This window comes from Sulfitobacter sp. 1A15106 (genome assembly GCF_043556995.1).
Lineage (GTDB): Bacteria > Pseudomonadota > Alphaproteobacteria > Rhodobacterales > Rhodobacteraceae > Sulfitobacter > Sulfitobacter faviae.
Window position 1 is genome coordinate 392,039 of record NZ_JBIFFM010000002.1, and the last position, 56,397, is coordinate 448,435.

Here is a 56,397-nt window from a genome sequence, read left to right on the forward strand (position 1 = left end):
CCCGCCCGCACCAGCACGCCACCATCGCGGGCGCGCAGGGGGAAGACGTGACCGGGGGTGGCAATATCTGCCGAACCGGATTGTTCCGAGATCGCCACAGCCACGGTCAGCGCACGGTCGGCGGCAGAGATGCCGGTGCTGACACCCTCACGCGCCTCAATGCTGACGGTAAAGGCCGTTTCATGCCGGGAGGAGTTGTTCACCGCCATCATCGGCAAGCCAAGGTGATCGACCCGCTCCGCCGTCATCGGCAGACATATCAGCCCGCGCCCATGGGTCGCCATGAAGTTGATCGCCGCGGCATCGGCAAACTCAGCCGGGATCACCAGATCGCCTTCGTTCTCGCGGTCCTCATGATCCACCAGAATGAACATGCGGCCTTGGCGCGCGTCTTCGATGATCTCTTCGATCGGCGAGATCGCGTCGCTCAGCCCTGTCTCGACCGGTCCGGGTTTGTCAAATTGCATCGGCTGCTTCCATCTATCTGTTGCCCGGCTCTTAGCCTGACCCGCGCCGCTTGGCCAGAGCGCGCCCCGAAGGGCGCGGCGTCACATCTCGTTCAAACGCGCCACGTAACGGGCCAGCGTGTCGATTTCGAGGTTCACCAGATCGCCGACGCCGGCATCGCCCCAAGTCGTCACCTCCTTGGTATGCGGGATGAAGTTGATGCCAAAATCACAGCCATCAACATCATTCACCGTCAGCGAGGTGCCATTCAGCGCCACCGAGCCTTTCGGCGCGATGAACCGCGCCAGATCCTCGGGCGCGCGCAGGGTCACGCGGGTGCTGTCGCCCTCGTCTTTCATCTCAATGATCTCGGCCACGCCATCGACATGGCCCGAGACGATATGTCCGCCCAACTCATCGCCCACCTTCAAGGCGCGTTCAAGGTTCACGCGTTTGCCCTCGCACCAGTGCTGGCCGAGGTTGGTCTTGGCCACGGTCTCGGCGCTGATCTGCACCTCATACCAATCCTCGCCCAGCCCCACGACGGTCAGGCAGACCCCGTCGCTGGCGATGGAGGCGCCCATGTCGATGCCACTGGTGTCATAGCCGGTCTGGATGCGCGCGCGCCGGTCGCCTTCCTGCTCCAGCTTGGTCACGGTGCCAACGTCTGTGATAATGCCGGTGAACATGGGGTAGGCTCCTTTGCTGGTTCCGCGCAGTGGTAAACCCGGTCACCGCCACAGGCAAGAGCGGGTGACGCCACATTGTCGCCCCTATTATATGGTGGTTAAGAGGGCAAAGCCCCACCAAAGGACCAGAGTGACCGTGACCGCCGCCCCGACCAGAACCTTCTTGTTCCTGCAAGGACCGCATGGCCCTTTCTTTAACAGTCTGGGCAAGATGCTGCGCCGTGCGGGGGCCGAGGTCTGGCGGGTGGGCTTCAACGCGGGCGACCGGGCCTTTTGGTTTCATCCGTCGACCTACATCCCCTTTCGCGGCAGGGTCGAGGATTGGCCGGGCGTCTTTGCCAGCCTGCTGGAGGACAAACAGGTCACCGACATTGTGCTTTACGGCGACACCCGCCCCATCCACGCCGAAGCGGTGGCCGAGGCCAAGCGCCGTGGCATCACCGTCCATGTCTTTGAGGAAGGCTATATGCGGCCCTATTGGGTCACCTATGAGCGCGGCGGATCGAACGGCAACTCGCGGCTGATGGAGATGACCATTCCCCAAATGCAGGCCGCCCTCGCCCGCTCAGACATGGAAGCCCCCCTGCCGCCGGGCCATTGGGGCGACATGCGCCACCACATCTTCTACGGCGCACTTTACCATTGGTTCGTGATGTTTCGGAACGGCGACTACCGCAATTTCAAACCACACCGCAGCCTGCCGGTCACCAAGGAATTCCGTCTCTACCTCAAGCGGCTCTTGCTGATGCCGGTGCTGGCTGCCGACCGCCTGCTGGCCACGCTGAAGATCCGGCTGGGCGGCTTTCCCTACCATCTGGCGCTGCTGCAATTGGAGCATGATTCCTCTTTTCAGAAACATTCGCCCTTCAACACGATGGCCGATTTCCTTGAACTGGTGATCGAAGGGTTCGCCAAGGGCGCGCCGCAGCATCACCACCTCGTCATCAAGGCGCATCCGCTGGAGGATGGCCGCGTGCCGGTGCGGCGCGATGTCAAACGGCTGGCCCGCCTGCATGGCGTCTTAGACCGCGTGCATTTCGTGCGCGGCGGCAAGCTGGCACAGCTTCTCAATGACACCCGCAGTGCTGTCACGGTGAATTCCACCGCCGGACAACAGGTGCTCTGGCGCGGCATCCCCCTCAAGGTCTTTGGCCGCGCGGTCTATTCTCAGCCCGAATTCGTGTCGGACCAGCCGCTGCCGGAATTCTTTGCCACCGCCAACCGCCCCGACAACCGCGCGTATAAGGATTACCGCCGCTATCTGCTTGAAACCTCTCAGGTTCCGGGCGGTTTCTATGCCGCGCGCGGGCGGCGGCAATTGCTGCGCCAAGTGGTCGATATGATGCTCGCCACCGAGGATCCCTATGACGCACTGGAACAGGGCACCGCGGCCCCTCGGCAACAGTTGCGGGTCGTCACCTGAGTTAACCCATTCCGCCCTGTAGATTTTTTCGCTAGGCTGCGCTAAGTTGCAAAGTAATACGTCAAGACAATTGGCGATTTCGAGGCAGATATTTCAGGTCGAGGAGACCGGGCAGTGAAATCCGTATCTTTCCGGTGGGCGCGCCCCATCGCAGCGCTGACGGCGGTGGCCGTCATCTCATCTTGTGGTTTGCCGCAGGTTGGACCGAACAAACGTCAAATCTACGCAGGCTCCGTTCAGCGCGAAGGCGATGCCTTCGTCGTCAGCGTGAACGACCGTGTGACCCGCGCCACCGCCGTGGCCCCCGCGCTTGGCTTTTCCGAAAGCTTCAAGAACGCAGGCCGGGTCGGCTCCGACACGATCCAGCCGGGCGACATTCTTGGCATCACGGTCTATGAGAACGTGGACGATCCGCTTCTCGGCGTCGAAGGCGCCCCGGCCACCATCCTGGAAGAGGTGCAGGTCGACGGCGCGGGCTTTATCTTTATCCCCTACGCGGGCCGCATTCGCGCTGCGGGCAACACTCCCGCGGCGATCCGCCGCATCATCACCAATAAGTTGGGCGAACAGACCCCCGACCCGCAGGTCGAAGTGCGCCGCGCCGCCGGTGACGGCTCGACCGTCTCGCTCATCGGTTCCATCGGGGCGCAGGGCGTCTACCCGATCGAACGGCCGACCCGCACGCTGGCCGCCATGCTGGCACGCGCGGGCGGTGTGACCATCATCCCCGAAATCGCGCAGGTCACCGTGATCCGCGGCGGGCAGCGCGGTAAGATTTGGTTCCAAGACCTCTATGACCACCCCGAACTCGACATCGCCCTGCGTCCGGGCGACCGGATTCTGGTCGAGGAAGACACCCGCTCTTTCACCGCGCTTGGCGCCACCGGCGGACAGGCCCGCGTGCCCTTTGAATCGCAAAACCTCTCGCTTTTGGAAGGCATCGCGCAGGTGGGCGGGCTCAGCCCCCTCTCGGCCGACCCCACCGGCGTCTTCGTGTTCCGCAATGAGCCTGAGGAAGTCGCCGAACAGGTGCTGGGGCGCAGCGATCTGACTGGCGCGCAGCGCATGGTCTATGTCACCGACCTGACCAAACCCAACGGCATGTTCATGGCCCGCGATTTCGTGATCCGCGACGGCGACACGATCTATGTGACCGAAGCGCCCTTCACCCAGTGGAGCAAGGTAATCTCGGCCATCACCGGCACGGCGGGTTCGGCGGATAGCATCACCTCGCTGACCGAATGAGCCACCCCGGTGGCCTTCGAAGCTGACCCATACCAATACCCCGCCGCCGGTCCCGAAAGGAGCCGGCGGCTTTTCGTATATAACGGTGGGTTTCTGACGCAGCGCAGGGTTCGGCGCATCTTGCAACTCTCGGGCCATTCCCTGCGCCTTGGCCTGCCCGGCCCCGATGACGCCGTGGTGGTCTGGGGCAACTCCCCCACCGCGCATCGCGGGCTGGCCGTGGCCGCCAAACGCGGCGTGCTGGTGATCCGGGTGGAGGACGCATGGCTGCGCTCGCTCCACCCCGGTCGCGCGGGCGAGCCGCCCTTGGGCCTGCTGATCGACAGCCGAAGCGCGCATTTCGATCCCTCCCAGCCCTCAGACCTCGAAGAGCTGCTCGCCCATCACCCGCTGGACGATACCGCCCTTCTGGACCGCGCCCGGGGCGGCATGGCGCAGATGGCCGAGGCGCATCTGACAAAATATGCGGGCTTTGACCCCGACATGCCCGCGCCGGAGCCGGGCTATGTGTTGGTGATCGACCAGACCCGCGGCGACGCCTCGGTCACCGCCTCGGGCGCGGATCGTGCGCGGTTTCTGGAAATGCTCGTCTTCGCGCAAGAGGAACACCCCGGCGCACGGGTCATCATCAAGAGCCATCCCGAGACGGCACGGGGCTACCGCGCCGGGCATTACGGCCCCGAGGATACCAACGACCGGATCACCCTGCTGACCGATCCCATCAGCCCTTGGGCACTGTTCGAAGGGGCGGTGGGTGTCTACACGGTCTCTTCGCAAATGGGGTTCGAGGCGATTTTTGCAGGCCACAGACCGCGCGTCTTCGGCCAGCCCTTCTATGCCGGTTGGGGGCTAACGGAGGATGAATTCCCCGTTCAACGCCGCCAGCGCCGCCTTAGCCGCGCGCAACTCTTCGCCGCCGCGATGATCCTCTATCCGACCTGGTACGACCCCTATCGCGACGAACTCGGCAGTTTCGAGACGGCCCTCACCGCCCTCGCCGCGCAGGCCCGCGCGTGGCGAGAGGATCATCGCGGCTGGGACGCATGGGGCATGCGCCTGTGGAAGCGCCGCCCGCTGCAACAATTCTTCGGAACGACCACGCCCCTTCGCTTTCGCAAAGGCCCGGCAGAAGCCCCCAAGCCGCCCCGCCGCGCCATGGTCTGGGCCAGCAAGGCCGAGGTCGCGCCCCAAGATGCGCTGCGGGTCGAGGACGGGTTTCTGCGCTCGCGTGGGCTGGGGGCCGAACTGGTCCCGCCCCTGTCGCTGGTCTGCGACGATCTGGGCATCTACTACGATCCCCAAGGGCCGAGCCGGTTGGAGAAATGGATCGCGAAACGCGCCGACCTGCGCCCCGATCAACTGGCCCGCGCCCGCGCGCTGATCGCGGCGCTGACTGGGGCGGGCCTCAGCAAATACAACCTCGGCGGTGCCGCGCCCGACCTGCCGCCGGGGCGGCGCATCCTCGTCCCCGGACAGGTCGAAGACGACGCCTCTATCCTCACCGGCACGGGCGATGTGTGCAGCAACGCGGCCCTGCTGGCCGCCGCCCGCGCCGCAAACCCGGATGCCGTGATCCTCTACAAACCCCACCCTGATGTCGAAGCGGGCCTGCGCAAAGGCGCGACCGAGGCGGGCGAGGCCGATCTGATCCTGCACCGGGCCGACCCGGTGGCGCTTCTGGGCCAAGTCGACGCGGTTTGGACCATGACCTCCCTCCTGGGGTTCGAAGCCCTCCTACGCCGGGTGCCGGTGGTGACCTTGGGCGCGCCCTTCTACGCGGGCTGGGGGCTGACCGAAGACCGGGGCGATGTCCCGCCCCGCCGCCGCGCGACACCGACGCTCGAAGGGCTCGTTCATGCCGCGCTCATCGATTACCCGCGCTACCGCGACCCGGTCAGCGGCTTGCCCTGCCCCGTTGAGGTGGTCGTCGAACGGCTGGCCACGGGCCGCCTGCCCCGCGCCGGCCTGGGCAACCGAATGCTGTCGAAACTCCAAGGGGTCTTTGCCAGCCAGAGCCACCTCTGGCGGCGGTAGCGCTCAATCGGCTGCGTTGCGCCGCCAAATGTGCAGCAGGTCCGGCCCAATCTGCTGACTGGATTGCAGCGCGAAGCGCGGCGCCTCGGCCAGCCGCGACAGGCCAAGCGCCCCGATGCCGGGCAGACCTTCGGCCCCGATCACCAGCCCGGCGGTGAACCCCACCAGCCGGTCGACCAAATCCGCCTCGATAAGCGAAGCGGCCAAGGCGCTTCCCCCCTCGCAGAAAATCCTTGTGAGGCCATGCGCCGCCAATTGCCGCATCACATCCTGCGGGTCCAACTGCGCCCCGCGTGCGGCACAGGGCAGCAGTGTCGCCCCCAGATCCGCCCAAGCTTTGACCAAAGCCGGATCGGCATCCGCACCGTGGCAGAGGATCAAAGGCACCTCAGCCGCCGTGCGCGCCAGTTGCCCCATCAACGGCAGGTCGAGCCTGCGGGAGACGACGACGCGCGCCGGTTGCTGGGCAAGCCCGAGACCACGCACCGTCAGGCTCGGGTCGTCCTTCCGGGCGGTGCCTGCCCCGACCATCACCGCGTCATGGCGGCTGCGCATGGCATGGGTCAGCCGCCGCGCGGGGGCGTCGGTGATCCACTGGCTTTCGCCCGTGCCGGTGGCGATGCGCCCGTCAAAGGAATTGGCCAGCTTCAGCGTGAGCATCGGGCGGCCCAGATCGGTGCGGCAGAAGAAACCGGCGTTATCCGCGCGGGCCGCGTCTTCGTGCAGCCCGACCGAGACCTCGATCCCGGCATCTCGCAACATCGCGATGCCGCGCCCGTTGACCCGCGCGTCGTCATCCTGCGTCGCGATCGCCACGCGGGCCACGCCTGCGTCGATCAGCGCCTGCGCACAGGGCGGCGTTTTGCCGTGGTGGGAACAGGGTTCAAGCGTGACATAGACCGTCGCCCCCCGCGCCCCCGCACCCGCCTGCGCCAGCGCTTGCGGCTCGGCATGGGGACGCCCGCCCGGCTGGGTCCAACCGCGCCCGACGATCCGCGTGCCTTGCACGATGACGCAGCCCACCGCCGGATTGGGCCAGACATTGCCCTGCCCGCGCCGCCCCAAGGACAGCGCCAGCGCCATATACCGCGCGTCGCTCACCCGCTCGCCGGTCACTCTTCCGGCAGGGCGTCGGGCCGCAGTTCCTGAACGAATTTGTCGAAATCGTCCGCGGCTTGGAAGTTCTTGTAAACAGAGGCGAAACGCACATAGGCCACGGTGTCGATCCGGGCCAGCGCCTCCATCACGATCTCACCGATATGTTTCGAGCTGATGTCGGTCTCGCCCATGCTTTCCAACCGGCGCACGATGCCCGAGATCATCTGATCGATACGTTCGGGATCAATGGGGCGTTTCTGCATGGAGATACGGATCGAGCGTTCCAGCTTGTCGCGGTCAAAATCCTCGCGCTTGCCGGAGGTTTTGATGACCACAAGGTCGCGCAATTGCACCCGTTCGTAGGTGGTGAAGCGGCCCCCGCAGGCCGGGCAGAACCGTCTGCGCCGGATCGAGACGTGATCCTCGGCCGGGCGGCTGTCTTTCACTTGGGTGTCGATATTTCCGCAAAACGGGCAGCGCATCGGCCGTCCCCCTCTTCATCCTGCCTCACTTGTGGGGCGCGCGGCCCTCTTGTCAAAACTTATAGGGGAGCCGCGAGGTTTTGGGTAGAGAAGATTTCCACAGCTATATCTTGCGTTCAAATATGTGTCATGGACCCAACGGCATGCCGCCGCGTTGGTCAACGAAGGCTATAAACGGAGCATACCATGACCAAGACACTTTTCCTAACCGGCGCCTCCAGCGGGATCGGCGCCGCCACCGCCCGCGCCGCCGCGAAAGCGGGCTGGAACATCGGCCTCTTTGCCCGGAGCGAAGACAAGCTGAACGACCTCGCCGATGAGATCGGCGATCAGGCGTTGGTGCTGGTGGGCGACGCCACCGATTACGACGCGCAGAAACAAGCGATCGACAAACTGGCCGACCACTTCGGACAGGTTGACGCTGCCTTCGCCAACGCCGGGCGCGGCACCAGCTCGGCGGGGACGGAGAATGGCGACCCGCAGGATTGGAAAGTGATGGTGGACCTGAACATCATGGGCGCGCTCTATACCGCCCATGCCGCCATGCCGCATCTGCGCAAGACCACTGGGCAATATGTCGTGACTGGCTCTGCCGCCGGGCGGCGTCATATCCAAGGGTCGATCTACGGGGCGACCAAGTGGTTTATCCACGGCTACGCGGGCAATCTGGCGGATGAGATGGCCGAATGGGGTGGCCGCTGCATGGTGGTCTCGCCCGGCATGGTCGACACCGCCTTTTTCGACGAGGCCAAACCCGACAAGTTGCAGCCTGAGGATGTGGCAGATGCGGTGATGCATGCGCTCGAAGCGCCCGCCCGGGCCGCGGTGCGTGAAATTCACCTGATGCCGACAGGGTGACCCCTGCCCCGTCCGGCGTCAGTCGGGCCGGAAATGCGCCGCGATGCGCCGCTGATGCGGGGCGTCGCGATGCTCGAACAGGTAAATGCCTTGCCACGTGCCCAGCATCATCCGCCCCCGCGCGACGGGGATGCTAAGGCTCACCGGCAGGACTGAGGCTTTGATATGCGCGGGCATGTCATCCGGCCCTTCCAGCAGATGCGTGAGATAGCGCATTTCTGGCGCATCGGCGGGCGGCACCAGCCGGGCGAAATAGGCCAAAAGGTCGCGCTGCACATCCGGGTCCGCGTTCTCTTGGATCAGCAGCGATGCCGAGGTGTGTCGGACCAGTAGCGTTAGCAACCCATCCCCCTGCCCCGCAATCCAGCGGGCCACGTCATCCGTGAACTCGTAGAGCGCCTGACCGCGGGTTTGAATGGTAAAGGCTGTCTGCATCTCAGCAGGCTCTCCAGTGCTGCGCCTCAGCATCCCAACACTGTCCTGCCACCTCTTTCGCGTCGCTTATGGCAAAGAGGCCCAGTTCCGTTGACCCCCTGTCGCAGGAAAGCGAGGCGATCTCGCGCCCATTCTCGCGCACCGTTACCCCGCCATCGCTGATCTGATCGAGTTTGTCGAAAGAGCCATGGACCTCATATGTAAAAGCGCCATTCCGAAAGGTCGTACTCTCCCAAATGGCGCGACCTATGCCCGGCCAAGGCTGATGCGCCACCTCCGTGATTGGAGCGCTCAGGGTCAGACCGGGCGCGTCAGCCGGGCCGAAGCGGTAGATCACCTCTTCCCCGTCGAGGCAGACCTCCAACTGCTTCGCCCCATGGTCAATCGTACAGGTTAGAACCGTTGCGCTGCGCTGGTGGCAGTGGGCAAGGGCTTGGCTGGTGCCGAGGGTCAGAAACAGGCTGGCGAGCACGAAACGCATGAGATTAATCCGTCGTAACAATACCCGCAGAATAAGCCTGCCACCGCGTGAAAACAACGGCTTCCCCGGTTTAGAAATCCCGCAACTCAATTATGCGATCCAGACAGAACTGCCGGGCATGGTGGCTGGGCAAGTTCTCTCCCGCGCGTTTGATCGTGACGGAATAGGACTGCCCCCTGTCGCCGCTCACCCGCTCAGGGTTGGTGGTGTAAACGACGCTGGTACGGCCCACGCCGCTCACCGACGGGCCGCGAGGCGTTTTGATATAAAGCCGCTCCCCTCGCGGAAGGCCCAGAACGTCCTGCGCAAACTCCGCTGCGGCGCACCAGATGTGACGCGCGCCTGCGCCGTGGTCTTCGATCACCTCGAACTCCTGCGCGGTGAGGGGCACAACGATCAGCCGGTTCTCGGCCCGGTAGGCCTGTGCGGCGGCTTGCAGCGGCAGCATAAGGCAAAGAAGGGTAAGGACAGTTTTGCGCATCATGGGAACCTTCTTGGGATACCCCCTTTGATGTAAGCGGCGCGGGCGGCAGGTCAAAGACCCGCCCCGCAAAAGAAAACGCGGCCACCGGGGCCGCGTTTTGGCTTATTGGTCCAAGAAGCTGCGCAGCTTGCGCGAGCGGCTCGGATGTTTGAGCTTGCGCAGTGCTTTGGCTTCGATCTGGCGAATACGTTCGCGCGTGACCGAGAATTGCTGGCCGACCTCTTCGAGCGTGTGGTCGGTGTTCATGCCGATGCCGAAACGCATCCGCAAAACCCGCTCCTCGCGCGGGGTGAGCGAGGACAGCACGCGCGTCGTGGTCTCCTTGAGGTTTTCCTGAATGGCGCTGTCGAGCGGCAGCACGGCATTCTTGTCCTCAATGAAGTCACCCAGCTGGCTGTCTTCCTCGTCGCCGATGGGCGTCTCAAGGCTGATCGGCTCCTTGGCGATCTTCATCACCTTGCGGACCTTTTCGAGCGGCATTTGCAGCTTCTCGGCCAGTTCCTCCGGCGTCGGCTCGCGGCCAATCTCATGCAACATCTGGCGACCGGTCCGGACCAGCTTGTTGATCGTCTCGATCATATGCACCGGGATGCGGATGGTGCGGGCTTGGTCAGCAATTGAGCGGGTGATCGCCTGACGGATCCACCATGTCGCGTAGGTGGAGAACTTGTAGCCGCGGCGATACTCGAACTTATCGACGGCTTTCATCAGGCCGATGTTGCCTTCCTGAATGAGATCAAGGAATTGCAGACCGCGGTTCGTGTATTTCTTCGCGATGGAGATGACGAGGCGCAGGTTCGCCTCGACCATTTCCTTCTTGGCCTGCCGGGCTTCTTTCTCACCCTTCTGGACCTGCTGCACGATGCGGCGGAATTCCGAGATATCTAGGCCGACATATTGGCCGACCTGCGCCATGTCGGCACGCAGTTCTTCGACCTTTTCGGAGGAGCGTTCGATGAACATCTGCCAGCCCCGACCGGACTTCTCGGCCATCCGCTCCATCCAGTTGGGATCAAGCTCATAGCCGCGGTAGTTGTCGACGAATTCCTTGCGGTTGATGCGCGCTTGGTCGGCGAGCTTCACCATGGCGCTGTCGATCTGCATGATACGGCGGTTAATGCCGTAAAGCTGGTCGATCAGCGCTTCAATACGGTTGTTGTGCAGGTGCAGGTCGTTCACCAAAAGCACGATTTCCGACCGCAGCTTTTGATAGGTCTCTTCCTGTTCCTTGGTGAAAGAGCCGTCTTCGTTCAGCGTGGCCGAGATGCGGCTGTCCTGCATCGCGCTGAGCTTTTCATAGTCATCCGCGATGATGTCGAGCGCTTCCAGAACCTGCGGTTTCAACGCCGCTTCCATGGCCGCAAGGCTCATGTTGGCTTGTTCGTCCTCGTCATCGTCGTCGTCGGAAGAGATCGGATTGCCGTCGGCGTCATACTCGGGCTTGGACTCTTCGCTCTTGGTCTCGCCGCCGGCGGCGGGGGCCACGACCGGAGAGGTCTCCTCCTCATCGCCCATTTGCGTGCCAAAGGTGGCTTCAAGGTCGATCACATCGCGCAGCAGAATGTCTTCGGAGAGAAGTTCGTCACGCCAGATGGTGATGGCCTGGAAGGTCAGCGGGCTTTCGCAAAGCCCGGCGATCATCGTGTTGCGCCCGGCCTCGATCCGCTTGGCGATGGCGATCTCGCCCTCGCGGCTCAGCAGTTCGACACTGCCCATCTCGCGCAGGTACATCCGCACCGGATCATCGGTGCGGTCGAGCTTCTCGGAGGTGCCGGAGGACAGCGCCACATCCCGGTTGGACTCAGTGGTCGCAACCTCGGTCGAGCCTTTGTTCTCTTCCTCTTCGGCTTCCTCGTCTTCGATGATGTTGATGCCCATTTCCGAGAGCATCGACATCACGTCTTCGATCTGTTCCGAGCTGACCTGATCGGGCGGCAGGACCGTGTTGAGCTGATCATAGGTGATATAGCCCTTCTCGCGGGCCTCACCGATCATCTTCTTCACGGCGGCTTGGCTCATGTCGAGCGAGTGGCCGGCCTCTGAATCGTTGCTCTTTGCGTCGTCATTCGTATCTTTGGCAGCCATCTCATGCTCCTTCAGCGCGTCAGCGCGAATCATCCGCAGACGATTCGGTTTTCCGAATCATGCGGGGTTATGGGTGATTCTTAAACCCGTTGCCCAGCATTTTCAAAAAGTCCTGCAAATGGGCCACGCCAATGCTCATCCGCGGCCCTTTGACTTGTCATATTTAATCGTTCCCAAGAGCGCGTCCAATGCGCTGCGCTCATCGCGGTCCATCGTCATGCCGTTGTCGCCCACGTCGAATTCCCCGTTGCTTTCTTCCTGTGCGCTGCGGCGGGCAAGATCGGCGGCACGGGCCGCTTCGCTCAAGCGCCAGGTGACCCCCTCATCCGCCGGGCCGCTGAGGTCTTCGACGGCTTCGGCGATCTCTTCGTTCAGCCCACGGGCAGCATCCAGTTTGGCCAGTTCCTCGGCCACGGTCAGGCGGGTCATGTCCACATTGCCGGGATTGCGGATGCAGGGCGTGATGGCAACGTGGCGTTGCCCCTTCATATTTTCAAGTGTCTCCCAGCCGAGGGAATAGGAAATCTCCTCGCGCAGCGTCTCTTCGCCCGCATGGCCAAAGCGCAGCAGCAGATCGCGCAGCCGCGCATGATCAGGGTCATCGCAGCGCATCGCCTCCAGCCCCGTCTCGAAGGTCTCGATCAACTGCGGGCAATCGACGAGGGCCACGAGGATCACCGCCTCGCGCAGATGCATCCCCACCTGCTCATCGCTCATCGCCACGAGGGCCGAGGCTTTGGTGCTGGCCAGCGGGGCCAGCGGCGGCGCGCCCCAAGCAGCGCCCTTGCCGCCTTTGCCCGTGCCCGGCGCTTTGCCCCCGACGGGGCGGAATTCGGGCCGTTTCTTTTGCGGACGGAACAGCTCCCACCGCAGGTCCTTGATCTCTTGCCCATAGTGGCTGCGGATCGACGGGTCGCGGATCAGTTTGATCTTTTCGCGCAGGCTTTTGTCCAGCGCCGCCTTGCGTTCGGGGCTGTCGAAAATCTTGCCTTCGGTCTCACGCTGCCACAGCAGGCGCACCATGGGCAGGGCATTGTCCAAGAGCTTTTGCAAGGCCCCGGCCCCCTGCGCGCGCAGCAAATCGTCGGGATCCTGCCCCTCGGGCATGACCGCGAAACGCAGGCTCTGCCCGGCCTCCAACAGCGGTAGAGCCAGATCGATCAAGCGCAGCGCCGCGCGTTGGCCCGCCGCATCGCCATCCAGCGTGATGATCGGCTCAGGCGCGATCCGCCACAGCATTTGCAATTGGTTCTCGGTGATGGCGGTGCCCAAGGGGGCCACGGCCCCTTTGAAGCCCGCCCCATGCAGGGCGATCACATCCATATAGCCTTCGGCCACAATCAGCGGCTGCCCCCGCCCTGCGGCGGCGCGGGCGTGTTTGACGTTGTAAAGGCTGCGGCCCTTGTCAAAGAGTTCGGTCTCGGGCGAGTTGAGGTATTTCGCCTTATCCTCGGGGTCCATCGCGCGACCGCCGAAGGCAATCGCCCGCCCGCGCGCATCGCGGATTGGGAACATGATGCGCCCCCGGAACGTGTCATAGGGTTTGCCGCCTTTGGAGGAGGGTTTCGCCAGCCCCGCGCCGAGGATCAACTCATCCGCCACGCCCTTGGACTTCAGCGCATCCCATAGACCCTGCCAACTGTTCGGGGCGAAACCAATCTCCCAATGCGCCTGCGCCTGTTCCGACAACCCGCGCTTGGCCAGATAATCGCGCGCCGCCCCCGCCGCCCCGGTGCGCAATTGCAGGCGGAACCATTGCACCGCTTGCTCCATCACCTCGGCCAATTGCGTGCGCTTGTCGGCCTTGGCCTGTGCGCGGGGGTCTTGCTTGGGGATCGTCATGCCGACTTCGCGGGCGATGATTTCCACCGCTTCCATGAAGCTCACATTCTCGGTCTCGCGCACGAAAGAGATCGCATCCCCCTTCGCGTGGCAGCCAAAGCAGTAGTAGAACCCTTTGCGATCATCGACGTGAAAGCTGGCGGATTTTTCCTGATGGAAGGGGCATGGCGCCCACATGTCGCCCTTGCCCTGATTGGACTTTCGGTTGTCCCAAACAACCTTGCGCCCCACCACCTGAGACAGGCTGGCGCGGTCACGCAGTTCTTCCAAAAATCCGGGGGGCAGGCTCATGGCTTCATATACCGGCTGGGGCAGTTCAGAGTCCAGAGGAGGCGGCGCGACAGCGGGCGGTTAAACGCCCCTTTTGCCGGGCAGCGCCCCCTGCCCGGCACGGCGTTGGTCAGCCTATTGGGCGAGGCACATTTCTTTCCACGCGGCGGCGAGATCGTTCTTTTTCACGTCGCGCATCTTCATCTCGTAGACCCAAGGGGTCACCAGCGGGATCGCGGTATTGAAGCTTTCGGGCCATGTCGCCTTGGCCTTCACGGCGGCGGGGACCTGGCGCTCTTTCACGCGGTCGAGGCGGGCCTGCTGCACGGCGGCGACCACGGCGGCCTGATGCATGCAGCTCGTCTCTTTCTTCGAGGCCGCCAGCGCCGGGCCCGAGACCGCCATGCTGATCGCGGCCAATGCGGCGAAAATCGTTTTGTTCATGTCTATGCTCCGTTGTTTGCCTAACGGGGATTCGGGCCCCTGCCGCACAACCTAGCGCCGCGATGCCACCGCTTCCATAGCGCGGCGCAACTCCTGCACCAAAGTGGCGGCCATCGACCGATAGACCATCAACAAAAAGCCGGTATCGGTGCGGGTGATCGCGGCGGGCATGTCGCGCAAGGGGCTGCGCAGAGTCTGACTGGGTTTGAAGGCCGCCACGCGCAGGTCCACCGGGGCCAGCCGCGCCAGCACATCTTCGGCCCCCGGCCCCTGCAACTCCGCCACTGCCCATCCGTCCGAGACGTCGACAAGGGCTGCATGTTTCGCAAGCGCCTCATCCGGCGCGGGCCCGACAAGCAGCGCCTCTTCCCGGCCAAACCACAGACAGCGAGCATCGCCCTTGGCGGTGCTCTGAAGCGGCTCCGGCAGGGCAACCCCATGGGCGGCCTCCAGCGCCTTGGTGAGGGCCACCGGATCAAACACACCCAGCACGGTCAACTGGCCCAGATCGCGGACCGCCATCGTCATCTCACCGATGTGCAGCGGGAGCAGATCGCCGAACGGTGTTTGCGCTTTCAATTCAACCACGGGCGCGCCCTCCTTCAGGGTCCACAAAGACCGGGGCGCAGATCTCCACCTCCGCCTCGATTTCGCGCAGATGGTCGACCATGCGCATCACCTCCCCATGCCGGGCGCGGCCCCAGGTGACAAAGCCCAGCCCGATAAAAGTGCCAACATCCGGCGAAAAGCCGACCGAGGTCGTATGGCCTTGCGCATTCTCGCGGCTGGCCTCGGCCCCGGCCTCGAACAGAAACGCCCCTGCCGTGAGTTGTTTCACCGCGCCGACGGGCCGCAGCCCGACCAGTTGCGCGCGGTTTGGGTCGCGCAGGCCGGGGCGTTCGGACATGGTCTTACCGATACAGTCCTTGGCATCCGACAGCATCCTCCCCATGCCGATATCCTCTGCCGTGGCGCGGCCGTCGATCTCTGCGTGGGTGATATGGCCCTTCTCCAACCGCAGCACGTTGAGCGCCTCCATCCCATAGGCGCCGCCCTCCAGCGCCTCGGCCCGCGCGACCAGCAGGTCGAACAGCGCGGCGCCATAGCGCGCGGGCACGGCGATCTCATAGGCATGTTCGCCGGAGAAGGAGATGCGGAACAGCCGCGTCGCGACCCCGCCGAGCCGCACATCGCCGCAGGCCATGAAGGGGAAGCTGTCATTGTCGATCGGCTGCTCCAGCAGCCCGTTCAGCAATTCACGAGACTTCGGCCCTGCCACGGCGAATTGCGCCCATTGTTCGGTGACCGAAGACAGATGCACCTGCCATTCGGGGTGCAGGCATTGCGTGACGAATTCCAAATGGCGCATCACCTCACCGGCAGCGCCGGTGGTGGTGGTCATCAGGTAATGCGCCTCGCTCAAGCGCGCGCTGGTGCCATCGTCCATAACGAAACCGTCTTCGCGCAGCATCAGCCCATAGCGCACCTTACCGACCTTCAAGGTGCTGAACTTGCTCGTATAAACCAGATCGAGCAGCTTGGCCGCATCCGGCCCCTGAATGTCGATCTTGCCTAGGGTCGAGACATCGCAGATGCCCACCGTCTTGCGGACAAACCCGATCTCGCGATCACAGGATTGACGCCAGTTGCGCTCCTGCCCGCGCGGAAAATAGCTGGGGCGATACCACAGCCCCGCCTCCACCATTGGGGCGTTCATGGCAAGGCTGGCCGCATGACTGGTGGTCAGCCGTTCGGGCGCAAAGCCCTTGCCCTGCCCGCCCGCGCCCATCGCTGCAATCGCAACCGGGGTATAGGGCGGGCGGAAGGTGGTCGTGCCCGTCTCGGCAATGCCGCGCCCGGTGGCATCGGCCAGCACCGCCAGTGCCGCCACGTTGGAGTTCTTGCCCTGATCGGGGGCCATGCCTTGGGTCGTGTAGCGCTTCATATGCTCGACCGAGCGGAAACTCTCTGCCGCCGCCTGCTGCACATCCTTCACGCAGACATCGTTCTGGAAATCCAGCCACGCCCGGCCCTTGCCCGGCACCGCCCAAAGCGGGGCAATGCGGTAGTGCGCGTCATCGGCCTGCGGCAGATCGATGGGCACTGGCTTGCAGCCCAAAGCCGCCAACGCCTCCCCTGCCGCCGCCACACCCGCCGCAAGGCAGCCGTGGGTCGAGAAGCTGCCGTTACAGGCTCCCGCCACATGCATCCCCGGCACCGCGCCGGGGGTCGGCACAAAGGCGTGGATCTCGGGCGACCACGTCGGTCGCCCGTTCATATGGCAGGTGAGGTGCAGCGATGGGTTCCAGCCGCCCGACATGGCCAGACAATCAGCCTGTATCTTATGCACGCCCCCGGCGGTGCGGATCGACACCGCCTCCAACTCCTTGCCGCCCGAAGTGTTGCAGACCACCGCCCCGCTCAGCACCGGGAAATCCGCGCCATCGCGGCGGACCCCCTCGCGGCTGTCGATCAGTGCGGCCACATGCACACCTGCCGCGGCCAGATCGCGCGCGGTGCGGTGCGCGTCGTCGTTATTGCCAAAAACTGCGACCTGCTTGCCCGGGGCCACTCCCCAGCGGTTGAGATAGGCGCGCACCGCGCCTGCGGTCATGATGCCCGGGCGGTCGTTGTTGGCGAAGGCGACGGGGCGCTCCAAAGCACCTGCCGCGAGGATGGATTGCTTGGCCGCGATGCGCCAGAAACACTCAAGCGGCGCGCCCTCGCCCCGCCGCGCGCGGTGTTGGTTGACCCGTTCCAACGCGCCGAACATGCCGCCGTCATAGGCGCCGGTCACCGTCGTGCGGGGCATCAGCCGCACATTGTCCATCGCCGCGAGTTCCGCGACCACGCCCGCCGCCCATACATGGCCCGACTCACCATCGACACGCTCGTTCTCGGCATTCAGCCGCCCGCCCATCAGCGCATCTTCGTCGGCGAGGATCACATCCGCCCCCGCCCGCGCCGCCACCAGCGCCGCCATCAAACCCGTCGGGCCTGCACCGATCACCAAAAGATCGCAAAAGGCATAGGCTTTCTCATAGGCGTCCGCATTGGGCTGGCCGCTCAGCCGCCCGAGCCCTGCCGCGCGGCGGATCACCGGCTCATAGACGCGCCGCCAAAAATTACGCGGCCACATGAAGGTCTTGTAATAGAACCCCGCCCCGAGGAACGGCGACGCCAGATCGTTCACCGCCATGAGGTCGAGATCGAGGCTCGGCCAAGCGTTCTGGCTGCGCACCTGCAAACCTTCATAAATCTCTTGCATGGTGGCGCGGACGTTGGGCTCTGACGCGGGGCCGACGCCGGTGGTCACCAACGCGTTCGGCTCTTCGCTGCCTGCGCTCAGCACCCCGCGCGGGCGGTGGTATTTGAACGACCGCCCCATCAGCCGCTGCTCGTTCGCCAGCATGGCCGAGGCGACCGTATCGCCCGCAAAGCCGTCGTAGCGCCGCCCGTCGAAAGTAAAGCTGACCGGCGTCTCTCGGTCGATCAATCCGCGCCCTGCAATCCTCATGCCATGGCCCTTTTCACATCCGATGCCAATTCCACGGCCCGTACCGCATGGGTCACCGTATCGCGGGTGACGACGAGCCAGGCGCCGCAGCCGGTCTCATGCTGCCACAGGTCGCGGGTCTCTCCCGCAGGGTTGTCGCGCAGGTGCAGATAGGCGTCCCAGTCCTCATCCGAGGCATCGGGCGCAGGCCGGGCCAAGGCAATGGCATCGCCGCGATAATAGAACTCCCGCCGATCCCGGCTGCCGCAGATGGGGCATTCGATCCGCATATTAGCCCTCCCTCAGTGCAAGTTGTGCTGAGACCCGGTGGCCTCTTCATCCATCAGGCCTTCGCCCGAACGGAACCGGTCGAGCCTGAAGCCCGCCGCCGTCTCATGGGGCTGCCCGGTGGCCATCAGATGCGCCAGCGCATGGCCCGAGGCGGGCACCGCCTTGAAGCCGCCGTAGCACCAGCCGCAGTCGACGAACAAACCCTCCGTCTCAGTCTTGTCGATGATCGGGCTGCCATCGGGTGTCATGTCCATGATCCCACCCCAAGAGCGCAGCACGCGGGCCTTGCCGATCATCGGCATCAGGGTCATCCCCGCCTCCATCACATGTTCCATCATCGGCAGGTTGCCGCGCTGCGCGTAGGAGGCATAGAAATCCAGATCACCGCCAAAGACCAACCCGCCCTTGTCGGACTGGCTGATATAGAAATGCCCCATGCCAAAGCTGATCACATGGTCGATCACGGGCTTTAACCCTTCGGAGACAAAGGCTTGCAACACATGGCTCTCGATAGGCAGGCGCATCCCGGCCATCGCCGCCACCTGCCCCGCGCGCCCTGCCGTGACGATCGCCACCTTCTTGGCCCGGATCGCACCGCGCGTGGTCTCCACGCCACGCACGCGGCCGTTTTCGATGTCGATGCCGGTGACTTCGCATTGTTGGATCAGATCGACACCGCGCTGGTCCGCGCCGCGGGCATAGCCCCAAGCCACCGCATCATGGCGCGCGGTGCCGCCGCGTCGGTGTAGCAACCCGCCGTGGATCGGAAAGCGCCCGTTGTCGTAATCCAGATAGGGCAGCAGTTTGCGCAGACCCTCGCGGTCGAGCAGTTCCGCATCGTCGCCCTGATTGATCATCGCATTGCCGCGCCGGGCCGAGGCATCGCGCTGCGCGTCAGAGTGAAACAGCGTGATCACCCCGCGCTGGCTGAACATCACGTTATAGTTCAACTCTTCCGACAGCCCCTCCCAGAGTTTGAGCGAATGGCTGTAGAACTCGGAATTGCCGGGCAGAAAGTAATTGCCGCGCACCACGGTCGTGTTGCGCCCGACGTTGCCCCCGCCAAGGTAGCCTTTTTCAAGCACCGCGATATTCGTCATGCCGTGGTTCTTGGCGAGGTAATAGGCCGTGCTTAGCCCATGCCCCCCGCCGCCGATGATCACCGCGTCATATTCCGCCTGCGGCTCTGGATCGCGCCATTGCGCCGTCCAACCCCGATTGCCGGTCAAGCCTTCGCGCAATACCCGCAGTCCTGAAAATCGCATCATTCGCCTCCCCCGGTCTTGGCGCAGTCAAGCAACTTGGGGCGCAAGTATCAATGACCGAAAACGCCTCTCGCACCCCCTACGCCCCCCGACGGCAAAAAGGGGCGCAGGGCGCCCCTTTTTCGGTCACTTCAAAAGAGGGTTACGCCCCTCAAAGGCCCTTGGCGTGATAGCTCGCCGCGACCTTTTCGATTGAGACGAGATAGGCCGCCGTGCGCAGATCATCGACATCGTCGCGGCTGTGCCAGACATGGGCCATCGCCTCATAGGCCGTGCGCATCGTGTCATCGAGACCGGAGCGGACCAATTCCAACTCCCCCGCACCGCGCAGGTACTTCTCTTTGAAGTCGGGGCTCAGCGTCCAGCCGAGATCTTTATCCGCGCTCAGCCGCTCAAGCTCATCCACCACCAGCTGGTGACGCGATTCCTCGGCGCGGCGCTGCATGCGGCCAAAGCGGATGTGGCTGAGGTTCTTGACCCACTCGAAGTAAGAGACCGTCACACCGCCTGCGTTGGCATACATATCAGGCACGATCACCGTGCCCTTCTTGCGCAGCACCTCATCCGCACCGGCGGTCACCGGACCGTTCGCGGCCTCGATGATCAATGGCGCCTTGATACGCTCGGCATTGGTGAGGTTGATCACCCCTTCTAGCGCGGCGGGGATCAGGATATCGCAATCCGCTTCCAAAAACTTGGCGCCATCCTCTTCGAACTTCGCATCGGCATAGCCTTTGATCGTGCCGTGCTTTTCGATCCACTTGTGCACCGCCTCGACGTTCAGCCCCTCTTCGCTGTGCAGCGCACCGTCGCGTTCGATGATCGCGGTGATCTTCGCGCCATCCTCTTCGCTGAGGAACTTGGCGGCGTGATAGCCCACGTTGCCGAGACCCTGAATGATGACCCGCTTGCCGTCGAGCTTGCCGGAAAGGCCCGCTTTCTTCAGCCCCTCGGGATCACGGAAGAAGGCTTGCAACGCATATTGCACGCCCCGGCCTGTCGCCTCGGTCCGGCCTTGGATGCCGCCCGCGTTGATCGGCTTGCCGGTTACGCAGGCCACACCGTTGATGTCGGTGGTGTTCATGCGTTTGTACTGGTCCGCGATCCAAGCCATCTCACGCTCGCCGGTGCCCATGTCGGGGGCGGGCACGTTCTGCGCGGGGTGGATCATGTCGCGTTTGATCAGCTCATAGGCGAAACGCCGGGTGATCAGTTCAAGCTCATGTTCATCGTATTCGCGCGGATCGATGCAGAGCCCGCCCTTGGAGCCGCCAAAGGGCGCCTCCACCAGCGCGCATTTATAGGTCATCAGCGCGGCCAGCGCTTCGACCTCGTTCTGGTTGACGGCCATGGAATAGCGGATACCGCCCTTCACGGGCTCCATATGTTCGGAATGGACCGAACGGTAGCCGGTGAACGTATGCATCCGGCCCCGCAGACGCACGCCGAAACGCACCGTGTAGGTGGCGTTGCAAACGCGGATTTTCTCTTCGAGACCGGGCGGCAAATCCATCAGCGCGACCGCGCGATTGAACATCAGGTCCACACTGTCGCGGAAACTCGGCTCATTGGCTGGATTCATCGGTCTCTCCTCTTCTTGTCCGGTCGCGGTCCCTTTGTTTGCGGGCGCGACTCATCTGGCTGCCCTAGGGGCATGCAGTCGCACCGTAGGACGCCTCATTGCGGGGCGCGACCCAATTCCTCGCGATTTGCGAAACTTTATCAACCGTGGGTAGGAGCAACCCGCGCCACCCTCCCTGCCCGGTGGAAATCGGCCCAAAACGCCCCCGAATACCGGCCCCAAGCGCCGCCTATTGCCCCAGACGCGCCAAACTCTGGACACTTTCCCGCAGCACAACAGGGCAAGGCAAATGCCGCCCATTCCCTTTGGCGCCCGCAGGACGCCACAGGAAGAGAGGTTGATGACAATGCGCGATAGCACTCACAGTTCGGAAAATCCCCCGCAGCCCCTGCCCGCGCTGCTGCGCCGCTTCGCGCGCGAAGAAGACGGGCTGGTCACGGTCTTTGCCATTCTGATGATCCTGCTGATGATCCTCATGGGCGGCATCGGCGTGGACCTGATGCACCATGAGCGCGAACGCGCAAGGGTGCAAGCAGTGGCCGACCGCGCCGTTCTGGCGGCGGCGGACCTTGACCAGACGCTCAGCCCCGAGGCCGTGGCCCGCGACTATTTCGACAAGGCAGGGCTGGCTGAATATGTGTCCAGCGTGACGGTCGACGAAGGGTTGAACTACCGCCGCGTCACCGTCGATGCCTCGCGCACCCTCAACACGATGTTCATGAGCAAATTCGGCCAAGACCGGCTGCATGTCCCTGCCAAATCCACGGCGGAGGAAAAGGTGAACAAGGTCGAGATTTCCATGGTGCTCGATATCTCCGGCTCCATGCGCGAGAACGGCAAAATGGCCAACCTCCATGACGCGAGCGATGCCTTCATCGACACCGTGCTGAAGCCCGAGAACGCGGACCTGATCTCAATCTCCGTCGTGCCCTATACCGCGCAGGTGAACGTCGGGAAGGACATCATGGATGAGTTGAACGTCACCCAGCTGCATTCCTTCTCCCATTGCGTTGATTTCGACGACAGCGAGTTTGACCTCACCGCCATCAGCCAGACCCGCAGCTATGAGCATATGCAACACTTCGAGGCGGGCTATAGCTGGAACGGCTATCACGGCGACAACACCGGGCGTAATGACAATATCTACAACCCCGGCTGCCCAAAGCGGGACTACGAAGAGGTGGCCGCCTATTCGCAGAACGCCGCCGCGCTGAAAGCCCGGATCTCCAATTTCCAGCCCCGCGCGAACACCGCCATTCATCTGGGCATGAAATGGGGCGTGGCGCTGCTCGACCCGTCCTTCCGCGCGATCAATCAGGCCATCGGCGGCGATGCGGCCTTCCAAGGGCGCCCGGCTGACTACGGCGATATCGACACGCTGAAAACAGTGATCCTGATGACCGACGGGGTGAACGTAACCACCCGCCGGATCAATCCTCAAGTCTATGCCAATCAGGACCATTACAACCACTGGAGCGATTACCCCTTTTACTGGTGGCTGAACCGCAATGTCCGCTCAAGCGAGCATTACCGTTGGTATTCGACCAAATATACCGCCTCCCGGGCCGACGCCCTGCTCGACAACATCTGCGACGCGGCCAAGGCCAAGGGCATCGTGATCTGGTCGATCGGCTTTGAAGTGACCGACCATGGCGCATCGGTGATGAAGAACTGCGCCTCCTCCGACAGCCATTTCTTCCGCGTCGAAGGGGTGGAAATCGTCAGCGCATTCGAGGCCATCGCCCGCCAGATCAACCAGTTGAGGCTGACGCAATGATACAGCGCTGCATCAAGGCATGGCGCCGGTTTCGCGGCGATGAGGATGGCTCGGCCATGTTGATGGAGTTCGCCATCCTGTCGCCGCTGCTCTTCGGCTGCCTGCTCATGTCTGTTGAGATGAGCTTTTACGCCATCCGCCACATGTTCCTTGACCGGGGGCTCGACATGACGGTGCGCTACATCCGGCTGAACACCAATACCCCGATGACGCATCAGACCATCAAGGACAAAATCTGCGAGGCCGCGATCTTCTTGGATGACTGCGAAGAGACCCTGCGCCTTGAGATGATCCGCGTGGACCCGCGCAATTTCGCCAGCTTCGACCAGTCGCCCGATTGCGTCGACACTTCCGAAGACCCCAGACCGGTGCGCGGCTGGACCCTTGGGGTCGAGCATCAGTTGATGCTGCTGCGCGCCTGCGCACGGTTTGAGCCCTTCTTTCCGACCACCGGCCTTGGCTATGCCCTTGAGAAAGACGGCGCGGGCCGTGTTTCCATGGTCTCAAGCGCGGCCTTCGTACAGGAGCCGAATTGATGCGCGCTCTCCGCAGTTTGCTGGTCCGGTTCAAAGGGCGCGAGGACGGCTCCATCGCCGTCGAGACGGTGATCATGTTGCCGCTGATGTTCTGGGCCTATCTGGCAATGTATTCGACCTTTGACACCTTCCGGATGTACAACCTCAACCAGACGGCGGCCTACACCGTGGGCGATGCCATTTCGCGCGAGACGCAGGCGATTGACGCGGACTATCTGCGCGGGATGCAACAGCTTTTCGAGTATCTCACCCGCGGCACCGGGCAAACGGCCCTTCGGGTCAGTTCGATCTGGTATGATCAGGCGAACGACCGCTACCACGCGGATTGGTCACAAGTGCGCGGAACGGTTCAGCCTTTGACCAGCGACGATGTGCGCGATTGGCATGACAAGCTGCCCGTTATGCCCGATAACGAACGCGTCACGCTGGTTGAGACATGGCGCGACTTCGAGCCGCTGTTCAAAACCGGGTTGGAGCGGCGCGACATTCACAACTTCGTCTTCACCCGCCCCCGCTATGCGCCACGCACGGTCTGGTCGGACGGTTAAGCGGCCTCACGCTCGGCCAGTTTGGCGCGGATGATCTCGGCAATCAGCTTGGTTTCATTGGCCGGGGTCATGCCGCCCACACCGATCCGGCGGCCAAGGCTCCACCACAGGCCCAAACGCCAGCCCCGCGCCACGCGGCGGTTGGTCTTGAGCAGGAAACCGTTCGAGGGTTTGACCGCGAAAGCACCCTGATCGATGCGTGCGATCTCGTCCATGCGGACGATCACCCGGCCATCGGCATCGCGCAGCGCCTCTTCGGTCAGTTCCACCGCGCTGGCGGTGGCGCGGCGCATCACCTCGGCAATCGCGATAAAACCAAGCCCCACCAGCACCAGAACGCTCTGCCAGACCGGATCGGGCGAGCGGGTCAGCGCGGAATAGATCAGCAGCAGCCCCAGCCCTGCCAGTGACAACAGCCCCACCGCCCGCCGCGCGGGTGATGCCTTGGCCGTGGCCAACACGGTCTCCGTGCCGCTGTGCATCGTCTGAGTGGTATCGGTCATTGGCCGGGCTTTCTCAGGGGCGAAGGGGCCGCTCATCGCCGCCGCCTGCCGGGTTCATTCGCCCTCGGCCTAGCCCGCCATCCCGCAAAGGGCAAGACCGCGCGCCCGGGCGGCCCCCGGCCTGCTCAACGCTCGGGCTTGTTCTCGCGCTTGGCTTTTTTGCGGGGCGGTCCGGCTTCCAACCGCTCTTGCAGCTTGTCGGCATAGTCCTTGCGGGCGGCAGTATCCATCGCGCTGACCTCGGCCAACCACGCCTCATGGGCGACCTGCTGAACACTTGCTGCGGCGTCGCCTTGGGCGGCAAGCACCGCCGCGGCGACATCGGCCTCAAACGGCTCGGCCCGAAGCGCGGCGAGTATTTCGTCATAAAGCGCGCGGCGCGCATCCCGATCAAGGTGATGCGCCTTGCCGCTGGCGCGCATTTTGCCGTGCAACCCGCGTCGCGCTTCGGGCGGCAGCGCCTGCACATAGGGCGAGGCATAGCTGCGCAGCCCCGGCAAATCGCCAGCGCCACGCGGCCCGGGCCCGCCATGACGCCACATCGCCCCGCCAAGCGCGCCGAGGATCATCACGTTCAACGCCAGCGACAGACCAAGCGCCAATCGCATGAGGCGCCTGCGCCGTGTTGTGGGATCCTGTGTCATCTCAACTTTCCTCCATGTCCCAGCCAAATCCACCGAATTCGCTGCCTGTGTCAGCCGCCGTGAGGTCCGAAGTCTCGGTCTCCCATGTGCCGGTCACGAACCGCCCGGCCAAATCCGGCATGCCCTCCGGCGGTGCCACGCCGACCCAAACCCCGACCGCCGCGGCGGTGGCAAGACCGCTCAGCCCCGCCGCACCGCCCAAGAGTTGCCAGAGCGCTTGATGCCATGGCTGGCGCGGTGCTTTGGGCATATGCGCTTCGGCATCAGCCAGAACGCGGGCCTGCAAATCGGCCGAGACCTGTGGCGGATTGGCCCGGGCCGCGGCAAAGAAATCTTCCAGATCGTCGAAGTCACTCATTTTCAAACCCCAATGCGTCCCGTTGTGCCGACAGTTGCGCGGCCAATGCCCGTTTGCCCCGCGCGGTCAGGCTTTCCACCGCTTCGACCCCGATGCCCAGCACCTCGGCGATCTCGGGGTTGGCCATACCCTCGATATGGCGCAGCACCACCGCTTGCCGCTGCCTGTCAGGCAAAGTGGCCAGCGCCTGTTGCAGCGCGTCCACACGGGCGGCCTGCTGCATCTGCTGCGCGGCACCGGGGGTCGGATCGGCAGGTTCTGCCACATCATCGAGCCCAGACACCCCCGCCCCCCGGCGGCGCAGACGGTCGGTGCAGAGGTTGGCCACGACACGGTAGAGCCAGGTGGTCACCTTGGCCTCGCCCCTGCGCCACTTCGGCGCCTGACGCCAGAGCCGCAGCATCGCCTCTTGGGCCACATCCTCGGCCTCGGCCCGGTCACCGAGCACCCGCAGCGCATGGCCGTGGAGGCGCGGCACCAGCCGCGCGGTCAGCAACCGCGCCGCCGCCGCATCGCCATTGGCATAGCGTTGCAACAACTCGGCATCCGCATCTTGCTGCGCGTTGGGCAAATCCTGCATCCCGTCCATGGCTAAGGTCCGGGCGCGCCATGATCAAGCGCGCCCAAAGCTTCATTTAGTCCTGCTGCGGCTTGTCATGGTGCATTTTGTCACCCTTATGGTGCCGCTTGCCATGCATTTTTTTCGCCGCTTCAAACTCTTCGGCGCTGACGCTGCCGTTACCGTCTTTGTCCAGACGCTCGAACATCTTGGCCGGATCGTGGCGCTGCGTCATCTCTTCCATCGAGAGTTTGCCATCGTCATTGGCGTCCATACGCTCGATCATGCGGGCGCCCTTATGACCGCCCTTATGACCGTGCTTGCCGCCCTCTTTGCCGCCGCGCTTGCCACCGTGTTTGCCGCCCATGGCTTCCAATTCGGAAGCGTCGAGGCTGCCGTTGCCATCGGTGTCGAAACGCTCAACCATCTTGGCGGCGCGATCGGCGCGGCGTGCATCGCCTGCGGCCTTCAGCTCTTCGCCGGTCACGAAACCGTCGCCATCGGCATCAACCTTGGCAAAACGCGCTTCGGCATGGGCCTGAAACTCTGCCTGCGTAATCGCACCGTTGCCATCTGCGTCAAGCTGCTGGAACCGGTCCTGCCCGCTTGGCTGGGCGGTGGCGGCCACGGCACCCACGGCCAACAATCCGCTGAGGGCTGCGATCTTCATATTGGTACGAATGGTCATCTTGATACTCCTCGTTTTTTAAAGATCGTCTCACGCTTTTGCGCCGCGATCACAGGGTCAAACGGCGGGGCCCGAAACTTCCGTCGCAGGTTTTCAAACTTTTTTCGGAAAAATTGGCAAAGCCCCACCCTGCGCGACATGGCGCCGCAACGGCAACCTCCGGTCTTTTCATTTCACGCCCCAGACTGCATCTATCCCTCAACCAGAGGATCGCCCCCATGTCACAGACCCAGCAATTGTCCCCCGACACCGCAGAGACCGACGCCAGCGAAGAGCGGCCCCGCCTGCCTGCCATGCTGCGAGGCTGGCGTGGCAAATGCCCCTCCTGCGGGGGCGGAGAGCTGCTGCATGGCTATCTGAAAGTGAACGACGACTGCGCGGTTTGCCGTCAAGAGTTCCACCACCACCGCGCCGATGACGGCCCGGCCTATCTGACCATTCTGCTGGTCGGTCACCTTTTGGCACCGGGGCTGCACATCGCCTATGTGGTCTGGCGGCCCGAACCTCTGACCCTGTTCACCATTTTTGCGGTTGGCTGCACGGCGCTGTCGCTTTACCTTCTGCCCAGACTGAAGGGGGCCATGATCGGCTTTCAATGGGCCAAAAGGATGGGCGGCTTCGGCCGGTCTAACTAAGGCGGCCTGCCCTTCGGCCCCTGACTGCCGGAGCGCTACCGCATGACCATCGACAAGACCAAAATCCGCAACGCCGCCACGGTGATCGTACTGCGCGACCGCCATGTGGATCCGCATATCCTGATGGGGCAACGCGGGGCGAAAGCGGCCTTCATGCCGAATAAATTCGTTTTTCCCGGCGGGGCAGTGGACGCGGGCGATGCCCATGTGCCCCTTGCCGCACCGGTGAACGTGCTTTGCCACGGCAGGCTTTGTGATGATGCCGAACCGTCGCTCGCCCATGCCATCGCCGTTGCCGCCATTCGTGAGCTTTGGGAAGAGACCGGTCTGGTGCTGGGCCGCAAGGGCGCATGGCAGGGGGATGTGCCGCCCGACTGGCAGAGCTTTGCAGCTACGGGCCATTTGCCCGATGCCTCCGCCCTGCAATTCGTGTTTCGCGCCCTAACACCGCCGGGCCGCCCGCGCCGTTTCGACGCGCGTTTCTTTCTGGTGGATGCCGACGACATCGCCAGCGACCCCGATGATTTCGACGCCGCCTGTGATGAACTTTCGCATCTGCAATGGGTGCCGCTGAGCCGGGCGCGGTCTTTCGACATGCCCTTCATCACCGAGGTCGTATTGGCCGAGGTCGCGGCCCGTGCGCGCGACACCAAGCCGCCCGCCTCGGTCCCGTTCTTCAAGAACAACGACGAAGAAAGCCTGTTCCTGCGCCTGCATGGCCGCCCGATGACGGGCTAGGTCACCAAAACCAGCGTCAGGATCGACAGGGCCAGCACCGACATTCCCGCCCATTCCCGGCGCGAAATCCGCTCGCGAAAGAACAGGGTCGTGGCCGCGATGCTCAGCATCAGTTCCACCTGCCCCAAGGCTTTCACATAGGCCGCATTTTGCAGGGTGAAGGCGATGAACCAACAGAGCGACCCGCCCATCGAGGTCAGCCCGATCCAAACCGCCACCCGCCGCGCGGCCCAGACCCGGCGCATCTGCCCCGGTTCGCGCAGGCGCAGCCAAAGGGCCATGATCAGCGTCTGCATCAACACCACCGCCGACAGCGTCACGCCCGCACGCAACAGCGGATCGCCCGAGGCCACGGCGAGCGAAGCGCCGCGATAACAGACTGCCGAGATCGCGAAGAGAAATCCCGAGGCGATGCCCAGCCCCGCCGCACGGTTGCGCAGATCGCTAAGGCGCAGCCCCCGCGCCTCGGCCCCGCCGGACAGAAGCAGCAGCCCCAGCACGCCAAGGGCGATGGCCCCGAACCCCGCGCCCGAGACGCCCTCGCCCAGCACGATCCAGCCCATCAGAACAGTCTGGATGACTTCGGTTTTCTTGAAGGTGATGCCCACCGCGAAATTGCGCTGCTTGAACAACAGTACCACGCAGACCGTCGCCATGATCTGCGCCGTGCCGCCCATCGCCCCGTACAGCCAGAAGCCCGCCTCAAGCGGCGGCACCCCCTGCCCGCTCAGCGCCAGATAGAGCGGCAGCAACAGCGCCACGAAGGGCGCGGAATAGAGAAACCGCGAAAAGGTCGCCCCGCCTGCCGAAAGCGTATCGGTCGCCAGATGCTTTTGCAGCATGAAGCGCCCGGTCTGAAAGACGGCGGCGGCAAGGGTGACGAGCATCCACAGATCGGGGGCGAAAGCACTGTCCATAACAGCCTATAGGCCGAAGGCGGGCGGCAGGGCCAGTGCCTTAGGGCCTCATCTTTAGGGCCCCGAGGTCATACCCGTTGAAGGCCAAGATCTCCTGCGCGGCGGCGATCCGGTCCGCCCCGCCTGTCGCCTGACGGTCAAGGATCCAGCCATATCCGCCATCGGGGCTGCCGATGACCGCGGTGCGGAACCCTTCGTCGACCCAAAGCACCCAGAAAGGCCGCTCGGCCCCGCCGACGGCGGCGCGCATCGTGTAACGGCCCGGCCCCTCTGCGCTTAGCGCCCAAAGGGTACGGGTGTTGCGGCATCCGGCGCTGTCGCAGGTCTGGCGCTGTTCGATCAGGGTCGGCCCTTCCGGCGCAAAGGTCACGGCTTGCAGGTCGGCGTCACCGGGGAATGCCGCCCGGACCTGCCACTCGCCGCCAAAACGCGCCGCGTCATAGCGGCTGGTGGCCCCGATCAAAGCCTCTGCATCGCGAAACCCGATCTGCGCGGGCGGTGCCTCGCCGCCGCTACACGCCGCGAGGGCGCCCAAGAGCAGCAACATGGCCCCCCGCCGCGCCAGATGCATCCCAAGGCGGGCCATCAATAGGGCATCGGATGGGCTTTATGCGCCGCGTCAAGGTCGGCCATCACCTCATCGCTCAAGGTCAGCTCCGCCCCGCCAAGCGCCACGTCAAGCTGCTCAAGACTGGTCGCGCCAAAGATCACTGACCCCATGAAGGGCCGTGTCGCACACCATGCCAGCGCCATCTGCACAGGGTCGAGCCCGTGTTTCTCGGCCACATCAAGATAGGCCGCGACTGCTTCAAAGGCGCGAGGGGTGACCCGACCGCCCAGATCTTCGTTCAGCGACAGACGCGACCCGGCGGGGACCTTCCCGCCCTGATATTTCCCGGTCAGCAACCCCGCGGCCAGCGGAGAGAAGGCCAGCATGTCAATCTGCTCATTGATGCAGGTCTCGGACACATCGGGATCGGCCAGTCGGCACATCAGCGAATATTCGTTCTGCACCGAGATCGGGCGCGGCCCGCCCACACGTTCGGCCACGGCGGCCCATTGGGTCAGCCCCCAAGCGCTTTCGTTGCTCAGGCCAAAGGCGCGGATCGTCCCGCGTTCGACCTCAAGTTGCAGCGCGCCGAGCGTATCTTCCATATGCGCAATGGTCTCGGCCCGGTTCTGGCTCGACGGGTCGTAGTGCCAATTCTTGCGGAACATATAGCTGCCGCGGTTGGGCCAGTGGAATTGATAAAGGTCGATGTAATCTGTCTGCAAGCGCTTCAGCGAGCCTTCGATGGCGCCGGGGATCGTGTCCGAGGAAATCGGCGCGCCGTCGCGGGCGTGCTGCATCCCCTCGCCGGAGTGTTTGCTGGCCAGAACCACCTCGTCTCGCCGCTTGTCGCGGGCGAACCACTGGCCGATGATCTCTTCCGTCCGGCCAATCGTCTCGGCGCTGATCGGGTTCACGGGGTACATCTCGGCAGTGTCGATGAAGTTGATCCCGGCCTCCAGCGCGCGGTCGATCTGCGCATGGCCCTCCTCGGCGGTGTTCTGGGTGCCCCATGTCATGGAGCCCAAACAGAAATGCGAGACCTCGATATCGCTAGAGCCGAGCTTTTTCATCTTCATCTTTTGGTCCTCGCTTGTGATTTGCCCGCAACCTAGCCGCCTGCCCGGCCTTCGCAAGGGCAATTGGCCCGCGCCGATCCTAGCTCCCCGACAAAAGCGCGGCCCCGGTAGTTTTCGGCCTTCCGTTTGGGCAGCAATGGACGCAATCTGCGCCCATGCGTCTGCTCATATCCTTCGCCGCCCTGTTCTTCTCGGTCATCCTCCTGCAACTCTCCACCGGAGGTGTGGGGCCGATCGACGTGTTGTCGGGCGTGCAGCTTGGGTTCAGCCGACAGGAAATCGGTATGCTTGGCTCGGCGCATTTTCTGGGGTTCTTCATCGGCTGCTGGTGGGCGCCTCGGTTGATGGGCAGCGTCGGCCACAGCCGCGCCTTTGCCGCCTTCACCGCCGCCGGATCAATCGGCCTGATGGCGCATATGATGGTGGTGGACCCCTACGCATGGGGGCTGATGCGTGTCGCGTCAGGCATGTGCGTGGCGGGCTGCTACACGGTGATCGAAGCATGGATGCAGGCCAAGGTTACCAATGAGACCCGCGGGCGCACCATGGGCGTTTACCGGGTGGTCGACATGAGCGGCTCGCTTGCCGCGCAGTTGATCGTGGGCGTGCTCGCCCCGGCGTCTTACGTCTCTTACAACCTGCTGGCCATCGGCTGCTGTGCTGCCCTCTTGCCGCTGACGCTGACCAAGGTCCGCCCGCCCGAAACACCCAGCCAGCCACGGCTGCGCCCGCGCCTCGCCTTTGACCGCTCGCCGCTGGCGGCGGCGGGGGTCATCGTGGCCGCCGTCTCCAGTGCGTCTTTCCGCATGGTCGGGCCGATCTACGGCCAAGAAGTCGGCCTCAGCGCGCCGCAAATCGCTTGGTTTCTTGCCGCCTTCGTGCTGGGCGGTGCGCTGGCGCAATACCCGATGGGGATGCTGGCCGATAAGTTCGACCGCCGCTGGGTGCTAATCTGGCTTTCGGTCGCCGCGATGGGCGGCTGTGCGGTCACCGTGATGGGCGCGGGCTATGGCACGGCGGGGATCATGCTCTCGGCCGGGCTCTTCGGCGCCACGACCTTTCCAATCTATTCGGTCTCTGCCGCCCATGCCCATGACTTTGCCAGTTCCGACGAGCGGGTCGAGCTTTCCGCCGCCCTGATGTTCTTTTTCGCTCTGGGTGCCATCGGCGCGCCCTATCTCGCCTCGGTCCTGATCGATAATTTCGGCGCGGCGGCGCTTTTCGCGATGATCGCGGCGGCGCATGGGGGGCTGGTGGTCTTTGGCCTTGCCCGGATGCGCGCGCGCCCCACCTTGGCCGAGCGGACGCCCTACGTCTACGCGCCACGAACCAGCTTTCTCATCGGGCGGCTCTTGGGCCGCGCGCGGGACCGCGACTGACCGGTCCCGTCTTTTGCTGGAACTGGCGCAGCCCTTGCGATAAGGCTGCGCCAAGCACGGGAATATTTATATGACACGCCACCTCATCACCTCCGCCATCCCCTATATCAACGGGATCAAACATCTGGGTAACCTCGTGGGCAGCCAGCTGCCTGCGGACCTCTACGCGCGCTATCAGCGTGGCCGGGGGCAGGATGTTCTGTTCCTCTGCGCCACGGACGAGCACGGCACCCCCGCCGAGCTTGCCGCCGCAAAGGCGGGCAAACCGGTCGATGAATATTGCGCCGAGATGTATGAAACACAGGCCCGCATCGCCGAAGGGTTCGGCCTGTCCTTCGATCACTTTGGCCGCTCGTCCAGCCCGCAGAACCGCAAGCTCACGCAGCATTTCGCGGGCGCCCTGGCCGACCGCGGGCTGATTGAAGAGGTCTCCCAACGGCAGATTTATTCACCGACCGACGGGCGCTTCCTGCCCGACCGCTATGTCGAGGGCACCTGCCCCAACTGCGGCTTCGAGGATGCGCGCGGCGATCAATGCGACAATTGCACCAAGCAGCTCGACCCCGAGGATCTGATCAACCCGCGCTCGACCATCTCGGGCGCTACTGATCTGGAGATGCGCGAGACGAAGCACCTGTTCCTCAAGCAAAGCCAGCTCAAAGACGAGCTCGACGCTTGGATCGACAGCAAGACAGACTGGCCCGTGCTGACCACCTCCATCGCCAAGAAATGGCTGCATGACGGCGACGGGCTGCAAGACCGTGGCATCACCCGCGACCTCAGCTGGGGCGTGCCGGTGAAACGCGGCGATCAGGATTGGCCGGGCATGGAAGGCAAGGTCTTCTACGTCTGGTTCGACGCGCCCATCGAATACATCGCCTGCGCGCAGGAATGGGTCGATGCGGGCAAGGGCACCGATTGGGAAAGCTGGTGGCGCACCGACAAGGGCGCCGAGGACGTGCGCTACACCCAGTTCATGGGCAAGGACAATGTCCCCTTCCACACGCTCAGCTTCCCCGCCACGATCAAGGGCTCGGGCGAGCCGTGGAAGCTGGTGGATTACATCAAGTCCTTCAATTACCTCAATTATGACGGCGGTCAGTTCTCCACCTCGCGCGGGCGCGGCGTCTTCATGGATCAGGCGTTGGAAATCCTGCCGGCGGATTACTGGCGTTGGTGGCTCTTGAGCCATGCGCCCGAGACCTCGGATGCCGAATTCACTTGGGAAAATTTCCAAGCCTCCGTGAACAAGGACTTGGCCGACGTGCTAGGCAATTTCGTCAGCCGGATCACCAAGTTCTGCCGCTCCAAATTCGGCGAAGCGGTACCCGAGGCCGGCGAATACGGTGAGGCGGAACAGGCGCTGATCGAAGACATCACCGCCCGCGTCGCCCGTTACGAGACGTTGATGGAGGCGATGGAGGTCCGCAAATCCGCCGCCGAACTGCGCGGCATCTGGGCGGCGGGCAATGAATATCTGCAAGCCCAAGCGCCTTGGACCACCTTCAAGACCGACCCCGACCGCGCGGCGGCGCAGGTGCGGCTGGCGTTGAACTTGATCCCGCTCTACGCCGTGCTTTCCGCACCCTTCATCCCCACGGCCTCGGCCTCGATGCTGGCGGCGATGAAGGTCGACGACATGCCGTGGCCCGACGATGTGCCCGCTGCCTTGGGCAAGCTTGCCCCCGGCCACGGGTTTGAAGTGCCCGAGGTGCTTTTTGCCAAGATCAGCGATGAGCACCGCGAAAGCTGGGCCGAACGTTTCGCCGGTAAGCGCGACTGATCAGAAATCTAGGAACAGCGGCGCGGGTTATGCGCCGCTGGTTCACTTTGCGGCACGGGCATTGCGCTAACCGCGCCGCGCGCGCTTTCCCACTGAGACCGCGCGCACTGGCCCCACGCCATTCGCCGCCGCTTCGACACCCCGAAACCGGACGCCATGCCCCCGCCCTTCGGGATCCCGCTCCGCCGTGAGCCATCCGTGGACAATGCGGGCCGTCTCTTCCCCCGGGTGCATTTGAAAGCCGCCCTGCGGGGCCAGCCCCTCAAGCGCCTGCGCCCAAAGCGTGCCGATCTCAGCCCCATCGCAAAGCCGCGGCCCGAACAGATCGCTGATATGCTGCCCGATCAGACAATCCCCCAGCCCATAGGTGACACCGCAGGCCGCCTCATTGGCATGGCAAACGCGCCCATCGGGAGAGAAAACCACGTCGATTTCGGCCATATCGGCCTTGACCGGGGATAGGATGGCCTCACCCGCGGCCCCCTTCCCACCCGCGGGGCCGAGAGAGGGCACAAGCGCCCCGCGAAGCCTTGCCTTGGGCGGGCCATCAAGGTTCTGCCTAAACATGCGCCGCTCTGCCGCGAAAACGATGGAGATCAGCGGGAGCTGCCCCCAGGTAAGGCTGTCCTCTACAGCAGCGGTATTCCCGGCTGACATGCTCACCCTCTCACGCGGCCCGTTGGGTCCCGACGCGCCGCACCGCACAGCGGAGCCCAGCATCCGAGAAACATAGCCCCGCAGGCAAAAGACCATGCGCCGTAAGAGGTTAAACGATCGCCCTCCTTTCCCTGAACCTGCCATCTGCCGCCTCTGCCTCATCCCGCCCCACTGCCGACCTTGGGAGAGGATTAGCGACAAGGTCTTACCACGGAGTTAAAAAATGTAGGCACAGTGTGAACTTGCGAGAGACTTATTTTCGTCCTATTCCGACAGCAATTAACCAAGTGTTAATATCAGATAGGATAAAGATGTTCCGGGTCGCCCATACAATTCATCACGATCACGACCTCGGGCTCGTGCTGCTTGCAGCACTTCTTTGTATCTTTGGCAGCTGGGTGGTGGCACGGCTCTATCGGCATGTGCTTGAACAGCCGCGTCGCCAAGCGTTGATTTGGTGCTATCTGACCGCGATGACAGCCGGGGTGACGATCTGGTGCACCCATTTCATTGCGATCCTCGCCTATCAGCTCGACGCGCCGGCGACGTTCCATTTCTCGCTCACCTTCCTGTCGCTGATCATCGCCATCGTCGGCTCGATTCTGGGCGTCGTCATCGCCGGGCTGCTCAAATCCCGGCGGGCCACGGTTCTGGGCGGGACGATCTTTGGGCTGGCGATTTCGGCCATGCATTATACCGGCATGGTGGCCTATCGCGTGCAGGGCGCGATCCAGTGGGACATGGGCTATCTGACCGCCTCCGTCATCATCGCGGTTGTCCTTGCAACCCTCGCGCTTGGCGCGGCGGGCCGTGGGGGCAAGGGCAGCGTGCTGTGGATGACCGCGCTTTTGGCGCTGGCGATCATCCTGCTCCATTTCACCGGCATGGCCGCTTTTCAGGTCACCCCGCTGGCCGCGCAGCCGCTTTACGCCAACCCGGTTGAATATAGATTAATCGCGCTGATCATCGCCGGCACCGCCGCCATCATCGCGCTGGCCGCGCTCTTTAGCTATGTTGTCGAAAACCGCACCCGCAACGAAAGCGTCGAGGAACTGCGAAAGGCCCGCGATGCCGCCGAAAGCGCCAGCCGGGCGAAATCGGAATTCATGAGCGTGCTGAGCCACGAATTACGCACCCCGCTGACCATCGTCATCGGCTACGCCAGCTTCCTGTCGGAACTTAAACGCCACAACCTCGCCAAGCTCGGCCCGGATGAAAAACCGGAGTCCGAGCATTTCACCAAGATGGGCGATCAAGCGGAACTCTACGGCCAGCGCATCAAATTCGCGGGCGGGCAATTGTTGACCATTATCAACGACATCCTCGACTATACGAATATGGAGTTGAACGACCTCGCGCTCGACAAGACCGCCCTCGACACCCGCGCGCTTTTGGAAGAAGTGGTCGAAGAGCACCACGGCGCCGCGCATGACAAGACGGCCACGCTGCATATTGACACCCCGCCGCTCACCGTCACCGCTGACCGCCGCCGCAGCCTGCAACTGTTGGGCCATATCGTCGGCAATGCGCTGAAATTCTCCAAGGCGCGGGACATCTATCTGCGTGCGCGCCTGCACGCGGGCGGGTTTGTTTTCGAGGTCGAAGACAATGGCGTTGGCATCGCCGCGCAGGATCTGGACCGCATTTTCGAGGCTTTCACCCAGATCGAAGACGCCGATGACCGCGCCGAGGGCGGCACTGGGCTGGGGCTGGCGATCTGCAAGAAACTGGCCCTTGCCCATGGCGGCGACATCACGGTCAAAAGCACGCTCGGTCAGGGCACGACCTTTACCGTCTTCATCCCCGGCGCCACGCAATTGGCAGAGCCTGCGACGCTGGCTCAGGCAAGCTAAGTATTTGAAAAGAATGGTGCGGGCGGTGGGACTCGAACCCACACGGGGCTACGCCCCAACAGATTTTAAGTCTGGTATGTCTACCATTCCATCACGCCCGCATCGGGGCGCACAATAAGCATCACGCAGGCGGTGTAAATGGGCGAATGCCCCCGGCCCCATGGTTCTGGCACGATGCTTCAGGCCGTATCGGCCAGCATGGTTTCCTTCACCGCTTCCATCGCCACATAAGTCGAGGTGCTGGCCACATGCGGCAGGGTTGAAATCACCTCCCCCAGAAAGCGGCGATATTCCGACATGTTCCGCGTGCGCACCTTGATCAGATAGTCGAAATGGCTCGCGATCATATGGGCCTGTTCGATCTCGGGCACCTTGGCCACGGCAAGGTTGAAGGCCCGCAAGGCCGCCTCGCGCGTGTCGTTCAGGCGCACCTCGACAAAGGCGACATGATCCAGCCCCAGCCGGATCGGGTCCAAAAGAGCACGATAGCCAAGGATCACGCCACTTTCCTCCAACCGGCGCAGACGCGCTTGGGTGGGGGATTTCGACAGGCCGATGCGGCGGGCAAGATCGGTGATGCTGATACGCCCGTCCTCGGCCAACACCGATAGAATCGCGCTGTCGAACCGGTCCAGATTGAAAAGTTCATTTGACATGTGATTCCCCGCTAGTTCGGTCATAACGACCACTACACAATACATATTAAGTCGATTAGCCTTCTCAACATGCGGTATTCTGGTCGAAACATCAACTGGAGCTTGCCATGGCCCTCGATCACGCCCCCGCCCTTCGCCAAACCATCGACGCGCGCACCTATGCCGAGCCTGACGCGCTGCTGACCGAGCTCAAGGCGCAGGCCGATCTTTCGCCCGAGGACCGCGCCAAGATCACCGCCGATGCGGCGGGTCTGGTGCGTGACATCCGCGGCACCTCGGCCCCCGGCATGATGGAAGTCTTCCTCGCCGAATATGGCCTCAGCACCGAGGAAGGCGTGGCGCTCATGTGTCTGGCCGAGGCGCTGCTGCGCGTGCCGGATGCCGAGACCATCGACGCGCTAATCGAGGATAAGATCGCCCCCTCGGACTGGGGCCGTCACATGGGGCATTCGACCTCCAGCCTCGTCAACGCGTCGACATGGGCGCTGATGCTGACGGGCCGCGTGCTGGACGACGACCAGCCCGGCCCGGTGCGCCACCTGCGCGCGGCGATCAAACGTCTGGGGGAGCCGGTGATCCGCACCGCCGTCAGTCGCGCCATGCGCGAGATGGGCCGCCAGTTCGTTTTGGGCGAGGACATTCAGGCGGCGATGAAACGCGCCCGCGGCATGGAGAAGAAGGGCTTCACCTATAGCTACGACATGCTGGGCGAAGCCGCACGTACCGAGGCCGATGCCAAGCGCTATCATCTCAGCTACTCCCGCGCGATCTCGGCCATTGCAGATGCCTGCACCCATGACGACATCCGCAAGAACCCCGGCATTTCGGTCAAGCTCTCGGCCCTGCACCCGCGCTACGAGCTGACGCAGGAAGAGGCCGTGATGCGCGATCTGGTGCCGCGCCTGCGGGCGCTGGCGCTGTTGGCGAAATCGGCCGGCATGGGCCTCAACATCGACGCCGAGGAGGCCGACCGTTTGGCACTCTCGCTCGAGGTGATCGACACGGTGATGGGCGAGCCTGCCTTGGCCGGCTGGGACGGTTTCGGCGTGGTCGTGCAGGCCTACGGCCCCCGCGCCGGCGTGGTGATCGACACGCTTTACGACATGGCGCAGCGTCATGACCGCCGCATCATGGTGCGGCTGGTGAAAGGTGCCTATTGGGACACCGAGATCAAGCAAGCGCAGGTCGAGGGGATCGACGGCTTCCCCGTCTTCACCCGCAAGGCCGCGACGGATGTGAGCTATATCGCCAACGCCCGCAAACTGCTGGGCATGACCGACCGCATCTACCCGCAGTTCGCCACCCATAACGCCCATACCGTCGCCGCGGTGCTGCATATGGCCGACGATCCCGAGGTTTACGAGTTCCAACGCCTGCACGGCATGGGCGAGACCCTGCATGACATCGTTATGCAGAAACACGGCACCCGCTGCCGCATCTACGCCCCCGTCGGTGCGCACCGCGATCTGCTGGCCTATCTCGTCCGGCGTCTCTTGGAAAACGGCGCGAACTCCAGCTTCGTGAACCAGATCGTTGACGAGGACGTGCCGCCCGAGGTCGTGGCCGCCGATCCCTTCGACCAGTTGCACGACAGCGTGCCCTCGATCCCGAAAGGCCCGGAAGTGTTCCAGCCGCAACGCGCCAATGCGCGCGGCTTCGATCTGGCGCATACCCCAACCCTCGCCGCGATCGAAGAAGCCCGTGCGCACTTCGCGGAGGCGACATGGGAAGCCGCACCGCTGCTCGCGGGCGAAGCTGCGCCGGAGGCGGCTGAAACCGTCGCCAACCCCACAGGGGGTGCCTCCCCCGGGACCGTGCGCCCTGCTTCCAAGGCCGATGTGGCCACGGCGCTCGACAACGCTGCGCCTTGGGACACGCCTCTCAGCACCCGCCGCGCCACGCTTTTGCGCGCCGCCGACATGCTCGAGGACCGCTACGGCGAGATTTTTGCTATCCTCGCTCGCGAGGCTGGCAAGGGTCTGCCCGACTGCGTGGCCGAATTGCGCGAGGCGGTGGACTTCCTGCGCTACTACGCCGGTCAGGCGACCAACGAGCCGCCCGCGGGCATCTTCACCTGCATCTCGCCGTGGAACTTCCCGCTGGCGATCTTCTGCGGGCAGGTCACCGCGGCGCTGGCGGCGGGCAACGGGGTGCTCGCCAAACCGGCTGAACAGTCCCCGCTGATCGCTCAACTCGCGGTCAAGGTGCTGCATGAAGCCGGCGTGCCGCGCGCGGCGCTGCAACTGCTGCCGGGCGGCGGCGAGGTGGGCGCGGCACTCACGGGCGACGCCCGCGTCAACGGCGTGGCATTCACCGGCTCCACCGCCACCGCCCTGCGCATCCGCGCCAATATGGCCGAGCATTGCGCCCCCGGCACCCCGCTCATCGCCGAGACCGGCGGCCTCAACGCCATGATCGTCGACAGCACCGCCCTGCCCGAGCAGGCCGTGCAGGCCATCGTCGAAAGTGCCTTCCAGTCCGCGGGCCAGCGCTGCTCCGCCGTGCGCTGCCTCTACGTGCAGGAGGACATCGCCGAGGACCTGATCACCATGCTGAAGGGCGCAATGCAGGCGCTGCTCATGGGCGATCCGTGGCATCTGTCGACAGACGTGGGCCCGGTGATCGATGATGCCGCGCGTCAGACCATCGTCGATCATGTCGAGGCCGCTCGCGCGGAAGGCCGGCTGATCGCCGAGATGAAGGCCCCCGAAGGCGGCACCTTCGTCGGCCCCGCGATCCTGCGGGTGAACGGGATCAGCAACATGAAGCGGGAAATCTTCGGCCCGGTACTGCATGTGGCGACCTTCAAGAGCCATGAGCTCGACGCCGTGATCGACGCGATCAACGCCACCGGCTACGGCCTCACCTTCGGCCTGCACACGCGGATCGACGACCGGGTGCAACATGTCTCCGAGCGGATCGAGGCGGGCAACATCTACGTGAACCGCAACCAGATCGGCGCCATCGTCGGCAGCCAGCCCTTCGGCGGCGAGGGGCTTTCGGGCACCGGGCCGAAGGCGGGCGGGCCGAACTACCTGCCGCGTTTCGCCGCGCCCGACCATCAGGAGGCTTCCGGCACATGGGACAACGCGCAGCAGAGCCTGCCCGCCCTGCCCGCGCATCAGCCGACCGTGTTGGAGACCCAGTCGATGCCCGGGCCGACCGGCGAGAGCAACCGCCTGTCGACCCTGCCCCGGCCTGCGCTACTCTGCATGGGCCCGGGGGCCGAGACGGCGGCAGCGCAGGCCAAGGCGGTGCGTGCCTTAGGCGGTGTCGCGGTTGAGGCCACGGGCCGGATCGACCCCGCGGCTCTGACCTCCGGCCCTGCCTATGGCGGCGTGCTCTGGTGGGGCGACGCTGAGACAGCGCGGCAAATCGACAAGGCGCTGGCGGCCCGCGAGGGGGCGATCATCCCGCTTCTGCGCGGCAAGCCCGACACCGCGCGCGTCCGCGCCGAGCGCCATGTCTGTGTTGACACCACCGCCTCGGGCGGCAATGCACAGCTTTTGGGGATGATGGCCTGAACGGGCTGCGCAAATAGGGGGAGCGCCATGCTGACGAACCGCGATATCGAAGAGTTGACGCAGTTTCGCAGGGCGCTCCACCAATACCCCGAGATTTCGGGCGAGGAAGTGGAAACCGCCCGGACCATCGCGGCGGAATTGGAAAAGCTCGCGCCTAAGCGCATCCTCACCGGCCTTGGCGGGCATGGGGTAGCGGCAGTTTTCGACAGCGGCAACCCCGGCCCCACGGTGCTCTTCCGCGCGGAACTCGACGCCCTGCCGATCCCCGAGGAACATGACATTCCTTGGGTCTCTAAGGTGCCGGGCAAGTCCCACGTCTGCGGCCACGACGGTCATATGACCATGCTCTTGGCGCTCGGTCGGATGATCGCGCGCCGCCCCGTCGCAAAGGGCCGCGTGGTGCTGATGTTCCAACCGGCCGAGGAGGATGGCAGCGGCGCGCGGGCAGTGGTGAACGATCCGAGCTATGCCGAGATCGCCGCCGATTACGCCTTTGCCATCCATGTCGAGCCGGGCCGCCCCTTTGGCCATGTCGACACCGCGCCCGCGCTGATCAACTGCGCCTCGAAAGGCATCTCCGTCACCCTGCACGGCAAGACCGCCCATGCCGCCAGCCCCGAAGACGGCACCTCCCCTGCGCCTGCACTGGCCGAGTTGATCCCGGCGCTGCAAGCGCTCGGCCCCGGCGGGCCGCTTGATGATGACTTCCGCCTCGTCACCCTCACCCATCTGCGCATGGGTGAGCCGACCTTTGGCGTCGCCCCTGGCGAAGCGGCGCTCTACGCCACCCTGCGCAGCACCCGCGACGATGCGCTGGCCGAGATCGAAGCGGCCCTGCACGCCGAAGTCGCGCGCGTGACCGAGGCCCATGGTCTGACGGCAGCTTTCGCGGAATCCGACCATTTCGCCGCCTCCATCAACCACTCCGAAGCCTACGCGATCGCCGCCGCGGCGATGGACGCGCTTGGCGTGTCACACGGGCAGAAAAACCTGCCGATGCGCGCCTCCGAGGATTTCGGCCTGTTCGGGCGCGATGCCAAGGCCGCGATGCTCTGCCTCGGCCCCGGCGAGGGCTATGCCGCCCTGCACAACCCCGATTACGACTTCCCCGATGATCTGATCCCCGTGGGCGCCGGTATTTTTGAGCGGATCGCGCGGGATTTGCTCGGTTCCGCTTGACAGAAGCCCCCGCGGGCGCAGCTAAGGTCATGACGACCCACCGTGCCGCTTGACGCTGCGGACGACTTGGCAAAGGCTGGCCCGCATGTTCCCGATCCGCGATCACAACCCCTCGGGCCGAACGCCCTTCGTCACCTATGCGCTGATGGCGCTCAACATCGGGGTGTTCCTGTCTTCCCTGTCGCTGATGGCGGATGAGCGCGCCTTGGCCGAGTTTTACTACAGCTACGCCCTGCTGCCCGCGCGGCTGAGCCATGGGGAGGGGTTTTTCGGCCTCATCACCTCGCAATTCCTGCATGGCGGCTGGATGCATCTGGCGGGTAATATGCTGTTTTTGTGGATATTCGGCGATAATGTCGAGGATGAGTTGGGCCACGGGCGCTATCTGCTGTTCTACCTTGCCTGTGGCATCGCCGCGGGGCTGGGCCAAGTCGTGACAGAGCCGCTGTCATGGGTGCCTATGGTCGGCGCCTCGGGCGCGATTGCGGGGGTCATGGGGGGCTACCTGCTGCTTTTCCCCCGTGCCAAGGTCGACATTCTGGTGATCTTTATCGTGTTTTTCCGCATCTTCGCGATCCCGGCGTGGATCATGCTGGGCCTGTGGTTCGGCATGCAATTCATTGGCGGGATCGGGGCCACACCGGGCACCGGCGGGGTGGCCTACTGGGCCCATGCGGGCGGGTTCATCGCGGGGCTACTGCTGACCCTGCCGCTCTGGCTGCGGCGGGGCGGCTTTGCCTTTTGGCGGCAAACCCACGGCCATCCGCCCCATGCCGCCGCAGACTATGACCTGAGCGAAAGCCGCATTCCGAAAGTGAGACGCAAATGACCGAAACCTCTGAAACCCGCCGAGCCTCGTGCCACTGCGGGGCCGTGGTGATCGAAGCGCTGTTTCCGCGCGGTCTGGCCTCGGCCGCGCGCTGTACCTGCTCCTTTTGTCGCCGCCGTGCCGCCGCCACAGTGACCACGCTGGCCGAGACGGTGACCGTGCTGAAAGGGGCCGAGAATCTTACGCGCTACACATGGGGCACCCATACGGCGCAGCACTACTTCTGTAAGACCTGCGGCATCTATACCCACCACCGCCGCCGCTCGGACCCCGATGAATGCGGCGTGAACCTTGGTGCGATTGAAGGGGTCTTGCCTTGGGAGATGGAGCCGCTGCCCTATAGCGATGGCATCAATCACCCCTCGGACCGTGACCCCGGCTGAAGGCCGGAGATCACACCCTGCATCCGGGCCAGCAGCCCCGGTTGTGGCGCGGCTTGTTCGCGGCGCTGCTCCACGCTTTCGTGCAGCCGCTCGGACGGATCCGCGCCCACCACCCGGCGTCGGCGGGTCACCAGCATCTTCCCATAGCCGCGCCAGCGCCCGATGGAGGGGGCGGCTGGGTCTTGATCGAACCGCGTGGCCCAGCCTGCGGGCAGTGGCAGGCCGCTTTCCTCCATCCGCGACAGCAGCCAGACCAGCGGGATATTGGCCAAGGGGCGCGCGGCCTCATGCCCGCCCAACTGGCCGCCCACGTCGCCATGGGTGCCGGGGAACCAGACCTGTTCCAGCCGCCCGTCATAGCCCTCGGGCGTGGTCCATAGTACCGGGGCATAGGCGACGCGGGTCTCATTAAGGGCCAGCGCCTGAAAGCCGTTCTTCACGTTGCGGCTGAGGTCATGGTTGTGGAACATATGCAGCGGCTGCGAGAACCGCCAGAACAGCGGCGCGTTGAGGCCCAGCGACTTGACCGTATCCCAAACGCCAATCGCCTCAATCTCAACCTCGGGGTGGCAGTTGGCGCGGGCAAAGAGTTCGCCCGCCTTGCTCAGATGATGCGCCTCATAATGGCGGTAAACATCGCGGATGTTACGCTCTGTCGCCACCTCGGCGCGCAGAAGCCCCACACGCTCGATCACCCCGGCGAGGGAGCGTACCGCATAGCCGCCGCGCGAATAGCCCAACAGGAAAATCCGATCTCCGGGTCGGTAGCGCGAGGCGAGATATCCATAGGCGTGGCGGATTTGCCGGTTGATCCCGCGGCCCAAGATCACATCCAAAGCGCTGCGCCAATCGCGCCATTGCAGCCCCGGCTCGTAATAGATCGACAGGGCGCTGCCCATCTCGCGGCAGAGGCCATAGGCAATGCCCGCATTGGTCTCGCGCCCCAGTTCGAGCGAGGACATGGTCCCGTCGAGGATGATGACATGGGTCACAGCCCCCCGGCGCGGGCCGAAGTCGCTTTCAGGCCGCCGCCAGAACCGCCCGAAGAGCCGTTGGAACAGGGTTTTACTCGGCTGCGATTGCGGCACCTTGCAGCACCTCCCAGACCCGGTGCGGGGTGAACGGCATATCCGCCTGCCGTACGCCGCGTTCCCACAGGGCATCTTGCACCGCATTCGACACCGCTGCCAAGGCACCAACGGTGCCCGCCTCCCCGCAGCCCTTCATGCCCATGACATTGGCTGTGGAGGGCACCGGTTCGGAGGTGAAGGAGATCATCGGCAGGTCCGCTGCGCGGGGCATGGCGTAATCCATGAAGGTGGCGGTCAAAAGCTGGCCGTCCTCGTCATAGACCACCCGCTCCTGCACCGCTTGGCCAATGCCCTGCGCCACCCCGCCATGGACCTGCCCCTCGGCCAGCATCGGGTTAATCAGATTGCCGAAATCATCGACCACCGTGTAGCGGTCAAGCGTCACGACCCCGGTCTCGGGGTCGATCACCACCTCGGCCGCATGCGCCCCGTTGGGATAGCTGCGCCCCGGCAGGCTGGCGCGTTCGTGGTGGCTCAGCAGATCGTCCCGGCCCTTGGCGCGGGCCATCTCGGCCACCTCCAGCATGGTCGGGCTAATGTTCGACCCTTCCGCGCGAAAGCGTTCATCGTCAAAGGTGATATCCGCAGCGGCAACGCCCAACTCTTCGGCCAGAAAGGCGGTGAAGACTTCGGTGATCTTCGCCACGGTGGCCAAGGTCGCCGTGTTCTGCGTGGTGACCGAGCGCGAGCCGCCGGTGCCGCCACCTTTCTTGATCAGATCGCTATCGCCCTGCACCACGTCGATCCGCTCGGCGGGGATGCCAGTCTGGTCCGAGAGGAACTGCGCATAGACCGTCTCATGCCCCTGTCCGTTGCTTTGGGTACCGACATAGATCGTCACCCGGCCATCGCCCTCGAAAACCACTTTGGCCCCTTCGGAGGGGTCGCCCAAAATGCTCTCGATATAGTAACACAGCCCCTGCCCCCGCAGCAGGCCGCGTTTGGCATCCGCCGCCCGGCGCGCGGCAAAACCGTCGCGGTCGGCCTCTTGCCCCACACGGGCCAACAGCCGCGCGAAATCGCCCACGTCGTAAAGCTCGTCCGTGGCAGTGGTATAGGGGAATTGCTCAGGCTTGATGAAGTTGATCCGCCGTAACTCCCACGGATCGACGCCCAACTCACGCGCGGCGCGGTCCATCAACCGCTCCAACACATAGATCGCCTCGGGCCGCCCTGCACCACGATAGGCGTCGACCTGCGCGGTGTTGGTGTAATAGCCCTCAACATGCAGATAGGTGTCCTGCACGTCATAGACGCCCATCAAGACCTTGGAGAAGAGCTGCGACTGGATCGGCTGGCCGAACTGGCTGTTATAGGCCCCAAGGTTGCAGCATGTATCGACACGGTAGGCGGTGATCTTGTGGTTTTCGTCAAAGGCAAACTCGGCCCAAGACACCAGATCGCGCCCCCCGTTGTCGGTGAGCATGGCTTCGGTCCGCTCTGACATCCAGCGCACCGGACGGCCCAGCGCCCGCGCGGCTTGGGCCACGCAGAAATACTCCGGGTAGGTCATCGCCTTCATGCCGAAACCGCCGCCGACATCGGGATTGGTGACGCGCACCGCGTCTTCGGGCAGGCCAAAGGCTTTGGTCAGAAACCCCTTATGCGCCCAGACGCCCTGCCCGCCCAGCGCCACATGCAACCGGCCCTCGGTCCATTCGGCATAGCAGCCACGCGGCTCCATGGAGTTGACGATGATGCGGTTGTCCCCGACCTCGAGCTTGACGCGATGGGCGGCCTTGGCAAAAGCCGCCTCGACCTTGGCCTCATCGCCCATATGCCAGTCGAAGGCGCGGTTGTCGGGAGCCTCTGCGTGCAGTGTCTCACCGCCCGGGGCGACATCCATCTTGGCGGGCAGATCGTCGGCCTCGAAAAAGATCATCTCAGCCGCGTCGCGGGCCTGTTGCAAACTCTCGGCCACCACCAGCGCCACCGGCTCGCCCACATAGCGCACGCGGTCCTTGGCCAGCATCGGGCGCAGCGGCGCCGCCCCTTTGCTGCCATCGCGGTTGTCGACGACCGTATGCGGCAAGGCGATATTCATTCCCGCCGCTTCCAGATCGGCGCAGGTCAGCACCAGATGCACGCCATCCGCCGCGCGGGCGTCAGCTACGTCCAACTCAGTGATCACCCCATGAGCCACGGGCGCGCGGAAAAAGACGCCATGCAGCGCCTTGGCGGGGGCGATATCATCGACATAGCGGCCCGCACCGGTCAGGAAGCGGTGGTCTTCCACCCGTTTGACCGGTTGGCTTTTCCCGAACTTTTCCATCTGACACCGCCCTTGCTGCCCTGCCTCTTTCAGCGCAACAGTAGCGGGCGCGCCGCCAGTGTCCAGAGGCTCAGGCCGCCTTGCGGGTAAGCGCGCCTTCAAGGCTTGAAACCAGTGTCACCCCTGCCAACCCATAGCCATTAAAGGCGGTCGACATAGCGATGGAATAGGCCCCCATGCCGCCGAACAAGAGGTAATCCCCGGTTTGCGCATCTTCGGGCAGCGGCAGGCCATCGGGCAGACGGTCCAGCGAATCGCAGGTCGGGCCGAAGACCACACGCGGCTTGGCCGCCCCCTGACGCCGCATGCCATCGGGGCCGACCACATCGACAAGCCCCGAAAGCCCCATGTCGCGCAGATCAGGCAGCCCGCCATAGATACCATCGTTCAGAAAGACAGTGCGCCCGTCGTTGCGCATCCCCTTGATGCGGGTGGCCAACACGGCGGCATCGGCCACCATCGCCCGGCCCGGTTCGCAGAGCAGCGCAGGCGCATCCGCGCCAAAGCTCTCGGCCAGCGCCGCTTTGACGGCGGCGAAGACGGCTCGGTGGTCTGGCGCATCAAATCCGCGGTCCACGGCAAAGCCCCCGCCAATGTTCAACCGGTTGATCGAGACACCGGCCATGCGCAGAATATCCGCCGCCGCATGGACATATTGCACCCAAGCCTGCGGATCGTTGCACTGCGTGCCGGGGTGGAAACACATGGACGGCGTGAACCCCATCTCGACCACAGCGCGCAACAGCACCGCCGCCTCTTCAGGGGCCGCGCCGAATTTCGAGCCGAAATCATAGGCCGCGCCCTTCACCGGCAAGGCGAAACGCACCGCCACCTCATTGTCGCGTGGCACGTCGCGCAGCTTGGCCAGTTCCGACATATCGTCGACCGACCAGCTATAGACCCGCGCCGCGATCCCGGCCTCCACCTCGGAGGCCGAGCGCACGGGGTTGTTGTAATGCAGCACCGCCTGCGGGCAGACCGCCCGCACCGCCGCCATCTCTGCCGGGGAGGCGACATCGAAGGTGGTGATCCCCGCCGCGACAAGGTTCGACAGCACCTCCGCCCGGTCGTTCGCCTTGACCGCATAGGTCACCAGCCCGTCGAAATCCGCCTGAAACCGCCGCGCGGCGGCCTGCACCACCGAAGGGGCCAGAAACAACACCGGCGCGTCGGGGCTGTGTTTCGCCAGATAGGCTGCGGGACTGTCGGAAAGGGGGGCGATATGCTGCATGGAGGCCTCTTTACTGCTTTTCTCCAGTGAAGCGTGAATTTCGGTCGATTCATCGTGTCATACCGCCTAAAGTGATGCGAACTTTGGGCGAAGTGACGACATGACAGCACAACTTGACGATACCGACCGCGCTTTGATCGTGGCGCTGCAATCCAATGCCCGCCAGCCGGTCGCCGATCTGGCGCGCGGTCTGGGCCTTGCCCGCACCACCGTTCAAGCCCGGCTAGAACGGTTGGAACGCTGCGGCGCCATCCTCGGCTATACGCTGTGTTTAGGCGAGAGGGCCCGCGCGCCGCTGCATGCCACGGCTCTGGTCAATATCGAGTTGCGCGCGGGCCCCGCGGTCTTGGCGCGGCTGCGCAGCCTGCCTGCGGTGCAAGTGGTACACACCACCTCGGGCCGCTTTGACCTGCTGGTGCAGATCGCGGCGCAAACCACGCAGGAGTTGGACGAGACCCTTGACCGCATTGGCGAGACCCGCGGCGTCAAGGGCAGTGAGAGCCTTATCCACCTCAGCACCAAGATCGACCGCAGCGGCTAAGCCCTGCCCCCGCGCCTCACCCCCTGTCAGGGGTCTTTCCCTTACCGCGCCAGAGCGCTAAACGGGGCGCAACAAAAGGGATCATGACCATGGCACTCGAAAAGACCTTCAACGCCGCCGAGGCGGAAAGCCGCATCTACGCCGATTGGGAGACCAAGGGCGCTTTCAAGGCCGGCGCGAACGCGCAGCGGGACGAGCATTTCTCGGTGATGATCCCGCCGCCGAATGTCACCGGCTCGCTGCACATGGGGCACGCCTTCAACAACACGTTGCAGGACATCCTCGTGCGCTGGCACCGGATGCAGGGGTTCGACACGCTGTGGCAGCCGGGTCAGGACCACGCGGGGATTGCCACGCAGATGGTGGTGGAACGCGAGTTGGCCGCCACCGGCCAGCCGGGCCGTCGCGAGCTGGGGCGTGAGGCCTTCACCGCCAAGGTCTGGGAGCAAAAGCAGAAATCCGGCGGCACGATCATCGACCAGCTGCGCCGTCTCGGCGCCTCCTGCGACTGGTCGCGCAATGCCTTCACCATGTCCGGCGCGCCGGGTGCGCCCGAGGGTGAAGAGGGCAATTTCCACGACGCCGTGATCAAGGTCTTCGTGGACATGTACAACAAGGGGCTGATCTACCGCGGCAAGCGGCTGGTCAACTGGGACCCGCATTTCGAGACCGCGATCTCCGACCTCGAGGTCGAGAGCATCGAGGTCGACGGCCACATGTGGCACTTTAAGTACCCCCTCGCGGGCGGTGAAACCTATACCTACGTGGAGAAAGACGAGGACGGCAACGTGCTCTTTGAGGAAGAGCGCGATTATATCTCCATCGCCACCACCCGGCCCGAGACCATGCTCGGCGACGGCGCCGTTGCAGTTCATCCATCGGATGAGCGTTACGCCTCAATCGTTGGGAAACTCTGCGAAATTCCTGTTGGTCCGAAAGAGCAGCGCCGCCTCATCCCGATCATCACCGACGAATATCCGGACAAGAATTTTGGCTCGGGTGCTGTGAAGATCACCGGCGCGCATGACTTCAACGACTACGGCGTCGCCAAGCGCAACAACATCCCGCTCTACGCGCTGATGGACACGCAAGGCCGGATGCGCGCCGATGGCCTGCCCTACGAAGAGGCCGCCGCCCGCGCCAAGGCCATCGCGGAAGGCCGTGAGCCCGCTCCTGAGGACGCGACCGAGATCAACCTCGTGCCGGAAGCCTACCGCGGCCTCGACCGTTTCGAGGCCCGCAAGCGCGTGGTCGAGGACGTGACCGCCGAGGGCCTCGCCGTGATGACCGAAGCGACCGATCCCCGCCTTGGCCGCGCCGCCAAGAAGGCCCCCGTCGAGCCCGGCGAAGGCGGCGAGATGCGCACCGAGGAAGAGAACCTTGTGCCGCTCGTCGAGGCCAAGAAGATCATGCAGCCCTTCGGCGACCGCTCCAAGGTGGTGATCGAGCCGATGCTGACCGACCAGTGGTTCGTCGCCACCGACAAGATCGTGCAGCCCGCCATCGACGCCGTGCGCTCGGGAGAAGTGACGATCCTGCCCGAACAAGACCGCAAGGTGTATTTCCATTGGCTTGAGAACATCGAGCCGTGGTGCATTTCGCGTCAGCTTTGGTGGGGACATCAGATTCCGGTTTGGTTCGACGACGAGGGCAACGAATATTGCGCGCCGACCGAGGAAGAGGCGCAGGCCATGGCCCCCGGCAAGACCCTGCGCCGCGATCCTGATGTGCTCGACACATGGTTCTCCTCCGGCCTCTGGCCCATCGGTACGCTTGGCTGGCCCGAGCAAACCGCTGAGCTGGAGAAATACTTCCCCACCTCCGTGCTGGTGACCGGTTTTGACATCATCTTCTTCTGGGTCGCCCGGATGATGATGATGCAATATGCCGTGGTCGATCAGAAACCCTTCGACACCGTCTATGTCCACGCGCTGGTGCGCGACGAGAAGGGCAAGAAGATGTCCAAGAGCTTGGGCAATGTGCTCGATCCGCTGGAGCTGATCGACGACTACGGCGCCGATGCGGTGCGCTTCACCCTGACCTCCATGGCCGCCATGGGGCGCGACCTGAAGCTCTCGACACAGCGCATCGCGGGCTATCGCAACTTCGGCACCAAGCTGTGGAACGCGCATCGCTTCGCCGAGATGAACGGCGTGTTTGAGGCCATGCCCGCCGGGATGCCGCAGCCCACCGCGACGCTGAACAAGTGGATCGTGGGCGAGACCGCCCGGGTGCGCGAGGAAGTTGACGCCGCACTCGGCAACTTCCGCTTCAACGACGCGGCCAATGCGCTTTACGCCTTTGTCTGGGGCAAGGTCTGCGACTGGTACGTGGAGCTGTCGAAGCCTCTGTTGCAGGACGACGCGCCCGAGGCTGCGGAAACCCGCGCCACCATGGCCTGGGTGCTGGAGCAATGCCTGATCCTGCTGCACCCGATCATGCCCTTCATCACCGAGGAGCTCTGGCAGACCACCGCCAAGCGCGAAGAGCTGCTGGCCCTCACCGATTGGCCCGCCTACACCACCGCCGATCTGCTCGATGCCGACGCGGACCGGGAGCTCAATTGGGTGATCGGCCTGATCGAGAGCATCCGCTCCGCGCGTCAGCAGATGCATGTGCCCGCCGGGCTGAAGGTGCCGATGCTGGTGACCGATATGGACGAGGCAGCACAAGGCGCATGGGACCGGAACGAGGTGATGATCAAGCGCCTGGCGCGGGTCGAGAGCCTTGAGAAAGCCGACAGCTTCCCGAAAGGCACCGTCTCAATCGCCGCCCCGGGGGCGAGCTTCGGCCTGCCCTTGGCCGGTCTCATCGACATTGATGCTGAGAAGGCGCGTCTGCAGAAATCGCTCGACAAGCTGGGTAAGGAGATCGGTGGGCTGAGGGGGCGGTTGAATAACCCCAAGTTCGCGGCATCTGCGCCGGAAGAGGTGGTGGCCGAAGCGCAGGCGAACCTCGCGGCGCGTCAGGAAGAGGCGGACCAGTTGCAGGCCGCACTGGACCGGCTGGCGGAACTGGGCTGAGACCAACAAGCCGGGCAGCGCCAGACCGCGGGATGGCGCTGCAAAGGGGGCAGTTTATCTCTCCACGTTTATGCCAAGTTCGCAGGAATGTACTGCGTTAGCCAAAGCGCCAGCCCGTCCGGGCGGTCTGGCGCTGCCCGGCGGCCTGCGGCCTTGATTCCGGGCTGTCAGGCGCAAGGCCAATGCCGCGCTTGCCGGCTTACTTGAACACCGCAGGCCGCTTGCCGAACTCCGCCGCGATCACTTCCATCTGCTCGGGTTTGCCCAGCAGCGCCGCCTGCTCACGCGACTCGGCCAAGAGCACATCCGCATCCGATGCCCCCGACTCCGCATATCCGATCAAGCGCTTCGCCGTGCGGATCGCATTCGGCCCCTTGCCCGCGATCACCTGCGCCAGTTCCAGCGCCGCCGCCTGCGGGTCTTCGGCGACTTCCGTCACCAGCCCCCAACGCTCCGCCTGCGCGGCGTCCACCGGCGCGGCGGTATAGGTCAACCGCCGCAACACGTCCGAGCGCACCAGCCGCGGCAGCAGCACCATACCGCCCATATCCGGCACGATGCCCCATTTCATCTCCATCACCGCGAGCTTCGTATCCGGCGCGGCAATCCGAATATCCGCTCCAAGCGCCAGCTGCATCCCGGCGCCAAAAACCACCCCATGCAGCGCCGCGATGACCGGGATTTCCAAACGGTGCCAAACCATCGACACCTCTTGCCATTTGCTCGTCGTGCCTTCGCCATGGCTGCGGGGCATAATCAACGCCTCGACATCCTGCCCCAGCATCCCCGAGAGCCCGCCAATATCAATGCCCGCACAAAAGCCTTTGCCCTCGCCCGAGAGCAGCACCACCCGGGCGTCCGAGGCCGCAACCTCCTGCCCTGCCGCGATGATCGCCTCGATCATCTCATCATCCACCGCGTTCATCTTGTCGGCGCGGGTGAGGGTCACATGGGCGATATGGTCTTCGATCCGGGTGGTGACGCGGGGCATGGCTGTTCTCCTGAATGTTTGGCGCAGTTCAGCGCAGATCACCGCGCGGCACCAGCAAAACGTGGCGGCAGGTGCTGCGGCACTTGCCCTCTTACGGGCCCGCCCCTACACCTTGGCGCATGACATATGCACGCCTCACCCCCCTCGCCCAACGCCTGCCCGCCAATGTCCCCTTCGTGGGCCCCGAAGCGCAGGAGCGCGTCCTTGGCCGCCCGTTCAAAGCGCGGCTTGGCGCCAATGAAAACGTCTTTGGCCCCTCGCCCCGCGCCATCGCGGCCATGGCAGAGACCGAAATGTGGAAATACGGCGATTCCGAAAGCGTAGAGTTGCGCGCGGCGCTGGCCGAACTGCACGGCATCGCGCCCGAGAACATCATCGTCGGCGAAGGCATTGACGGGCTGCTGGGCTACCTCGTCCGTCTGCTGGTGGGCGAAGGCGATGCGGTGGTGACCTCCGAAGGCGCTTACCCGACCTTCAACTACCACGTCACGGGCTTTGGCGGCGTGCTGCACAAGGTCCCCTACCGCGACGATCACGAAGACCCCGCGGCGCTGTTCGCCAAAGCGGCGGAGGTGGACGCGAAGATCGTTTACCTCGCCAACCCCGACAACCCGATGGGCACTTGGCACGAGGGCGCGGCACTGGCACGCGCGCTCGACGATCTGCCCCAAGGCAGCCTGCTGTTGCTGGATGAAGCCTATATCGAATGCGCCCCCGAGGGCACCGCGCCCGCGCTTGCCGCCGATGACCCACGGGTGATCCGGATGCGCACCTTCTCCAAAGCCTACGGCCTTGCCGGGGCGCGGATCGGCTATGCCATCGCCGCGCCCGAGTTGATCACCGCCTTTCACAAGGTCCGCAATCACTTTGGCTTAAACCGCGCGGCGCAGGCGGGGGCTTTGGCGGCGGTGCAGGATCAGAGCTACCTGAAAGAGGTTCAGACTAAGATCGCCGAGGCGCGCCGCCGGATCGCCCAAATCGCCGAAGAAAACGGGCTCAGCACCCTTCCCTCTGCCGCCAATTTCGTCGCCGTCGATTGTGGCCGCGATGGTGCCTTCGCCAAGGCGGTTCTCGACGCACTGGTGGCGCGGGGGATCTTCGTGCGGATGCCCTTTGCCGCCCCGCAAAACCGCTGCATCCGCATCAGTTGCAGCACAGTGGAAGAGCTGGATCACTTCGCCGCCGCCTTGCCCGAAGCCTTAACGGACGCGCGCGGGGCTTAAGCCCCGCCGATCACCTCCGCCGCCGCCTGCAAGGCGCCCGGCCCGTGGTCGATCTTCAGCGCCGAAAGCCCGGCTTCGATCCCGCCAAGCAGCCCCATGATCATATGGCCATTCACATGGCCCATATGGCCAAGGCGGAAGAACCCGTGCCACGCGGGCTCCCCCGGCAGGGCCATGCCCAGCCCCACGCCCAGTGTCAGCCCCAGATTGCCCTGCACCCAATCGCGCAACTCGGTCGCATGGGGCGCTTGCAGCCGCAGCGCGGTGACGGCATGGCTGCGCAGGGCGCGGTCTTCGATGTTGAACCGCAGGCTGCCTTCCGCCGACCACGCCTCGCAGGCCGCCCAAACCGCACGGGCCAGCGCTTCATGGCGCTGCCAGACCTGCTCGATCCCCTCTTCATGGATGATGTCGAGGGCGGCGCGCAGGCCGTAGAGGTGATGCGTCGGCGCCGTGCCGCCGTGGTATTGATAAAACTCCTGCGCATGGGCACGCGGCGACCAGTCCCAATAGCGGCTCACGCGGGGCAGACGCGCACGGGCTTCCTCGGCCCGGTCGTTGAAAAAGACGAAGGCCATGCCCGGCGGCACCATCAGCCCCTTTTGCGAAGCGGTGACCATGACATCGACACCCCAAGCGTCCATCTCAAAGCGCTCACAACCCAATGACGCGATGCAATCGGCCATCAAGAGCGCGGGATGGCCCGCCTCATCCAACAGGCGGCGCAGACCCGGCACATCGTTGCGGACCGAGCTTGAGGTGTCCACATGGACCGCCATCACCGCCTTGATCTGGTGGCCGCTGTCGGCCTTCAAACGCTCGGCCACCTGCGCGAGATCGACAGGCGCGTTGCGGCCAAAGTCGAGGATATCCACCTCCGCCCCCAGCCCCGTTGCCATTTCGGCCCAGCCATGACCGAAACGCCCCGTGGCCAGCACCAAGACCCGGTCGCCGGGGGCTATGACATTGCTAAGCGCGGCTTCCCAAGCGCCGTGGCCGTTGCTGATATACATCGCCACATGACGATCTGTACGCGCCACGCGCTTCAGGTCAGCGGCCAGTGCAGGCATCATCTCGACCAACTCGCCCTCATAGATATTGGGAGCCGCGCGGTGCATCGCGCTCAGCACCGCATCGGGCATGACCGAGGGGCCGGGAATGGCGAGGTACGAACGACCGGGGGCGAGTTTATTCTGCTTTGTCATGATATTGGCTGCCGTTTTGAAAATGCGTGACCGGGGGACGGTCGCGCGCAGCTTACTGCCCGGCAGGCCGGGGTCAACACGCGATCGGACCTTAGGTAAGGTACGCCCCCGCGCCCCCCTTCCACGCGCGCAGGCCACCCCCTGCCCGCCTTGCCCGACCCGCGCGACGGCTTGCCCTGCCTGCGCGGCTTTCGTACACGGGATCCGACTGCCCAAAAGGATCAGGCACCGGTATGAATGATGACAGTTACACCTCCGCGCAGTTGATGCGCTGGCTTTGGCGGGACTATCTAAAGAAACACACCGGTCTGATGGCCATCGCGGTGATCTTCATGATCATCGAAGGCTCGACCCTGGGCGTGCTGGCGAAACTGATGGAGCCGATGTTTGACCGCGTCTTCGTCGGCGGCGACCAAGGTGCGCTGGTCTGGGTTGGGCTGGTTCTGGTGGCGATCTTTGCCCTGCGCGCGCTGGCCACGGTGGTGCAAAAGGTGTTGCTGACCCGCGTCGCTCAACGCACGGCGGCGGACCTACGCATCGACCTGCTCGACCGGATGATGCAGCAAGACGGTGCTTTCCACCAAAGCCACCCGCCCGGCTTTCTGGTGCAACGCGTGCAATCGGATGTGAATGCGGTAGGTAATGTTTGGCGGGCGTTCATAACCGGCGCGGGGCGCGATCTGGTGGGGCTGGTGATCCTCATGGGCGTGGCCATCGCGATTGACCCGATTTGGGCGCTTCTGGCAATGGTCGGCGTGCCGCTCATGGTGCTGCCCGCCGCCATCGCCCAGCGTTTCGTCCGCGCCCGCTCGCGCGAGGCGCGCGATATCGGGGCCAGCCTCTCGACACGGTTGGACGAGGTTTTCCACGGCATCGTACAAATCAAGCTCAACGCGCTAGAGAACTACCAAGCCCGCCAATACCGCGAGTTGACGCGCACCTTTATCCGCACCGAAGTCCGTGCCGCCTTTGGCAACTCCGCGATCCCGGCGATGATCGACATCATGTCGGGCATCGGCTTTATGGCCGTGATCGTCTACGGCGGGTCCGAGATCATCGCGGGCAATAAGACCATTGGTGAGTTCATGACCTTCTTCACCTCGCTGGGGTTCATGTTCTCCCCCCTGCGCCGACTTGGTGCGATCAGCGGCCTATGGCAGATGGCCGCCGCCGCGCTGGAACGGATCAAGGAATTGCTCGACGCGCCCCTGCATCTGCGCAGCCCGGACAAAGCGCAGGCCGCGCCCGATGGCCCGCCCGATGTGACCCTGACGGATGTCTCGCTCTCCTATGGCGACACGAAGGTGTTGAACGGCTTGGACCTGACCGCGAAAGCGGGCCAGACGACCGCGTTGGTCGGGGCCTCGGGGGCGGGGAAATCGACCATCTTCAACCTGCTCACCCGGCTGGTGGATCCACAAAGCGGCAGCGTGCGGATCGGCGGGGTCGACACCAGCGCGATGACCATACCGGACCTGCGCGGCCTCTTCTCTGTCGTGACGCAGGAAGCGCTTTTGTTCGATGAAACACTGCGCGAGAACATCGTGCTGGGCCGAGAGAATGTCACCGATGAAGAGCTCGACCGTGTGCTGAAAGCCGCCCATGTGGCGGACTTCCTGCCGCAGTTGGAACAGGGGCTGGAAACCCGCGTGGGGCCACGCGGCTCGGCCCTGTCGGGCGGGCAGCGCCAGCGCGTGGTCATCGCCCGCGCCCTGCTGCGCGACACGCCGATCCTGCTTCTGGATGAGGCCACCAGCGCCTTGGATGCGCAATCGGAACAGGTCGTGCAGGACGCGCTCGATCGCCTCGCCAAAGGGCGCACCACCATCGTCATCGCGCACCGGCTGTCGACCATCCGCAGCGCGGATAAGATCGTGGTTATGGACCGGGGCCGCGTCACCGATGAGGGCACCCATGACGAGCTGATGGAACGCGGCGGCATCTATGCCGACCTCTACCGCCTGCAATATCGCGACGGGAAAACCGTATCGGATGCCCGCGGCCTCAGTGCCCTCTCCGCGAAGAAACGCCGCGAAAGGGCGCGCCAGCCCAATCTGCTCCAACGGATCGGGGCGGCGTTCTTTAACTGAATGC

The 56,397-nt window shown here is 64.3% G+C and carries 50 protein-coding genes and 1 tRNA gene (1 of these 51 running past the window's edge); 20 read left to right on the forward strand and 31 right to left on the reverse strand.

The genetic code is table 11. The features are described from left to right. Positions 1-467: the beginning of a 3,4-dihydroxy-2-butanone-4-phosphate synthase gene (ribB, locus tag ACGYKA_RS04535; RefSeq protein WP_067264809.1), read on the reverse strand. 658 nt of this gene lie to the left of the window's left edge; the window shows 467 of its 1,125 coding nt (coding positions 1-467); it begins with the start codon at positions 465-467; the stop codon falls past the left edge of the window. Positions 468-548: 81 nt separating this feature from the next. Then, positions 549-1,136 (reverse strand): riboflavin synthase, encoded by a 588-nt coding sequence (locus tag ACGYKA_RS04540; protein ID WP_394414032.1) that lies wholly within the window; start codon positions 1,134-1,136, stop codon positions 549-551. Positions 1,137-1,227: 91 nt separating this feature from the next. On the opposite strand from ACGYKA_RS04540, the gene ACGYKA_RS04545 reads away from it, so the two are divergent. From ACGYKA_RS04545 to ACGYKA_RS04555, 3 genes are all read left to right on the forward strand, one after another. Continuing rightward, on the forward strand, positions 1,228-2,559 hold the full coding sequence (locus ACGYKA_RS04545) for a capsule biosynthesis protein (protein WP_394414034.1): 1,332 nt from the start codon (positions 1,228-1,230) through the stop codon (positions 2,557-2,559). A 114-nt stretch (positions 2,560-2,673) separates the two neighbouring features. Next, a complete protein-coding gene (locus ACGYKA_RS04550) occupies positions 2,674-3,804 on the forward strand; it encodes a polysaccharide biosynthesis/export family protein (protein WP_394438046.1) in 1,131 nt (376 codons plus the stop codon). Between the two features lie 9 nt (positions 3,805-3,813). Next, positions 3,814-5,838 (forward strand): capsular polysaccharide biosynthesis protein, encoded by a 2,025-nt coding sequence (locus ACGYKA_RS04555; protein WP_394414040.1) that lies wholly within the window; start codon positions 3,814-3,816, stop codon positions 5,836-5,838. A gap of 3 nt (positions 5,839-5,841) precedes the next feature. On the opposite strand, the gene ribD is transcribed toward ACGYKA_RS04555, so the two are convergent. Together ribD and nrdR are read right to left on the reverse strand one after the other, a co-directional pair. Beyond that, complete coding sequence (gene ribD / locus ACGYKA_RS04560) at positions 5,842-6,921, reverse strand: bifunctional diaminohydroxyphosphoribosylaminopyrimidine deaminase/5-amino-6-(5-phosphoribosylamino)uracil reductase RibD (protein WP_394414190.1); 1,080 nt, start codon at positions 6,919-6,921, stop codon at positions 5,842-5,844. Between the two features lie 29 nt (positions 6,922-6,950). Continuing rightward, positions 6,951-7,418, reverse strand: coding sequence for a transcriptional regulator NrdR (gene nrdR / locus ACGYKA_RS04565; RefSeq protein WP_067264800.1), 468 nt, complete (start codon positions 7,416-7,418; stop codon positions 6,951-6,953). Positions 7,419-7,604: 186 nt separating this feature from the next. On the opposite strand from nrdR, the gene ACGYKA_RS04570 reads away from it, so the two are divergent. After that, positions 7,605-8,276 (forward strand): SDR family oxidoreductase, encoded by a 672-nt coding sequence (locus ACGYKA_RS04570; RefSeq protein WP_394414043.1) that lies wholly within the window; start codon positions 7,605-7,607, stop codon positions 8,274-8,276. 18 nt (positions 8,277-8,294) lie between these two features. On the opposite strand, the gene ACGYKA_RS04575 is transcribed toward ACGYKA_RS04570, so the two are convergent. From ACGYKA_RS04575 to ACGYKA_RS04625, 11 genes are all read right to left on the reverse strand, one after another. After that, positions 8,295-8,711, reverse strand: a complete 417-nt coding sequence (locus ACGYKA_RS04575; RefSeq protein WP_394414046.1) for a secondary thiamine-phosphate synthase enzyme YjbQ — start codon at positions 8,709-8,711, stop codon at positions 8,295-8,297. A 1-nt stretch (position 8,712) separates the two neighbouring features. Further along, positions 8,713-9,192, reverse strand: a complete 480-nt coding sequence (locus tag ACGYKA_RS04580; RefSeq protein ID WP_394414049.1) for a hypothetical protein — start codon at positions 9,190-9,192, stop codon at positions 8,713-8,715. A gap of 70 nt (positions 9,193-9,262) precedes the next feature. Beyond that, complete coding sequence (locus ACGYKA_RS04585) at positions 9,263-9,676, reverse strand: hypothetical protein (RefSeq protein WP_394417661.1); 414 nt, start codon at positions 9,674-9,676, stop codon at positions 9,263-9,265. 102 nt (positions 9,677-9,778) lie between these two features. Continuing rightward, on the reverse strand, positions 9,779-11,761 hold the full coding sequence (gene rpoD, locus ACGYKA_RS04590) for an RNA polymerase sigma factor RpoD (protein ID WP_394414055.1): 1,983 nt from the start codon (positions 11,759-11,761) through the stop codon (positions 9,779-9,781). A gap of 135 nt (positions 11,762-11,896) precedes the next feature. Further along, the gene (gene dnaG, locus ACGYKA_RS04595; RefSeq protein WP_394414058.1) at positions 11,897-13,894 is read right to left on the reverse strand and encodes a DNA primase; all 1,998 of its coding nucleotides are present in this window, start codon (positions 13,892-13,894) and stop codon (positions 11,897-11,899) included. Between the two features lie 114 nt (positions 13,895-14,008). Continuing rightward, positions 14,009-14,317, reverse strand: a complete 309-nt coding sequence (locus ACGYKA_RS04600; protein ID WP_209219329.1) for a hypothetical protein — start codon at positions 14,315-14,317, stop codon at positions 14,009-14,011. Positions 14,318-14,368: 51 nt separating this feature from the next. Further along, complete coding sequence (locus tag ACGYKA_RS04605) at positions 14,369-14,905, reverse strand: sarcosine oxidase subunit gamma (RefSeq protein WP_394414061.1); 537 nt, start codon at positions 14,903-14,905, stop codon at positions 14,369-14,371. Then, a complete protein-coding gene (locus tag ACGYKA_RS04610) occupies positions 14,898-17,834 on the reverse strand; it encodes a sarcosine oxidase subunit alpha family protein (protein WP_394438053.1) in 2,937 nt (978 codons plus the stop codon). The genes ACGYKA_RS04605 and ACGYKA_RS04610 overlap by 8 nt, the downstream gene beginning before the upstream one ends. After that, a complete protein-coding gene (locus tag ACGYKA_RS04615) occupies positions 17,831-18,103 on the reverse strand; it encodes a sarcosine oxidase subunit delta (RefSeq protein WP_067264779.1) in 273 nt (90 codons plus the stop codon). Before ACGYKA_RS04615 ends, ACGYKA_RS04610 begins: the two co-directional genes overlap by 4 nt. A gap of 12 nt (positions 18,104-18,115) precedes the next feature. Next, the gene (locus tag ACGYKA_RS04620; protein WP_394414067.1) at positions 18,116-19,369 is read right to left on the reverse strand and encodes a sarcosine oxidase subunit beta family protein; all 1,254 of its coding nucleotides are present in this window, start codon (positions 19,367-19,369) and stop codon (positions 18,116-18,118) included. Between the two features lie 151 nt (positions 19,370-19,520). Beyond that, the gene (locus ACGYKA_RS04625; protein ID WP_394414070.1) at positions 19,521-20,951 is read right to left on the reverse strand and encodes a Glu/Leu/Phe/Val dehydrogenase; all 1,431 of its coding nucleotides are present in this window, start codon (positions 20,949-20,951) and stop codon (positions 19,521-19,523) included. A 340-nt stretch (positions 20,952-21,291) separates the two neighbouring features. Here ACGYKA_RS04625 and ACGYKA_RS04630 point away from each other — a divergent pair, with 340 nt between their 5' ends. The 3 genes from ACGYKA_RS04630 to ACGYKA_RS04640 are packed head-to-tail and all read left to right on the forward strand — an operon-like array spanning position 21,292 to position 23,812. Beyond that, positions 21,292-22,728, forward strand: a complete 1,437-nt coding sequence (locus tag ACGYKA_RS04630) for a pilus assembly protein TadG-related protein (protein WP_394417670.1) — start codon at positions 21,292-21,294, stop codon at positions 22,726-22,728. Then, on the forward strand, positions 22,725-23,264 hold the full coding sequence (locus tag ACGYKA_RS04635; RefSeq protein ID WP_168612391.1) for a TadE/TadG family type IV pilus assembly protein: 540 nt from the start codon (positions 22,725-22,727) through the stop codon (positions 23,262-23,264). Before ACGYKA_RS04630 ends, ACGYKA_RS04635 begins: the two co-directional genes overlap by 4 nt. Further along, positions 23,264-23,812, forward strand: coding sequence for a TadE/TadG family type IV pilus assembly protein (locus ACGYKA_RS04640; RefSeq protein ID WP_394414074.1), 549 nt, complete (start codon positions 23,264-23,266; stop codon positions 23,810-23,812). The genes ACGYKA_RS04635 and ACGYKA_RS04640 overlap by 1 nt, the downstream gene beginning before the upstream one ends. On the opposite strand, the gene ACGYKA_RS04645 is transcribed toward ACGYKA_RS04640, so the two are convergent. The 5 genes from ACGYKA_RS04645 to ACGYKA_RS04665 all read right to left on the reverse strand — a co-directional run bounded on the left by ACGYKA_RS04645 (position 23,809) and on the right by ACGYKA_RS04665 (position 26,564). Continuing rightward, the gene (locus tag ACGYKA_RS04645) at positions 23,809-24,315 is read right to left on the reverse strand and encodes a hypothetical protein (protein WP_394414077.1); all 507 of its coding nucleotides are present in this window, start codon (positions 24,313-24,315) and stop codon (positions 23,809-23,811) included. The two genes, ACGYKA_RS04640 and ACGYKA_RS04645, sit on opposite strands and share 4 nt — an antisense overlap. Before the next feature lie 125 nt (positions 24,316-24,440). Continuing rightward, on the reverse strand, positions 24,441-24,959 hold the full coding sequence (locus ACGYKA_RS04650) for a periplasmic heavy metal sensor (RefSeq protein WP_394417673.1): 519 nt from the start codon (positions 24,957-24,959) through the stop codon (positions 24,441-24,443). 1 nt (position 24,960) lies between these two features. Further along, positions 24,961-25,317, reverse strand: a complete 357-nt coding sequence (locus tag ACGYKA_RS04655) for a hypothetical protein (protein WP_394414081.1) — start codon at positions 25,315-25,317, stop codon at positions 24,961-24,963. Then, complete coding sequence (locus ACGYKA_RS04660) at positions 25,310-25,906, reverse strand: RNA polymerase sigma factor (RefSeq protein WP_394414084.1); 597 nt, start codon at positions 25,904-25,906, stop codon at positions 25,310-25,312. Before ACGYKA_RS04660 ends, ACGYKA_RS04655 begins: the two co-directional genes overlap by 8 nt. 46 nt (positions 25,907-25,952) lie before the next feature. After that, positions 25,953-26,564: a calcium sensor EFh gene (locus tag ACGYKA_RS04665; protein WP_394414086.1), complete on the reverse strand. Its 612-nt coding sequence runs from the start codon at positions 26,562-26,564 to the stop codon at positions 25,953-25,955. 218 nt (positions 26,565-26,782) lie between these two features. Between ACGYKA_RS04665 and ACGYKA_RS04670 the strand changes: the two genes are divergently transcribed. Beyond that, positions 26,783-27,199 carry a DUF983 domain-containing protein gene (locus ACGYKA_RS04670; RefSeq protein WP_247744700.1) on the forward strand — a complete coding sequence of 139 codons (417 nt, stop codon included), beginning with the start codon at positions 26,783-26,785 and terminating at the stop codon, positions 27,197-27,199. Positions 27,200-27,241: 42 nt separating this feature from the next. Beyond that, positions 27,242-27,937 carry a DNA mismatch repair protein MutT gene (locus ACGYKA_RS04675; RefSeq protein ID WP_394414089.1) on the forward strand — a complete coding sequence of 232 codons (696 nt, stop codon included), beginning with the start codon at positions 27,242-27,244 and terminating at the stop codon, positions 27,935-27,937. Here the strand turns inward: ACGYKA_RS04675 and ACGYKA_RS04680 are convergent. Genes ACGYKA_RS04680 through ACGYKA_RS04690 form a run of 3 tightly spaced genes read right to left on the reverse strand, consistent with a single transcriptional unit; the run spans position 27,934 to position 30,483 of the window. Continuing rightward, positions 27,934-28,854, reverse strand: coding sequence for an EamA/RhaT family transporter (locus ACGYKA_RS04680; protein ID WP_394414092.1), 921 nt, complete (start codon positions 28,852-28,854; stop codon positions 27,934-27,936). The two genes, ACGYKA_RS04675 and ACGYKA_RS04680, sit on opposite strands and share 4 nt — an antisense overlap. 40 nt (positions 28,855-28,894) lie before the next feature. Continuing rightward, positions 28,895-29,440 (reverse strand): lipocalin family protein, encoded by a 546-nt coding sequence (locus tag ACGYKA_RS04685; RefSeq protein ID WP_394414095.1) that lies wholly within the window; start codon positions 29,438-29,440, stop codon positions 28,895-28,897. Continuing rightward, positions 29,440-30,483 (reverse strand): aldo/keto reductase, encoded by a 1,044-nt coding sequence (locus ACGYKA_RS04690; protein WP_394414098.1) that lies wholly within the window; start codon positions 30,481-30,483, stop codon positions 29,440-29,442. The genes ACGYKA_RS04685 and ACGYKA_RS04690 overlap by 1 nt, the downstream gene beginning before the upstream one ends. Before the next feature lie 155 nt (positions 30,484-30,638). Between ACGYKA_RS04690 and ACGYKA_RS04695 the strand changes: the two genes are divergently transcribed. Next, the gene (locus ACGYKA_RS04695) at positions 30,639-31,862 is read left to right on the forward strand and encodes an MFS transporter (protein ID WP_271689556.1); all 1,224 of its coding nucleotides are present in this window, start codon (positions 30,639-30,641) and stop codon (positions 31,860-31,862) included. Positions 31,863-31,932: 70 nt separating this feature from the next. After that, positions 31,933-33,645 (forward strand): methionine--tRNA ligase, encoded by a 1,713-nt coding sequence (metG, locus tag ACGYKA_RS04700; protein ID WP_394414101.1) that lies wholly within the window; start codon positions 31,933-31,935, stop codon positions 33,643-33,645. Between the two features lie 66 nt (positions 33,646-33,711). Here the strand turns inward: metG and ACGYKA_RS04705 are convergent, their stop codons facing one another. Beyond that, positions 33,712-34,302, reverse strand: coding sequence for a PAS domain-containing protein (locus tag ACGYKA_RS04705; protein WP_394414104.1), 591 nt, complete (start codon positions 34,300-34,302; stop codon positions 33,712-33,714). Positions 34,303-34,613: 311 nt separating this feature from the next. On the opposite strand from ACGYKA_RS04705, the gene ACGYKA_RS04710 reads away from it, so the two are divergent. Then, entirely contained in the window at positions 34,614-36,155 is a 1,542-nt protein-coding gene (locus tag ACGYKA_RS04710) for an MHYT domain-containing protein (protein ID WP_394414107.1), read from the forward strand. 14 nt (positions 36,156-36,169) lie between these two features. Here ACGYKA_RS04710 and ACGYKA_RS04715 read toward each other — a convergent pair. Together ACGYKA_RS04715 and ACGYKA_RS04720 are read right to left on the reverse strand one after the other, a co-directional pair. After that, positions 36,170-36,256: transfer RNA gene (locus ACGYKA_RS04715), tRNA-Leu, on the reverse strand. Positions 36,257-36,334: 78 nt separating this feature from the next. Further along, the gene (locus ACGYKA_RS04720) at positions 36,335-36,811 is read right to left on the reverse strand and encodes an Lrp/AsnC family transcriptional regulator (protein ID WP_067267484.1); all 477 of its coding nucleotides are present in this window, start codon (positions 36,809-36,811) and stop codon (positions 36,335-36,337) included. A 107-nt stretch (positions 36,812-36,918) separates the two neighbouring features. On the opposite strand from ACGYKA_RS04720, the gene putA reads away from it, so the two are divergent. The 4 genes from putA to ACGYKA_RS04740 all read left to right on the forward strand — a co-directional run bounded on the left by putA (position 36,919) and on the right by ACGYKA_RS04740 (position 42,726). Continuing rightward, positions 36,919-40,335: a bifunctional proline dehydrogenase/L-glutamate gamma-semialdehyde dehydrogenase PutA gene (putA, locus tag ACGYKA_RS04725; RefSeq protein WP_394414110.1), complete on the forward strand. Its 3,417-nt coding sequence runs from the start codon at positions 36,919-36,921 to the stop codon at positions 40,333-40,335. A gap of 27 nt (positions 40,336-40,362) precedes the next feature. Continuing rightward, the gene (locus tag ACGYKA_RS04730; protein WP_394414113.1) at positions 40,363-41,514 is read left to right on the forward strand and encodes an amidohydrolase; all 1,152 of its coding nucleotides are present in this window, start codon (positions 40,363-40,365) and stop codon (positions 41,512-41,514) included. An 85-nt stretch (positions 41,515-41,599) separates the two neighbouring features. Continuing rightward, on the forward strand, positions 41,600-42,343 hold the full coding sequence (locus tag ACGYKA_RS04735; RefSeq protein WP_394414116.1) for a rhomboid family intramembrane serine protease: 744 nt from the start codon (positions 41,600-41,602) through the stop codon (positions 42,341-42,343). Further along, positions 42,340-42,726 carry a GFA family protein gene (locus tag ACGYKA_RS04740; protein ID WP_394414119.1) on the forward strand — a complete coding sequence of 129 codons (387 nt, stop codon included), beginning with the start codon at positions 42,340-42,342 and terminating at the stop codon, positions 42,724-42,726. The genes ACGYKA_RS04735 and ACGYKA_RS04740 overlap by 4 nt, the downstream gene beginning before the upstream one ends. On the opposite strand, the gene ACGYKA_RS04745 is transcribed toward ACGYKA_RS04740, so the two are convergent. The 3 genes from ACGYKA_RS04745 to ACGYKA_RS04755 all read right to left on the reverse strand — a co-directional run bounded on the left by ACGYKA_RS04745 (position 42,699) and on the right by ACGYKA_RS04755 (position 47,320). Next, positions 42,699-43,814 (reverse strand): DUF2235 domain-containing protein, encoded by a 1,116-nt coding sequence (locus ACGYKA_RS04745; protein ID WP_394414122.1) that lies wholly within the window; start codon positions 43,812-43,814, stop codon positions 42,699-42,701. The genes ACGYKA_RS04740 and ACGYKA_RS04745 overlap by 28 nt on opposite strands. Next, positions 43,792-46,089, reverse strand: a complete 2,298-nt coding sequence (locus ACGYKA_RS04750; protein ID WP_394414125.1) for a xanthine dehydrogenase family protein molybdopterin-binding subunit — start codon at positions 46,087-46,089, stop codon at positions 43,792-43,794. The genes ACGYKA_RS04745 and ACGYKA_RS04750 overlap by 23 nt, the downstream gene beginning before the upstream one ends. A 70-nt stretch (positions 46,090-46,159) precedes the next feature. Further along, positions 46,160-47,320 carry a type III PLP-dependent enzyme gene (locus tag ACGYKA_RS04755; RefSeq protein ID WP_394414128.1) on the reverse strand — a complete coding sequence of 387 codons (1,161 nt, stop codon included), beginning with the start codon at positions 47,318-47,320 and terminating at the stop codon, positions 46,160-46,162. 100 nt (positions 47,321-47,420) lie between these two features. On the opposite strand from ACGYKA_RS04755, the gene ACGYKA_RS04760 reads away from it, so the two are divergent. Beyond that, positions 47,421-47,861 (forward strand): Lrp/AsnC family transcriptional regulator, encoded by a 441-nt coding sequence (locus tag ACGYKA_RS04760; protein WP_394414131.1) that lies wholly within the window; start codon positions 47,421-47,423, stop codon positions 47,859-47,861. Positions 47,862-47,950: 89 nt separating this feature from the next. Next, positions 47,951-50,884 carry a valine--tRNA ligase gene (locus ACGYKA_RS04765; protein ID WP_394414134.1) on the forward strand — a complete coding sequence of 978 codons (2,934 nt, stop codon included), beginning with the start codon at positions 47,951-47,953 and terminating at the stop codon, positions 50,882-50,884. 199 nt (positions 50,885-51,083) lie between these two features. Here the strand turns inward: ACGYKA_RS04765 and ACGYKA_RS04770 are convergent, their stop codons facing one another. After that, on the reverse strand, positions 51,084-51,875 hold the full coding sequence (locus ACGYKA_RS04770; RefSeq protein WP_394414137.1) for a crotonase/enoyl-CoA hydratase family protein: 792 nt from the start codon (positions 51,873-51,875) through the stop codon (positions 51,084-51,086). A 119-nt stretch (positions 51,876-51,994) separates the two neighbouring features. On the opposite strand from ACGYKA_RS04770, the gene ACGYKA_RS04775 reads away from it, so the two are divergent. Then, positions 51,995-53,098 (forward strand): pyridoxal phosphate-dependent aminotransferase, encoded by a 1,104-nt coding sequence (locus tag ACGYKA_RS04775; RefSeq protein ID WP_394414140.1) that lies wholly within the window; start codon positions 51,995-51,997, stop codon positions 53,096-53,098. On the opposite strand, the gene ACGYKA_RS04780 is transcribed toward ACGYKA_RS04775, so the two are convergent. Continuing rightward, positions 53,095-54,303 carry a pyridoxal-phosphate-dependent aminotransferase family protein gene (locus tag ACGYKA_RS04780; protein ID WP_394417682.1) on the reverse strand — a complete coding sequence of 403 codons (1,209 nt, stop codon included), beginning with the start codon at positions 54,301-54,303 and terminating at the stop codon, positions 53,095-53,097. The two genes, ACGYKA_RS04775 and ACGYKA_RS04780, sit on opposite strands and share 4 nt — an antisense overlap. A 233-nt stretch (positions 54,304-54,536) precedes the next feature. Here ACGYKA_RS04780 and ACGYKA_RS04785 point away from each other — a divergent pair, with 233 nt between their 5' ends. Continuing rightward, positions 54,537-56,393, forward strand: coding sequence for an ABC transporter ATP-binding protein (locus ACGYKA_RS04785; protein ID WP_394414146.1), 1,857 nt, complete (start codon positions 54,537-54,539; stop codon positions 56,391-56,393). Positions 56,394-56,397 lie beyond the last annotated feature (4 nt).

Excerpts from the sequence above, each read along its gene's own strand:
- ACGYKA_RS04720 (WP_067267484.1), bottom strand. The coding sequence starts at position 36,811 with ATGTCAAATGAACTTTTCAATCTGGACCGGTTCGACAGCGCGATTCTA.
- ACGYKA_RS04610 (WP_394438053.1), bottom strand. The coding sequence starts at position 17,834 with ATGAGGATTGCAGGGCGCGGATTGATCGACCGAGAGACGCCGGTCAGC.
- ACGYKA_RS04635 (WP_168612391.1), top strand. The coding sequence starts at position 22,725 with ATGATACAGCGCTGCATCAAGGCATGGCGCCGGTTTCGCGGCGATGAG.
- ACGYKA_RS04710 (WP_394414107.1), top strand. The coding sequence starts at position 34,614 with ATGTTCCGGGTCGCCCATACAATTCATCACGATCACGACCTCGGGCTC.
- ACGYKA_RS04740 (WP_394414119.1), top strand. The coding sequence starts at position 42,340 with ATGACCGAAACCTCTGAAACCCGCCGAGCCTCGTGCCACTGCGGGGCC.
- nrdR (WP_067264800.1), bottom strand. The coding sequence starts at position 7,418 with ATGCGCTGCCCGTTTTGCGGAAATATCGACACCCAAGTGAAAGACAGC.
- dnaG (WP_394414058.1), bottom strand. The coding sequence starts at position 13,894 with ATGAGCCTGCCCCCCGGATTTTTGGAAGAACTGCGTGACCGCGCCAGC.
- ACGYKA_RS04770 (WP_394414137.1), bottom strand. The coding sequence starts at position 51,875 with ATGCCCCGCGTCACCACCCGGATCGAAGACCATATCGCCCATGTGACC.
- ACGYKA_RS04620 (WP_394414067.1), bottom strand. The coding sequence starts at position 19,369 with ATGCGATTTTCAGGACTGCGGGTATTGCGCGAAGGCTTGACCGGCAAT.
- ACGYKA_RS04545 (WP_394414034.1), top strand. The coding sequence starts at position 1,228 with ATGGTGGTTAAGAGGGCAAAGCCCCACCAAAGGACCAGAGTGACCGTG.
- ACGYKA_RS04690 (WP_394414098.1), bottom strand. The coding sequence starts at position 30,483 with ATGAAGATGAAAAAGCTCGGCTCTAGCGATATCGAGGTCTCGCATTTC.
- ACGYKA_RS04660 (WP_394414084.1), bottom strand. The coding sequence starts at position 25,906 with ATGGACGGGATGCAGGATTTGCCCAACGCGCAGCAAGATGCGGATGCC.
- ACGYKA_RS04775 (WP_394414140.1), top strand. The coding sequence starts at position 51,995 with ATGACATATGCACGCCTCACCCCCCTCGCCCAACGCCTGCCCGCCAAT.
- ACGYKA_RS04730 (WP_394414113.1), top strand. The coding sequence starts at position 40,363 with ATGCTGACGAACCGCGATATCGAAGAGTTGACGCAGTTTCGCAGGGCG.
- ACGYKA_RS04670 (WP_247744700.1), top strand. The coding sequence starts at position 26,783 with ATGTCACAGACCCAGCAATTGTCCCCCGACACCGCAGAGACCGACGCC.
- ACGYKA_RS04600 (WP_209219329.1), bottom strand. The coding sequence starts at position 14,317 with ATGAACAAAACGATTTTCGCCGCATTGGCCGCGATCAGCATGGCGGTC.
- ACGYKA_RS04655 (WP_394414081.1), bottom strand. The coding sequence starts at position 25,317 with ATGAGTGACTTCGACGATCTGGAAGATTTCTTTGCCGCGGCCCGGGCC.
- ribD (WP_394414190.1), bottom strand. The coding sequence starts at position 6,921 with ATGGCGCTGGCGCTGTCCTTGGGGCGGCGCGGGCAGGGCAATGTCTGG.
- rpoD (WP_394414055.1), bottom strand. The coding sequence starts at position 11,761 with ATGGCTGCCAAAGATACGAATGACGACGCAAAGAGCAACGATTCAGAG.
- ACGYKA_RS04640 (WP_394414074.1), top strand. The coding sequence starts at position 23,264 with ATGCGCGCTCTCCGCAGTTTGCTGGTCCGGTTCAAAGGGCGCGAGGAC.
- ACGYKA_RS04760 (WP_394414131.1), top strand. The coding sequence starts at position 47,421 with ATGACAGCACAACTTGACGATACCGACCGCGCTTTGATCGTGGCGCTG.
- ACGYKA_RS04630 (WP_394417670.1), top strand. The coding sequence starts at position 21,292 with ATGACAATGCGCGATAGCACTCACAGTTCGGAAAATCCCCCGCAGCCC.
- ACGYKA_RS04765 (WP_394414134.1), top strand. The coding sequence starts at position 47,951 with ATGGCACTCGAAAAGACCTTCAACGCCGCCGAGGCGGAAAGCCGCATC.
- ACGYKA_RS04625 (WP_394414070.1), bottom strand. The coding sequence starts at position 20,951 with ATGAATCCAGCCAATGAGCCGAGTTTCCGCGACAGTGTGGACCTGATG.
- ACGYKA_RS04755 (WP_394414128.1), bottom strand. The coding sequence starts at position 47,320 with ATGCAGCATATCGCCCCCCTTTCCGACAGTCCCGCAGCCTATCTGGCG.
- ACGYKA_RS04585 (WP_394417661.1), bottom strand. The coding sequence starts at position 9,676 with ATGATGCGCAAAACTGTCCTTACCCTTCTTTGCCTTATGCTGCCGCTG.
- ACGYKA_RS04665 (WP_394414086.1), bottom strand. The coding sequence starts at position 26,564 with ATGACCATTCGTACCAATATGAAGATCGCAGCCCTCAGCGGATTGTTG.
- ACGYKA_RS04650 (WP_394417673.1), bottom strand. The coding sequence starts at position 24,959 with ATGACACAGGATCCCACAACACGGCGCAGGCGCCTCATGCGATTGGCG.
- ACGYKA_RS04685 (WP_394414095.1), bottom strand. The coding sequence starts at position 29,440 with ATGGCCCGCCTTGGGATGCATCTGGCGCGGCGGGGGGCCATGTTGCTG.
- ACGYKA_RS04675 (WP_394414089.1), top strand. The coding sequence starts at position 27,242 with ATGACCATCGACAAGACCAAAATCCGCAACGCCGCCACGGTGATCGTA.
- ACGYKA_RS04780 (WP_394417682.1), bottom strand. The coding sequence starts at position 54,303 with ATGACAAAGCAGAATAAACTCGCCCCCGGTCGTTCGTACCTCGCCATT.
- ACGYKA_RS04785 (WP_394414146.1), top strand. The coding sequence starts at position 54,537 with ATGAATGATGACAGTTACACCTCCGCGCAGTTGATGCGCTGGCTTTGG.
- ACGYKA_RS04750 (WP_394414125.1), bottom strand. The coding sequence starts at position 46,089 with ATGGAAAAGTTCGGGAAAAGCCAACCGGTCAAACGGGTGGAAGACCAC.
- ACGYKA_RS04680 (WP_394414092.1), bottom strand. The coding sequence starts at position 28,854 with ATGGACAGTGCTTTCGCCCCCGATCTGTGGATGCTCGTCACCCTTGCC.
- ACGYKA_RS04575 (WP_394414046.1), bottom strand. The coding sequence starts at position 8,711 with ATGCAGACAGCCTTTACCATTCAAACCCGCGGTCAGGCGCTCTACGAG.
- putA (WP_394414110.1), top strand. The coding sequence starts at position 36,919 with ATGGCCCTCGATCACGCCCCCGCCCTTCGCCAAACCATCGACGCGCGC.
- metG (WP_394414101.1), top strand. The coding sequence starts at position 31,933 with ATGACACGCCACCTCATCACCTCCGCCATCCCCTATATCAACGGGATC.
- ACGYKA_RS04705 (WP_394414104.1), bottom strand. The coding sequence starts at position 34,302 with ATGTCAGCCGGGAATACCGCTGCTGTAGAGGACAGCCTTACCTGGGGG.
- ACGYKA_RS04615 (WP_067264779.1), bottom strand. The coding sequence starts at position 18,103 with ATGCGGATCGAATGCCCCATCTGCGGCAGCCGGGATCGGCGGGAGTTC.
- ACGYKA_RS04735 (WP_394414116.1), top strand. The coding sequence starts at position 41,600 with ATGTTCCCGATCCGCGATCACAACCCCTCGGGCCGAACGCCCTTCGTC.
- ACGYKA_RS04570 (WP_394414043.1), top strand. The coding sequence starts at position 7,605 with ATGACCAAGACACTTTTCCTAACCGGCGCCTCCAGCGGGATCGGCGCC.
- ACGYKA_RS04580 (WP_394414049.1), bottom strand. The coding sequence starts at position 9,192 with ATGCGTTTCGTGCTCGCCAGCCTGTTTCTGACCCTCGGCACCAGCCAA.
- ACGYKA_RS04540 (WP_394414032.1), bottom strand. The coding sequence starts at position 1,136 with ATGTTCACCGGCATTATCACAGACGTTGGCACCGTGACCAAGCTGGAG.
- ACGYKA_RS04645 (WP_394414077.1), bottom strand. The coding sequence starts at position 24,315 with ATGACCGATACCACTCAGACGATGCACAGCGGCACGGAGACCGTGTTG.
- ACGYKA_RS04695 (WP_271689556.1), top strand. The coding sequence starts at position 30,639 with ATGCGTCTGCTCATATCCTTCGCCGCCCTGTTCTTCTCGGTCATCCTC.